Origin of the sequence: Fibrobacter sp. (genome assembly GCF_017545445.1) — a bacterium.
Lineage (GTDB): Bacteria > Fibrobacterota > Fibrobacteria > Fibrobacterales > Fibrobacteraceae > Fibrobacter.
On the sequence record NZ_JAFWOM010000120.1, the window covers coordinates 1 to 52163 of the forward strand.

At 46.5% G+C, this 52163-nt stretch carries 27 protein-coding genes and 1 rRNA gene; 14 read left to right on the forward strand and 14 right to left on the reverse strand.

Annotated elements, in window-relative coordinates; translation table 11 throughout:
• The 3 genes from IKG78_RS13265 to IKG78_RS13275 all read right to left on the reverse strand — a co-directional run.
• Nucleotides 1-181, reverse strand: a 181-nt coding sequence (locus IKG78_RS13265; protein WP_290944278.1) for a hypothetical protein, incomplete at its 3' end; no start/stop codon positions are given.
• Nucleotides 182-230: 49 nt separating this feature from the next.
• A complete protein-coding gene (locus tag IKG78_RS13270; RefSeq protein ID WP_290944280.1) occupies nt 231-3293 on the reverse strand; it encodes an Ig-like domain-containing protein in 3063 nt (1020 codons plus the stop codon).
• 91 nt (nt 3294-3384) lie between these two features.
• Nucleotides 3385-5238, reverse strand: coding sequence for an ATP-binding cassette domain-containing protein (locus tag IKG78_RS13275; RefSeq protein WP_366075453.1), 1854 nt, complete (start codon nt 5236-5238; stop codon nt 3385-3387).
• A gap of 147 nt (nt 5239-5385) precedes the next feature.
• On the opposite strand from IKG78_RS13275, the gene IKG78_RS13280 reads away from it, so the two are divergent.
• Nucleotides 5386-6495, forward strand: coding sequence for a BamA/TamA family outer membrane protein (locus IKG78_RS13280; protein ID WP_290944285.1), 1110 nt, complete (start codon nt 5386-5388; stop codon nt 6493-6495).
• A gap of 186 nt (nt 6496-6681) precedes the next feature.
• On the opposite strand, the gene IKG78_RS13285 is transcribed toward IKG78_RS13280, so the two are convergent.
• Complete coding sequence (locus IKG78_RS13285; protein ID WP_290944287.1) at nt 6682-7074, reverse strand: NADH-quinone oxidoreductase subunit A; 393 nt, start codon at nt 7072-7074, stop codon at nt 6682-6684.
• Nucleotides 7075-7144: 70 nt separating this feature from the next.
• Between IKG78_RS13285 and IKG78_RS13290 the strand changes: the two genes are divergently transcribed.
• The 3 genes from IKG78_RS13290 to IKG78_RS13300 all read left to right on the forward strand — a co-directional run bounded on the left by IKG78_RS13290 (nt 7145) and on the right by IKG78_RS13300 (nt 10684).
• Complete coding sequence (locus tag IKG78_RS13290; RefSeq protein WP_290944290.1) at nt 7145-8050, forward strand: FISUMP domain-containing protein; 906 nt, start codon at nt 7145-7147, stop codon at nt 8048-8050.
• A gap of 112 nt (nt 8051-8162) precedes the next feature.
• Nucleotides 8163-9563, forward strand: a complete 1401-nt coding sequence (locus IKG78_RS13295) for a potassium transporter TrkG (RefSeq protein WP_290944292.1) — start codon at nt 8163-8165, stop codon at nt 9561-9563.
• A gap of 461 nt (nt 9564-10024) precedes the next feature.
• Nucleotides 10025-10684, forward strand: a complete 660-nt coding sequence (locus tag IKG78_RS13300) for a TrkA family potassium uptake protein (RefSeq protein WP_290944294.1) — start codon at nt 10025-10027, stop codon at nt 10682-10684.
• A 41-nt stretch (nt 10685-10725) separates the two neighbouring features.
• On the opposite strand, the gene IKG78_RS13305 is transcribed toward IKG78_RS13300, so the two are convergent.
• The 3 genes from IKG78_RS13305 to IKG78_RS13315 form a co-directional block, all read right to left on the reverse strand.
• Nucleotides 10726-11133: a Fur family transcriptional regulator gene (locus IKG78_RS13305; RefSeq protein WP_290944296.1), complete on the reverse strand. Its 408-nt coding sequence runs from the start codon at nt 11131-11133 to the stop codon at nt 10726-10728.
• Nucleotides 11134-11212: 79 nt separating this feature from the next.
• The gene (locus IKG78_RS13310; RefSeq protein ID WP_290944298.1) at nt 11213-11770 is read right to left on the reverse strand and encodes an NADH peroxidase; all 558 of its coding nucleotides are present in this window, start codon (nt 11768-11770) and stop codon (nt 11213-11215) included.
• A gap of 216 nt (nt 11771-11986) precedes the next feature.
• Entirely contained in the window at nt 11987-12565 is a 579-nt protein-coding gene (locus tag IKG78_RS13315; RefSeq protein ID WP_290944300.1) for a hypothetical protein, read from the reverse strand.
• Nucleotides 12566-12665: 100 nt separating this feature from the next.
• On the opposite strand from IKG78_RS13315, the gene aroC reads away from it, so the two are divergent.
• From aroC to IKG78_RS13365, 10 genes are all read left to right on the forward strand, one after another.
• A complete protein-coding gene (gene aroC, locus IKG78_RS13320; protein ID WP_290944302.1) occupies nt 12666-13751 on the forward strand; it encodes a chorismate synthase in 1086 nt (361 codons plus the stop codon).
• A gap of 141 nt (nt 13752-13892) precedes the next feature.
• Nucleotides 13893-14786 (forward strand): tetraacyldisaccharide 4'-kinase, encoded by an 894-nt coding sequence (locus IKG78_RS13325; RefSeq protein WP_290944336.1) that lies wholly within the window; start codon nt 13893-13895, stop codon nt 14784-14786.
• A 368-nt stretch (nt 14787-15154) separates the two neighbouring features.
• Entirely contained in the window at nt 15155-16678 is a 1524-nt protein-coding gene (locus tag IKG78_RS13330) for an FISUMP domain-containing protein (protein WP_290944304.1), read from the forward strand.
• A 4-nt stretch (nt 16679-16682) separates the two neighbouring features.
• Nucleotides 16683-19445 carry an FISUMP domain-containing protein gene (locus tag IKG78_RS13335; RefSeq protein WP_290944306.1) on the forward strand — a complete coding sequence of 921 codons (2763 nt, stop codon included), beginning with the start codon at nt 16683-16685 and terminating at the stop codon, nt 19443-19445.
• A gap of 94 nt (nt 19446-19539) precedes the next feature.
• On the forward strand, nt 19540-21222 hold the full coding sequence (locus IKG78_RS13340; protein ID WP_290944309.1) for a hypothetical protein: 1683 nt from the start codon (nt 19540-19542) through the stop codon (nt 21220-21222).
• Between the two features lie 317 nt (nt 21223-21539).
• Complete coding sequence (locus IKG78_RS13345) at nt 21540-23444, forward strand: PEGA domain-containing protein (RefSeq protein WP_290944311.1); 1905 nt, start codon at nt 21540-21542, stop codon at nt 23442-23444.
• A gap of 12 nt (nt 23445-23456) precedes the next feature.
• Nucleotides 23457-25856, forward strand: coding sequence for a fibro-slime domain-containing protein (locus tag IKG78_RS13350; protein WP_290944313.1), 2400 nt, complete (start codon nt 23457-23459; stop codon nt 25854-25856).
• Nucleotides 25857-25876: 20 nt separating this feature from the next.
• Nucleotides 25877-32521 carry a cadherin domain-containing protein gene (locus IKG78_RS13355; RefSeq protein WP_290944315.1) on the forward strand — a complete coding sequence of 2215 codons (6645 nt, stop codon included), beginning with the start codon at nt 25877-25879 and terminating at the stop codon, nt 32519-32521.
• Nucleotides 32522-32541: 20 nt separating this feature from the next.
• On the forward strand, nt 32542-37491 hold the full coding sequence (locus IKG78_RS13360) for a fibro-slime domain-containing protein (protein WP_290944317.1): 4950 nt from the start codon (nt 32542-32544) through the stop codon (nt 37489-37491).
• 9 nt (nt 37492-37500) lie between these two features.
• Nucleotides 37501-38451: a hypothetical protein gene (locus IKG78_RS13365; protein WP_290944319.1), complete on the forward strand. Its 951-nt coding sequence runs from the start codon at nt 37501-37503 to the stop codon at nt 38449-38451.
• 1 nt (nt 38452) lies between these two features.
• Here the strand turns inward: IKG78_RS13365 and IKG78_RS13370 are convergent, their stop codons facing one another.
• From IKG78_RS13370 to rrf, 7 genes are all read right to left on the reverse strand, one after another.
• Entirely contained in the window at nt 38453-39379 is a 927-nt protein-coding gene (locus IKG78_RS13370) for a hypothetical protein (RefSeq protein WP_290944321.1), read from the reverse strand.
• A 173-nt stretch (nt 39380-39552) separates the two neighbouring features.
• Complete coding sequence (locus tag IKG78_RS13375) at nt 39553-39729, reverse strand: hypothetical protein (protein WP_290944324.1); 177 nt, start codon at nt 39727-39729, stop codon at nt 39553-39555.
• A 169-nt stretch (nt 39730-39898) separates the two neighbouring features.
• Nucleotides 39899-41785: an ABC-F family ATP-binding cassette domain-containing protein gene (locus IKG78_RS13380; protein ID WP_290944326.1), complete on the reverse strand. Its 1887-nt coding sequence runs from the start codon at nt 41783-41785 to the stop codon at nt 39899-39901.
• A gap of 242 nt (nt 41786-42027) precedes the next feature.
• A complete protein-coding gene (locus tag IKG78_RS13385) occupies nt 42028-46305 on the reverse strand; it encodes a fibro-slime domain-containing protein (RefSeq protein WP_290944329.1) in 4278 nt (1425 codons plus the stop codon).
• Nucleotides 46306-46438: 133 nt separating this feature from the next.
• Nucleotides 46439-50794: a fibro-slime domain-containing protein gene (locus IKG78_RS13390; RefSeq protein ID WP_290944331.1), complete on the reverse strand. Its 4356-nt coding sequence runs from the start codon at nt 50792-50794 to the stop codon at nt 46439-46441.
• 256 nt (nt 50795-51050) lie between these two features.
• Nucleotides 51051-51683, reverse strand: a complete 633-nt coding sequence (locus IKG78_RS13395; RefSeq protein ID WP_290944333.1) for a hypothetical protein — start codon at nt 51681-51683, stop codon at nt 51051-51053.
• A gap of 348 nt (nt 51684-52031) precedes the next feature.
• Nucleotides 52032-52146, reverse strand: a 5S ribosomal RNA gene (gene rrf / locus IKG78_RS13400).
• Nucleotides 52147-52163 lie beyond the last annotated feature (17 nt).

Below are 52163 nucleotides of genomic sequence, written 5' to 3' on the forward strand. Positions count from 1 at the left end.
AACAAACGAAGAATTGCTCATCGCCCTCGACACTGAAGAACTGGTGAAGTGACGCTCGTAAAACGAGCGTCATCCTGACGCCAAAGGCGGAAGGATCCAGTAACTCTTGTAATAAAAGAGGCTCCGCATTGCGGAGCCCTTCTTTTGTTTTAAAGGGCGATGCCGGAACGAAGTCCGGCATGACATTCTCTCGTCTTTCGTCTATAGGGCCGTCAGGCCCGTTCTTTCGTCTATTTAATCGTCCACGTCTGGTTGTTCACGCGGAGAATCTTGCGGCCCTGCACCTGAGCGGAGGCGTTCACCACTTCAGCCGGGTTCACCGGAAGCTTGGCACTCCACACATTGCGACCCTGCATATCCATGATAGAAACGCTTCCGCGCTTTGCCATCACAGCGTTCTGCCAATTCATCTTCGGCTGAGCAAGCTGCGGCTTGATACCGACCGTTCCTATGGCTATGTACAAAGGAATCGTCACATTAGCCTTGCTAGGATCAGAAGCCTTGACACCAAGAGCATACTTCTTGCCTTCGGTGTACTTAAGTCCGTCAATGGCCTTTACCGTGAGCACGGAACCCTTCAAGGTAATCGTCATGTACTTCGCCAAAGCACTCGTTTCGTTCGGAGTGTATTCCAACTTGTCCCCATCGACATCCTTGACAAGCGTATCGAGATTCCATGACACCGTCCAGCCTGCTGTCGGCACATAAGCAGTATCGCCATGCAACAATATCGGTTTGTCGTTTACCGCAGTAATCGTCACACAGAACTCAAAGCTCTTGGAACCGGACTTTTTATCGGTCGCAGTCACGACAACATAAGCTTTACCCGTCGAATCCGGAGCAGACTTGATCTCCAGAACGCCTGCAGATGTAATTTCGACTTTAAGTTTTCCATCCTTACTCTTGGCTGCGAACGTCAGCGAATCGCCTTCGGGATCCTTGAACCAAGAAGCCACTACAGACTTCGTATATTTCAGAGATTTCGTATCTGGGAAGTCTTCGGTAACAGTCGTATCGAGCGTTGCCGTTTTTACGATTACAGCCGGGAGCTGGTTACGCTTTTCGACAGAGATGGTCACAATCGCCGCCTTGGACTTTGTTCCATTGATAACATCGAAATAGCCAAAGTAATCAACGCCTACGAAACCTTCATTCGCCTTGTACGTAAAGCTCCCATCCTTGTTGAGCGTAAGCGTACCATGAGCAGGTTTCTGGGCAATTTCAGCGGTCATTCCTGTAGTCATGCCTTCCGGATAAATGTCATTGGCAAGAACACCCTTCTTGGCATCCACCACAAGTACCGTATCGTTATATGCGGTGTATTCATCCTTTTCGGCATGAGCAAGATCCTTCGGAGAGACTAGCTTTACAGGAATATTCACACCAGCAGAATCCGCTCCGTCCCAAGCATAGAGGAAGATTGTCGCAGCACCGCTAGCATTAGTTACCGGCTTTACAGAAATAAAGTAATAGGTAGCATTCACGCTATCGACTACAGCTTCGATGTTCGTCCCCTGGGCTCTGTAAGTAAGCTTTTGCGTACCTTCGGTAACTTCGAGATCGCTAAAGACAAGAGACTTTGTCGGAATCTTAATTGCCGGAACAGTATCTTCGTCGAAGTCCATGTCCAGCGAAATCGTATCCTTGAGGAACGCACTATCAGCAACGACAAACGTCGGAGCGTCGTTGACCGGCAGCACATGGATAATCACCATGGCCTTAGCGCTCATCATCTTATGGTTTGCAGTTTCAACGACCACGTAAGTAAGCGTATCGTCACCATGGAAATTCAGTTCCGGCTTATAGGTAAACGAACCCATCTGAGAAAATCCGGTCACTACGCCATGCTTGGTCGAATCCACCATAACGACAAGGAAATCGTCACCATCCAAATCGCTCGCGCCCTTTACCGCAATACCGGTTGCAGTCGGAACGATAAGAGCCAAATCTTCGTTCGCATCGTATTCTACGGTCTTTGCAACTGGCGGAGTATTCGAATCCTTGATTCTAACAACAAACACAACCTTGACCAAATCAGACTTTCCATCCGTTGCAGAAACGGTAACCGTCAAGGACGTATCCGCCTTCACTCCCGACGGGACAATAACAAGCGAATCCTTCAAAGAAACCTTATCCAAAGCCGTCAAGTTTTTCATCAACGGAACTGACATTTCAACAGCAAAAGTCAGCTTATCATTATCTTCGTCTGCAAACAACGTACCAAGGGCTATCCTCAACGTATCCGTTTCCGGCATGGTATCGAGAACAACCGGTTTTCCATCATCGTATGGTGGCAAAAGCTTCGTGGGGTGGTTCTCTGGAGGAGGATTATCCGGGCAGCGAGGATCACCCGGGCAAATCGGGCCTTCCGCTTCGTCCGTAATAGTTACATCAATTTGCGCAATTGCAGACTTAGAACCATCCGAAGCGATAAAGATGAGAGACAACGTGGTATCCTTGTCGATGCCCGAAGGAACATAGAATACTTCGTCCTTGATTGTCGGTACACCTGCAGGCTTGACCTGGTTCAACACGGCTCTTGTCATGGTCGGCGTAACCGTGACACCTTCGGCATTACTTGCAGCAAAGACTTTCTTGAGATCAATCTTTAACGTATCCGTTTCCTTGATTGTCACCTGCTGAGCTTTGTTGTAAGGAGCAAGAACGACAAGAGAGTCTTCGACAACAGGTTCATCGCAATCGCCAAGAGAAACTGCAGATACCGTAATGACGTTCTTAAGCCTGTTTGCATCGCTTTCTTCAAGGCTTGTGGCAATGCCCTCTTTATAGTTAATTTGGACTCCCTGTTGCCGAGTCAAATCCAAAGCAACCTTTTCCCCCCAACCACCTTCCTGTTCCAAATTCGCGAAATCGATGAACTTGGCGACAAAAGTATCTTGTGCCGGGAGAACCACGCCATGGAAATTGTAGTCTGTGATACTAGACTGCTTAAAATCGACGCGGAACGGACGGTCAGCCTTGTACGTTAAGCAAAGACCGGAATAACTCGAAAGATCTGCGTATTCGGTGTTGCTTCTTTTCCAAACAATCGAAAAACCAGCACTGCTGTATTTACCCGAAACGAGAACCAGTTCTGTAGAGAACACGTAGCCTTCATCGGTAAGCTTGAGCTCTCCCTTCGCCTGTCCTTCAGGATTGGCATAGACATCACCCCATCTAGCGGGTTGCACGTCGTTGCCCGTTTTCTTATCGACACTCCAAACCGATGTACCGGCGATACTCGTTACCGCTCCGGCTAAAATCATCGCAATAGACAAAGATAGCGATTTCATATTCAATTCCTCCATCATATTCAAATATCAAAAACCCATCATTGTAAATCTACAATAAACATATGATAATGTCACACTCGTTATAAAAAAATTAGCTTAAATTGTCCAATATTTCGAACCGTTCGTACGCCTGTTCGAGCAAAGTCTCGTCATCCGATATCTTTTTCTGAAGTTCCACAATGAGTGCGGCGTTCGTATAGACTTCGGGTTTCGAAAGTTCCTGCTGGAAATCGGCGATTTCCTTTTCCAGTTTTTCGATTTTCCCCATCAAAGCGTTGTATTCGCGTTCCTCGTTAAAACTGCGCTTTTTCTTTTTCGTGGAAAGCGAGGGCGCCGCTGTCGCACCCGACGGATTTGAGCGAGCCAACTTTTCCGCCTCTTTTTCAGCAGCGATGCGGGTGGCATTGGCGGCTTCCTTATCGCGGATTTTCTTGTTCGCCTCGTAATCGGAGTAACCGCCGACCGCTTCAAAAATTTGGCCGTTCTCTTCGATGGCAAATATTCCCGTCGCCACAGAATCGAGGAAAGCGCGATCATGACTGACTGTCAAGACGGTGCCGTTATAGTCGGCCAAAAGCTCTGCCAAAAGGTCAAGCGTTTCCATGTCCAAATCGTTCGTCGGTTCGTCAAGCACCAAGACGTTGCTCGGGTGGCTAAAGAGACACGCGAGCAAAAGACGGTTGCGTTCACCGCCGCTTAACGCGCTAATGGGGCCGCGAGCTCTATCCGCCGAGAACAAGAAATCTTGCAAATAACTTAACACATGACGGCGAACGCCGTTCAAAGTAATGTAGGCTTGCCCGTCGCCGATGTTTTCAACGAGCGACTTGTCTTCGCGAAGGCGAGTACGCATTTGGTCGAAGTAAGCAATGTGGAGGTTGCTGCCCAAGCGGACTTCGCCCGATTCCGGCTGGAGTTCGCCAAGAATCAAGCGCAAGAGCGTCGTCTTCCCAGAACCGTTCGGCCCTACGATGCCGATACGGTCGCCACGGCTGATCTCAGTCGAAAAGTCGTTAATGAGCGGACTGCCGTCGTACGAATAGCTCACGTTCTTGAGGCGAGCGACAAGGCGCCCGGAGCGGTCGGCTTCCGTAATCTGCATATTCACGTTGCCTGTACGGTTGCGGCGTGCAGCACGTTCTTCACGCATCTTGATAAGAGCTCGGACACGGCCTTCGTTGCGGGTACGGCGGGCCTGGATGCCCTTGCGGATCCACACTTCTTCTTCGGCCAAGCGTTTATCGAAAAGCTGGTTCGCCTTTTCTTCTTCGGCCAAAGCCTGGTCGCGGAACTGCACGAACTTGTCGTATGGGAAATCCCAACTGCGAACGCGGCCACGGTCAAGTTCGAAAATGCGAGTCGCAATACGGCGGACAAACGCACGGTCATGACTCACGAACATCACCGCGCAATTCAAACGCGAAACAATCCCTTCCAGCCACTGTATTGCAGGGATGTCCAGATGGTTCGTCGGCTCGTCGAGCAAAAGCAAATCCGGGTCTTCGGCCACGGCACGCGCAAAAAGCACACGGCGTTTCTGGCCACCGCTCAAGCTGTCGTAAGGAGCATCCGTATCAATGCCCGTCTTGCCAAGAATCGCCTCGGCAGTCGCATTGTGGGCGCCATCATCCAAAATCTTTTTCGAAATAACGGAACCGCCGCTCACGACAGAGACGCGCCCCATCACGATATCGCGAACCGTCCCGTCGAGATGCGCCGGAATTTCCTGAATCATGCGGCTCACGCGGAGTCCCGACTTCTTCACGATCTCGCCGGAATTGGTGTCCATCTCGCCAGTCAGTACTTTCAACAGCGTACTCTTGCCCTCGCCATTACGCCCGACAAGGCAAATGCGGTCGCCCGCCTCGATATCGAACGAGACATTGTCCAAAAGTGGCGGACCGCCAAAACGCATCAATATATTCTGAACCGACAATATGGGCATAAACAAACCCCCTTCTTTTTCCATAAAAATAGAAATCTTGCCATGCCCCCTTTAGAAGCCCCCACTAATTATTTAAATTTGGGCGAAATGCGTTTCTCTTCAAAAAAGCTACTGGTACTAGCCACCCTTTTTACCCCCGTCCTATTCATGCCTGTAAAAGCCGGGGCAGAAACCACTACAGCGAGCGCTTCCGCAAGCCCCGCGCAGTCCGAGGTTTCTAGCGATTCCACAATCCCCCCCGCAAAAGACGACTTCCAGCACATTTCTGTAGTCCCAATCGTCGGCTATACCGAAGAAACGCAATACCAATTCGGCGCCATGGCCATCCTTTTCTTCAAGCCCTCCTTCGAAGGCGGAACCATCTCCGAACTAGACCTCTCGTGCTACGGAACTTCGCGAAAGCAGTTGACAGCCTCCATCTCTCCAAAGTTTTACTTTTTAAGAGACCAGATTTCAACAGATATCGACCTCCATTACGAAAACTGGGTCGGCAATTACTTCGGGGCAGGAAACAATCCCAATTACGACGACTTCCGCAAATTCGACAGACAAACGTTCTATCTCCAGTCACTCGTCGAAACGAACTTCGGCACCAAGCAGTGGCTTCCCGATTTTAAGTACGGCCCTTACGTCGAAATAAATTACACAAGCATTGATTTCAATCCTTACACCTACCACGGAAAAATCGAAAAGCCCGAAAACACGGACGGCTGGCGTAACGGCATCGGGTACCATTTAACGCTGGACACTCGCGACAACACCAACTGGGCTAGACACGGCTATCTAGTCCAATGGGGACATTACTTTTACAACAAAGTTTTAGGGGATTACAGTTACACCCAGCAAGAGCTTGACATCCGCGGCTATTCTGAATTTATCTGGAATACATCCATGGCCGTAGGTCTGCTCTGGCAACGCACCAACGGTCACCTCCCCTTCGACAAGCTCGCGGGTTCCGATGGACTCAAGCGGTTCCGTGGAGTCGAGAAGAACTACTTTTACGGGAACCAGGCTTTGTTCTTGCAAACGGAATTCCGCAAGAAACTGTTCTGGCGAATCGCAGGCGACATCTTCTTCGAAGGCGGAAAAGCAGGCGATGACTTCGGAAAGCTCATGAAGAACAAATGGCATAGGAGCCTTGGCTTCGGGGGGCGGTTCGCCCTCAACAAGAAGGAAAACTTGTACGCCCGCTGCGAATTTTCATGGGTCGATTTCAAGAACTTCGGCATGACGATGTACGTCCGCGACGCGTTCTAGTTATTAGTCATTGGTCATTAGTCATTGGTTGTAAGAATTTGGTTCTTGGAACGTCATCCAGAGGACCGAAGGGACGAAGGATCCAGTCACAATTCTAGTAAGCAATAACTGGGGACAAAAAAAGCGGATGCAAACCCGAAAGCCTGCATCCGCCATTTTGAGATAGAATAAACTGCTATATAAGGATTAATCCTTGACGCTATTCCAGTCCAGAACACCCTTCTTCAAGAGGTAGATGTAACCCGATTCGAGAATGAGAAGGAATCCGAGAAGGATGAACAAGAGTTCCCAACCGCCAGCGAGGAACTGGATTGTCCAAGGATAGATAAAGGCGACTTCGAGGTCAAACACCAAGAAAAGCATGGCGACCATGTAATATTTGACCGGATAACGTTCGTTGGCCGTACCGGAAACGTGAGCTAGGCCACATTCGTAGGCGGAGCCTTTAATAATAGTATGCTTGATCTTGCCCGGATGCAAGAACCAGTTGGCAACGAGCAAGGCCGCAGGAATGCAGAGAGCCATGATAACAAGGATAGTCATGGCGAACGTGGTGTCGAAGATTTCAACATTACTCATAGTGATTCCAAAGATAGTAAAAAAGTTTTTGCTACACCAATGCAATTTTGTAAACTATATTTGGTATATCATGAAGAAGAAAACACTTTCAATCGCATTTTTAGGATTTACCGCCCTTTTCTTTGGGTGTTCCGGAGACGATGCGCCTAGTCCAGTCGGACCGACTCCAATAGCCGAAGTATCGTCATCCTCCATTCAGGGAGCGTCTCCGACCTCCAGTTCTCCCCAGCAGAACCAGAACTCTGCGACCTCCGTTCAAATCGGAGTAAAAGACACAGTCGAAGGTCATAAAACAATCAATACCGAAGCCCCGAAAATCGAGTACCCTGACAAGTACACAGAACCCGACGAAACATTCTGCTGGGAAGCGGGATGCAAAGCAAATGTCAAGCCGCGTTCATCTTCTTCCAAGGCTGCTCCGAAGTCTTCTTCATCCGCGAATGCTATCACCATCGACGAACCGGTAAATAAGGCTCCGACCGTCAACGGCATGTCGATGACCGACATGCGCGACAACAAGACATACCAGCTCAAGCAGATTGGCGGCAAGCTCTGGATGGCCCAGGACATTAACTATTCTGTAGCCAACAGCGAATGCTACAACGAACAGGAAGCCAACTGCAACACGAACGGCAGACTCTACACGTATAACGCCGCTCAGAAGGCATGCCCGCTCGGTTGGCACATCCCCACCAGAGAAGAAGCACAGGCAGCACTCAACGACGAATCCGTTCCTTGGAGCTACAGCGGACGTTGCAAGGATGGCGACTGCAACTTCCTCGGCGACATGGGCTTCCACTGGACATCTAGCGAGCCAAAGAGCGACGACAAGAAGTATAATGACAATGGCGGCAGCAGCGGTGCTCTCATCATCGTGGAAAAGTCTCCCGATTATGTTAAGGAAGGCGACGAACGTTTGTTCTTCCAGGTCGATCAGAAGACCAAGCGCTTCAGTGTCCGTTGCGTCCAAGATTAAATCACAAGAATTTCCTCCTTACACTAAAGACCTTGCGGAAACGCAAGGTCTTTTCCTTTTTCTAGGGCAAGCCTGAGGGAGCGCCCTCTTCAACTTTTCTAAATTCGCTCTCATGCTACGTTCAAAGTACCAAACGCTCACGGATTCTTTTTCCGAGAACGTCTTTAAAGCAAGAACTCAATCGAACCCCATTATGCTAGTGGTGCTGGGCTATCTATTGCTCATCGCTATCGGCACTGCGCTCTTAAGCCTGCCGCAATCCACTACGCGCCCTATTGATTTTATCGAAGCTTTCTTTACCGCTATGTCCGCCGTCTGCGTCACAGGGCTTTCCGTTGTCGATATCGCCTCCACATTTACGCACACCGGACTGTGGATTCTCGTCACGCTCATGCAATTAGGCGGACTCGGCATCATGACCGCATCCACGACGATTATCTTGCTTGCCGGTATGCATCCGGGATTCAGCCATCAGTCTGTATTCTTCTCCGAATTCACGCAAGAAGGTAACATTGACGCAGGCCGCATCCTCAAGGCCGTAATTCCGTTTACGTTTGTCCTGGAACTGATTGGCGGCATCGTCTATTTTACGCAGTTTGAATCCATGGAAACCTACGACCGCGTCTTTTGTTCGATATTCCAAGCAGTGAGTTCGTTCTGCGGCGTTGGATTTACGTTGTTCCCCGACTCGCTTGAAAGTTTCCAGTACAATCCCGTCATGAACATCACCACCTGCATTCTCGTGCTGGCAGGCGGTTTCGGCTTTTTGGCCATCGCGGAGCTGCGCTACATCTTTGACTTTACGCATAAAGAAATCCGCCGCGTTTCGCTGCACACCCGCATCGCAACTTACGGCACCATCATCGTCATCGTCGCAAGCATCATCGTTTTCTCGTTCACCGAATGGAACAACCTCTTTAGCGGTCACTCCTTTAGCGAAAACACGCAGTCCGTATTGTTCATGGCGTTCACGAGCCGCACTGCAGGGCTCAATTCCGTCAACATTCCCGACCTCTCGCAAGCCTCGCTCTTTTTCTTTATCATCATCATGTTCATCGGCGCAAACCCCGGTAGCTGCGGCGGGGGCATCAAGATTACAACTGCAGCGGTCATCGGGTTGCTCGGCATCAACAGACTCCTCGGCAGGGAAAAGACCCAAGTCCTCGGACGCACCATCCCGAACAACACCATTGATAAAGCGATTCGAATTTTCGTCGTCGCCATTGTCGTCATCGCGACGGCAACGCTAATTTTACTTTGTACAGAAATTCCCTCCGGCGCGCATTACGCCGACAACGGGCCGTTCCTCAAGATCCTATTCGAAGTTGTCAGCGCCTATGCCACATGTGGACTTTCCATGGGACTCACAAGCGAGCTCTCCCTTGTCGGGAAATACGTCATCTGCGTGGTCATGTTCATCGGACGCATGGGCCCCTTGTTCCTCATTTCCGCAGTCGCCGCCAAATTGCAAGATACCGCCTGGTTCGCCGAAGAAGACATAATGGTCGGCTGATTAGACGAAAGAACGCTCGCGTTGCTCGCTATAGACGAAAGACGAAAGGCGTCATCCTGGAGGAAGTGCAACGTACCGATAGGATCCAATGCAGTGAGCAGTGGTTAGTGGTTAGTGATTAGAAAAAATGCAATAGATTCCGTATCTGCTCCTTGAACTGTATGGATCCCCTACGCTCCGCTTCGAGGATGACAGTGGCCGCGACCCCATACCTGCACTCACTGCCTACTTCCTACTGTTTACTAACCACTAAAAAGAAACGCGGCTTCGCCACCTCTCGTCTAAATCCAAATAAGGTTTTAGGTCTTAGGTTGTAGGGATTAGGAACGCAAAAGATTCCGTATCCGCTCTCAGAACTGTATGGATCCCCTCCCTTCGGTCGAGGATGACAGCTCCAAGATACCATCCTTCCTACTGCCTACTTCCTACTTCCTACTAACCACTAATACTATATTTACCGCATGGCTTCTAGACAATTCGTTATTATCGGTCTTGGGAATTCGGCAAACTATCTTGCCCGTCATTTGACGTCGTTGGGTCATGACATCATGGTCATCGACTCGCATCCCGAAAAAGTCCAGGACTTCGCCAGCATGGTCTCTCAAGCTGTTGTCGCTGACAGTACCCGCAAAAAGCAGCTCGCCTCCATCCCGTCTTTGACCAAGGCAGATAGCGTTATCGTCTGCATCGGCAGCAACCTAGAAGCATCCCTCCTCACCATCCTGAACCTGAAAGAACTCGGGGTCAAGCACATCATCGCAAAGTCGAGCAGTGCCGAACATACGAGCATTCTGGAAAAGCTCGGCGTCACGGACATTTTCCATCCAGAACGCGATGCCGCCATAAGCTTAGCCGAACGTTTGAACCGCCCGAACATGGTCGATTTCCTCCCGTTCATGGAAGGCTACTCCATCGTCGAGATCGTCTGCCCCAAGAGTTTTGTCGGAAAGACTTTGAAAGTGCTGTCGCTTACGCACAAGTACGGCGTACAAGTTATCGCCATCCGCGACCCGCAAGAGCCCACGCCCAAGATCGGTAACATCGCCGATGTCATCTTGCAAGAAGACGACGTGCTGTTCCTCATCGGCCCGAACGAGGCCCTTGATAAACTAAAAGACTAAACTCCGTTTGGAAAGCTGTCATCCCGGCCTTAGTGCCGGGATCAGTTATTTGTAGAACATTTGTCGCACAGCCCGAACATATAAAGGAACGTCCCCGTCAAGGTGAATCCTGCGGGAATCATTTGCGTGCAATCCGGCGGCGGGAGCATCACGTCAAAAACTTTGCCGCACCCCTTGCACTTGAAATGGCTATGCGGCGTGCAATCCGCATCGTAGCGCAAAAAGCCGTCGCCAAAATCTAGCGAAATCGCCAAGTCGTTCGCCAGCAGCAGCTCCAATGTATTATAAACGGTCGTGCGCGAAAGCGACGGATACTCCGGCAAAAGAGCCGAATAAATTTCATCGACCGTCGGGTGCGTCTTGACGTTACGCAAATAGCGATAAACGCAGACCCTCTGCAATGAAGGCCTAACGCCATGCTGCTTGAGTATGCTTGCCGTTTCTTGCATAGACACCCTCTTAAAAACTCCCTTAAACACCTTATAAAAAAAGCGGCTCTCTTTCGAGAACCGCCCTTACACCTCAAAATTACTTGAAGTAACGGCCCAGCAAGCCCTGGAATGCAGAGCCGTGGCGAGCTTCATCCTTGCACATTTCATGAACTGTGTCATGGATGGCATCGTAGCCGAGTTCCTTCGCACGCTTGGCCAAAGCGAGCTTGCCTTCAGTTGCACCCGCTTCGGCGGCCACGCGGAGTTCCAAGTTCTTCTTGGTGTCCGCATAGACGACTTCACCCAAGAGTTCTGCAAACTTGGCCGCGTGTTCCGCTTCTTCGAAAGCAATGCGCTTGTAAGCTTCGGCCACTTCCGGGAAACCTTCGCGGTCCGCTTGGCGGCTCATCGCAAGGTACATGCCCACTTCGGTACACTCGCCCGCAAAATTCTCGCGGAGGCCCTGTACCACCTCGGCATCCAAGCCCTGAGCGACACCGATCTTGTGTTCGTCCGCCCAGACAATCTTGCCACCGGCCGGCTGTTCGACCTTTTCGAAGAACTTGCTCTTCGGAGCATGGCACTGCGGGCATTCATCCGGTGCTTCCGGACCCATGTGAACGTAACCGCAAACTTTGCAAACCCAGACTTTCATATTTTCTCCTTCTCCGCATCGCGGAAATTGATAAAGAAATTTGTAATTAATTTTGTAATTATTACAAATATAAAATTATTTCAAACTTTGTCAAGCTCAAAACAACCTTATTCCATAAATATTCATTAAAATTTTGAAAAAAGATGCGATTCGATAAAAAAAACAGCCCTTACGAGCTGTTAAAACTTTTGCAAATTTCGTGGTTCGATTCGCGATTTAGAACGCAGCCGCTTCAGCAGGTTTTTCACGACCAGCACGCTTGTCCGCTTCTGTCGCAAGTTGACGATGCGTCACAGAACCGATAGCAAAGTAGCGGCTACCCTTCTGCACTACGGCCGTATAAGCGTTCAACGCCTTCACCGAGAACCATTCCTGATAGAAGTTATGAACGTTTTCCTTGAGGCTGGAAAGTTCGCTAATGGCAGGAGCCGCCGAAGCCTTGCCGTACTTGAGCGTAAACTGATCGGACATGTAGGCGACCGCTTCAAAAGTCTTGTTCAAGCGAGCGCGTTCTACCCGACCCGTACGGATTTCAAAAGCATAGAACTTGTCATTCTTGTTGAATATAAAATCGACCTGCACAGGCAGTTCACCGAACATATACACAGGAATGACCACGCGTTCACCGACACCACTCTGACCGTAAGGCTCGTAACCTTTCTTCATCATTTCTTCGATAACGGTTTCGCGGGAAGAACCAAAAGGGATGCCTGCAAAATTATTCTGAGACTGCGCTTGCGCTCCTAGCGAAAGCACGAGAATCAAGAAGGTAATAATAACTCCGAATTTAGACACGATTGGCACCTCTATTGTAAAAGATAGTAAACTTTTTTCCAGTAAGCAAAAATTTCAGTTAAAAAAAAGTTTTTTTAGACCAGTATCTATATTTGAGCACATGTCAAGCACATTTGGAAAGATTTTTGCAGTCACGACATGGGGCGAATCCCATGGTCCAGCGGTCGGAGCAGTCCTCGACGGTTGCCCAGCCGGTCTCCCCATCACCGAAGAGATGATCCAGGCGGAACTGAACCGCAGGCGGCCAGGCCAAGGCAAAGTAACAACAGCCCGCAATGAAAAAGACCAGGTCAAAATTCTTTCCGGCGTTTTCGAAGGCAAATCGACAGGCACGCCGATTTCTTTCGTCGTTTTTAACGAAGATCAGCACAGCAACGACTATTCCGAAATTGCCAAATGGTACAGACCGGGGCATGCAGACCTCTGCTACGACCTCAAGTACGGGTTCCGCGATTACCGTGGCGGCGGCAGAAGTTCCGCCCGCGAAACCATCGGTCGCGTTGCCGCAGGCGCTGTCGCAAAAGCGCTTTTGAAAACGGTCGCAAACACGGAATTCCTTTCGTGGGTTGCCTCCGTTGGCGACGTCGATTGCCCAGCCTTGGACATGAACGCCCTCACGCTTGAGCAGATCGAAGCATCCCCCGTCCGCTGCCCAGATGAAGACGCCAGCCAAAAGATGGAAGCCGCCATCCTCGATGCGAAGTCAAACGGCGATAGCATTGGCGGAACAGTTTCGCTCTTCGTCAAGAATCCGCCGATCGCTCTCGGCGAACCTGTATTCGACAGGCTTGACGCTTTGCTTGCGCAGGCGATGCTCTCCATCCCGGCATGCAAGGGCTTTGAAATCGGAAGTGGCTTTGCAGCGGCTCGTATGCACGGCAGCGAACACAACGACGAAATCTATTGCGAAGGCGACATCTACCGCACCCGCACGAACAACGCAGGCGGAAGCCTTGGCGGTATTTCGAACGGCGAACCCATTTACTGCCGCATGGCATTCAAGCCGACCGCCACGATTTCCCAATTGCAGAAAACCGCCGGACGCGGTCACGAAAACGGAGAGCTTGCCGCCAGAGGCAGGCACGATCCTTGCGTCGCCGTCCGCGCTCCTGTGATTGTAGAAAGCATGGCGGCCCTCGTTCTTGCCGACTTGTATCTACAACAAAAACGCAATTGCCTTGATTAAGTGAAAGCTTCTACAATCAATTTGTCACCCCGGATTCATTCCGGGGTCTGTAATGAAAAAGAAAACCGATCCCGGCACTGTGGCCGGGAAGACACCAAAGAATTAGATCAAAAAAATAATACAGCAAACGGCTTATCATTACTGCGACTTGTAGCCACCGCATTCTACCGAGTTGCGTACAAATTACACCATAAAATCTTTTTGCGACCACAGCCGCCGCTCCATGCATGCGTCATCATCGTCGGGAGCTATTTGGCAGGCGGTGCCGGCAAAACGCCTTTTACCATTTGGCTCGCAAAGCGACTTATCGAACAAGGTAAAAACGTAGCTGTACTTTGCCACCGTGCCGCATGGGACGAGTTCATCTTATTGCAAAAAGAACTCGAAAGCAACCCGGCACAAGTCTCGCAACTCCAGCAAAACGGATCAACATCAACACAGCCCGAAGTAAAAGTTTTCGCGACAAAAAACCGCTACAAAACCGCGAAAGAGATTCAAGACAAATTCAACATCATTCTCTGCGACGACGGATTCGAAGACACTCGCTTTACTGGAACCACAAGAATTTGCCTCGACTGGCAAGAGCCACCGCAAACAGTATCAAGCCTTTGGCCCGCAGGCATTTTCCGCAGTTTAAAGCAAGATCACGACGAAAACGAAATTATCCATCTCGATTGCTATGGAAAAAAATGCAAAGACGACGCGCCTCCATTATTCCCTGACATACAATTCTCCATCGAGTCCCTAACAAACTATAAACACGGACAGTCTCTCGCGGCAACAGTCATTTGCGGTCTCGGTTCTCCGCAGCGATTTATCAATGATATTCGAGCATTCGGAGTTGCAATCGAAAAAAGTATCATCCGCCCAGACCACGACAAGCATTTTGTGCAAATCGTCGAAGCGGAAATAGCGAAAGGCAAAGACATAGTCCTTTCACAAAAAGACGCATGCCGCTTGCCGCAATCGCTCCTCGCCCACCCGAAACTTCATATCGCCATTCAAAAAATCAACGTGTTGAGAAGCCCATTTTAATAAATCACAAAACTACGCGTAACATTCCTTTGTGCCACACCTATTTTATACCTATAAAACAGGAAATAATGAAGTTTTACAGGTACAGGAAACTTCGTTTTATAAATTCGAACCTATAAAATCTGAAAAATACAGTTTTTATAGGTACAATTTCTTAATTTCACACACAAATTAGTCCCAAAATTACCTATAAAACATGAATTTAACGTTATTTATAAGTACAAGCTCAATAGAATTCGCCCTACAGAATGGGAAACAGTCTGTTTTTGTACCTATGAAAATGCACAAAATAAAATTTTATAGGTACGCTTCTCGTTTTTTGGAGTTAAAAGTAATTTTTTCATTTCCTTTTTTGTATTTTATTCTTTATGAATAAGAATACTATCGGCAAATTTTGGTTAAATGGGATGTTTGCCGTTATTTCGGCAAGCATGTTTTCAGCATGCGATTCATCTAGTTCAAGCGTTTCCGATCCAGGAGACGGCATCACCGTCAGCCCCTTGGAAGTCGAAATGGACTCGATTACTGATAAACGCGACGGCAAAACATACGCAACCGTCACTATCGGCGAGCAGACATGGATGGCCGAAAATCTTAGGTTCAATTACAGCGGCTCCGACGCAAGCAGCTATTGCTATAAAAACAACGATAGTGACTGCGACAAGTACGGCAGATTGTACACTTGGTCCGAAGACATGGCTCGCAACATCTGCCCTTCGGGCTGGCACCTCCCCGACAACGAAGATTGGAAAACCTTAATCAACTCCACAGGCGGAGTTGATTACGCAGGTCGCAAACTCAAAGCGAAATCCACATGGAATAGCGACGGCAAAGGTTCCGACGTTTACAGCTTTACAGCACTCGCTGCAGGCATCCGCGATACTTCCAAAAATTACAATAAACAAGGTTCCTACGCCTCGTTCTGGTCCGCAACGCGGTACAATGACACCGACGTACTTTACTGGAGCCTTAACGCCGACAACAGCCTCGTCATCCGTGATGCCGGCAATCGCAACAACGCGTTTTCTGTTCGATGCATCAAAGGCAGCAAGACATTCTATTACAGTTCCATGCGCTCTAGCAGTTCCAGCGCGAAAAGTAGCTCTAGTGTCAGGAGTAGTTCGAGCGCAAAAAGCAGCTCCAGCGCAAGAAGCAGTTCCAGTGTCCGAAGCAGTTCGAGCGCAAAAAGCAGTAGTTCTAGCACACCAAGTAGTTCCAGTGCAATCAGTAGCTCTAGCGTTCAAAGCAGTAGTTCTAGCGAAATCAGCAGCTCTAGCATTCAAAGCAGTTCAAGTGTAATTTCAAACAACTCCGATTACAAATACGACCCCGCCAAAGTCATCCACGGGACCCTAACGGATTCGCGAGACGGTCAAGAATACAAGATCGTCACCATCGGCAATCAGACTTGGATGGCGGAAAATTTAAGATATGAGATCCCTAGGGATACCGCAGATACCGTTGATGTTTTTTGTCCTCAAGATCCTGACACTCTCGCACTCGTAGGCTGTTATTACACTTGGAGAGCCGCAATAAAAGCCTGTCCTGACGGTTGGGTATTACCAAGTCAAAGCAATTGGAAAACATTGATCAATCAAATTTCTTGGACTGCTCCATGGGGCATCCTCGAAACTATATGCAACACCGAATCCTTGATATACAATTCGATTCAAGGGAATGATGTGTACGGCCTCAACATCACACCGTCTGGATCATGCAATCCCAATACAAAAAAAATCAGTATTAACGGAACTGCCAAATACTGGACATCATCATTCCTAGATGAATTTTTCTGTGGGGACGCTGTACTTTCATTTATAAATGACAACTTAAAAACAGATATATTCACCAATCATTCGGCCTTCCAATCCGTTCGTTGCCTAAAGAGGTAAAAAGATGAAACAGATTTTATGGACTCTTTCCCTTGGCCTAGCCACCTCCTTTATCGCATGTTCAGAATCTGCAACATCTGTAGAGAACAACAACGAGCATGAATCACTAGAGTCGTTTACCGATTCCCGTGACAACCGAGAATACAAGAAAGTAACCATCGGCGAACAAACTTGGATGGCCGAAAACCTTTATTTTGAAAAATATTTCTACACCTGGGAAGAAGCAAAAAAAGCATGTCCCGAAGGTTGGCACCTCCCCAATGACGACGAATGGAAAATCCTATTTGTCGAAGTCGGCGGCGTAGAACAAGCCGGTCTCCAGTTGAAATCAACTTCGGGCTGGGAAACTGGCGAAAACGGGAAAGACAAGTATGGCTTTGAAGCATCCCCGATGGGGTACCGCGATGCTCTCGACGAGCGTCAAAAGAAAGGCTATAGGGCATTATTCTGGTCCGCTACAGAACTAGATAGTAAAAACGCCTACAACTGGAGATTCGACGGCGTAAGCGATTACGTATTCCATGAAGACTATCCAAAGAATTTCAAGCTTTCCGTCCGTTGCATAGAAAATAACATCAGCGAGGAATCTTCCAGTTCATCGGATGAAAAATTGAGTTCTTCAAACAAAGTTCAATCCAGCTCTTCTTCCAAAAATCAATCAAGTTCTTCGATAACAAAACAATCCAGTTCCAGCATTCATTCATCTAGCTCGGCAAAGTCTTCAAGCTCGGAATCTAGCAGTTCTGTGAACTCGCCTTCCTCCAGCAGCACCACATCGTCATCTTCGGCTCCGATCGAAAATCTATCAAGCAGCTCTTCAAGCATAGTTTCCAGTTCTAGCGAACCCCCTCGCCAAACCGTCTATGACCCCATCAAAAAGACGTTGACGGACGGTCGTGACGGACATGTTTATAGAACCACAACCATCAACAATCGCGTATGGATGGCAGAGAACTTGGATTACGCATACTACTTCAAATCGGCAAGAAGTTTCTGCTACCAAAATGATACTGCCTACTGCACAAAGTACGGACGACTTTACACTTGGAGCGCCGCCATGGACTCGGCAGGAGCGTTTTCAAACGACTCCAAGCTATGCGGCTTGAAATCAAATTGCAAGCCAGCTGAAGTTGTTCGTGGAATGTGCCCAGAAGGGTGGCATTTGCCAAATCGAGCGGAATGGAATGAATTATTCTATTATATAGGCGGTTACAACACCCAAAAGCTAAAGGCAAAACAAAATTGGGATGGATACGAAGGATCCGACGATTTTGGATTTTCTATCTTGTCCGCTGGAGTGCGAACAGCAAAAGCTGAATTTGCGAACGAAAAAAAGAATGCCTATTTCTGGACATCCGACAAAGAGGATGCCAACGTCGTTGTTTTTGACCAAACACAAACATACAACCTCGGGATGATTACGGATGATAACGCGTATTCTATCCGTTGCTTAATGAACTACGAGGATAAAAACATTCCCAAGCCCGACCATGAAATACTCTATGGAACACTTGAAGATTCCAGAGACGGCAACGTTTACAAGACCGTGGAAATTGGGGAACAGACATGGATGGCCGAAAATCTGAGATTTGAGTATCACGAAGGATCCGCCGAAAGTTCTTGTCCAAAGGACAATCCAGAATATTGCAAAACCTTTGGCAGATTATATACATGGTCGGCAGCTATAGATTCTGCAGGAATTTATTCTAACGATGGCATCGGATGTGGCTATTATAAGATATGTAATCCCACGACATTCGCCGATGGAATTTGTCCAGAAGGATACCGCCTCCCAAACGAAGACGATTTCCTAAAGCTCCGGGAAGCAGCAGGAGGCGAAACTCTCGCAGGGCAGAACCTGAAAGGACTTGAAGGCTGGCCAAGAAATGGAAATGGCTATAATTTATACGGATTCAACGCAACCCCGATTAGCGAAACAGATGCCGTATATTATTGGAGTTCATCGGAAAAAGACAACAAATATGATGCCATAATTTTCGGCATAAAACTTGCAACAATGAATTTCACCTCCTATTCTTCATTTAAAAGTGCCCCAAAACCGATTCGCTGCATCAAGAGATCCGAATCTGAAAAAACATCTGCTAGTTTGTATATAAAAGATGAAAGTTCGTACGACGCAAGCACAAATACACTGACAGATTATCGAGACAACAAAATCTATAAGACCGTCAAAATCGGAGATCAAATCTGGATGGCCGAGAATTTAGATTTCGATTACAACTGGGGAAAAGCGACCAGCCAATGTGCAGCATACAGTAACGACAGCAACTGCCAAGTGTATGGGCGTCTTTACAATCTGGGTGCAGCCATAGATTCATCAAAAATTTTCTCAGACGATGCCAAGGGGTGCGGAATAATTTATTGCGAAAAAGCAGATACCGTTCGAGGAGCATGCCCACGCGGGTGGCACCTGCCGAGTGTCCCAGAATGGGAAATCCTTATAAAAATGGCTGGCGATAGTACTACAGCCGGATACGCATTAAGATCGACATCAGAACTTTGGGGCGAACATTCTGGTTCAGACAGCCTCGGATTTGCCGCACTGCCTGCCGGATTCGCATCAGATAAAACGGGAACAGTAAGCAGACAAGGAGAAATAACCATTTTCCATACATCAACATGGGAGAATCAAGCAAGGAAGTTGATAAAGTTTGATTACCTAACAACTAAAATATCAACAACTAGCATAACAGCAAATACTTCCACCTCGCGATATTCAATCCGCTGCATCAAAGACGCTGATTAGAAAATACTGCAAAGCTACGGCTAATTGCCGCGACTTTTTTTACACATTTCCCATTTTTATTGTATTTTTATATACAGAAATAGGGAGAAAAAATATGAGCTTGCGCCAAAGATTTTCCGAAATTCTCAAAGTTATCACACAGAACATTCCCGAAAGAGAATACTATGTACAGTTAGGGTTCCTCACGGCACTCGTCCACGAACCGTTCTACCTTTACGGGCGTCCCGGCTGCGGAAGTTCGCTTATGATTCGCCGAATCGCAAGCGCGTTCAAGGATGCAAAAATTCTAAAAATCGACAAAAAGCAAAAACAGCTCCCAGAAAACATCAACGATTTCAACCTGATTATTTTCGACAACTTTACTCCGGGTGATGAACAGAGCAAGAACAGTCTCCAAATAGCCATCCACGATAAGGCGAACACGTCCATCATCATCACGGGCGACCAAAAACCGGAATCCGTGCTGAGCCGTTCCGAAGTGAGCGATCAAGTGACGCTCACCATCATGTTGCCCGAAAACATCTCGTCAGACGCACTCTGCAAGCTCATCCAGACTCACACTGGCAATAGCAGCGTGAACGTTCCGCCAGAGATTGCCATCAGCACAGAAGAACAAGCCAAATGGCTCAAAGACATCAGCAAAGTGACGCTCTCCCCCAATACGCTTGATGTTATCGGCAAAGTCGCAGAAATTTGTGCAAAGAACGGCGTATATGTTTCTATCCGCAGGTGGCTCGCTCTTTCAAACATGGTCAAGGCAATCGCGTACCTCAACGGCAGAGCGGAGACGAAACTCATCGACACCTTCTTCCTCGGCACATCCATCTGGGGCCGTAGCGCATCCAACACAGCCATTTCAGGGAGCTACCGCGACATCCTCATGATGCAGTTGTACAAAGACACTCCCAGCCTCCTCGACGCCCCGTATGACGCAGACGATTTGCTAATGCGCGTCGATCATCTAGTCCACAGCTCGAACAACTTGTACGAAACCAAGCCGTTCAACGGCGAGAAATGCCTTGCATACCGCATCACGGTTGCAGGCGAATCCGCGCCGCTTTACGCACCGCTCAAGTATATTGAAACCGACAAAGACTTCCACCCGTATAACGAACTCCGTCAAGTCGAAAAGCGCGTGCTCTGCAATTACCACGGTACCTCCAACTGTACCATCACCATCGACCCGCAAATTCGCACTAGCGGGTTGCGCTGCGCAGTCAATCAGGCGAACATCACTCCGACAAACAAGTTCGAAGATTACGCATCGCTCCCGACATACATCTTGATGGAAAACGCGCCAGAAGTTATCGACCAAAAGAAAATCGATCGCGATATCCTGAACGACGAAATCAAGAAATCCATGGACCGCGAAACAGCGAACTTGGTCGCACTCCGCAACATTTACAAACAATTTAACGAATCCAAGGATGACTTGTTCTGTTTCACGCAAATGTTCAATGATGTTCAAACGGCCATCAAGACACAATTTGACCGCACGGCAGAAACCATCAAGACCATCAAGCAGGCGAACGACATCATTTCCACGTTCACGAACATGTTGAAAACGCCGAATCTGCTCGGGAAAAAGCAACAACAAAATCAACAGCAAGCAAAACAGCAGCCCGCACAACCCCAAGGCGCAGCAGCACAGGCAGCGCAGCCGCCCAAGCAACCGCAAGCCGCACCAGCTCAGCAAGCGCCGAAGCCCGCTCAAGCCGCGCCAAGGCCAGCTGCACCGGCATCGAAACCCGCCGCAACCGAAGAAAAGAAATCCTAAATTTTGCTGTACCCCTGGAACCTCTCGTAGAGATGATACAGTCTATTGTCTTTTGAAGACTATCGCTCCCGTCACCCTGGAGTCGCTAGACGATAGGGGCCATGACAACAGCATTTTTCGTCAAGCCCGGCTCCGACCGGGCTTCTTCTTTACATTCGCCAAGCCAGAGCTCCGGCCGGGAATATTCTTTTTTTATTAAATTTGTCTTAATATTTTTTCGTTATAAAAACAATAACAGGTTGGTTGCTTTGAACAAAATTTGCTCCTTCGCAGTAACTCTTTTATTACTGCTCCCCTGCTTACTATCTGCAAAATACATGGCGGTTCTAGAAACGCTTGCTCCGAAAGACTTGCTGACAATGCAAGAACGGCTCTACCTGACAGACATCTTAAGGGCGCAAGCCGTCTATATACTCCCTGCTGAGCAAAACTGGACCATCATGACTCGCGAAAATATCAACGTCATGTTGCCGCCGGGAAAAGCCATCGAAGATTGCGAAGGCAGCTGCCTCGCCGAGACCGGCAAAAACATCGCAGCCGATTACGTCGCCCAAGCACGCATTTCGCAATTCGGTAAAGCGTTGGCAATCACCGCCGAAGTTTACGAAACCGCAAGCAGCAAGCTCGTCGCAAGTTTCGTCGGCAAAGGCGAAAACGTCGAAGACGTCGAAAAGATTATCAAGGAACAAGCGCCAACGTTCTTCAAGAAAGTCCGCAACAACGCACTGAACGGCATTGGATACGTCAGCACGAACAACTCATTCTCGTTCCAAGGAACTAAGAAGTTTATTGTAGAAATCCAGACAACACCTTCAGGAGCCATCCCGACATTTGACGGCAAGGCGTTCCCCCAATGCACGAACACACCCTGCAAAATCCAACTCGAAGCCGGTGAACACAGACTTGTTATTTCAAAAGAACGTTTTGAAGATTTAGACACGCTAATAAACGTCAACCAAAACGAGCAAAAAATAATGCTCAACCTCATTCCCAACATAGGCTACATAAATATCTCTCCCAAAATTCCAAATAATCTCAAAAATCAAGGTTCCGCAACAGCAACCATCAACGGACAGAAATCCCGTTGGGGCGCGAACGAAGTTTCTCCAGGATTGTATTCGGTACTCATCACCCACTCTTGCTTTAACCCTCTCGAACTCAACGTCATGATTCAAAAGGGCGAAAGAACAACCATATCGGATTCGTTAGTACGTGGCATTGGCGGCCTTGAACTAGATGTGGTAAAGAACGGCACACCGCAAGCCGTTCCAGTATTCATCGACGGCAACAATGTCGGCACAACACCGTTCGCAGGCGAAGTTCCGCTCTGCTCTAAAATCGAAATCGAGAACGCGGGCAAACGCGAACAAATCCCCGTCGAAATCAAGTACCATGAAGTCGTAAAGAAAACATACGAATTAACAGAGAAGCCGGCCGCCACAAAAGCAGACGAGACTCGTCAAAAAGCAGAAGTCGCTTACGCCGAACTCGACGGTAAAAAGGTTACAGCCAAGCCAACCGAAGATTCGAGCGCACAGAAAGCGGCAGAAGAAGCCACCGAAAACAAGGCCAAGAGTTTCTGGGGCGGCATCGTCGCAGGAGTCATATACAACGACTTCTACAGTTCCCACTTCGGCCTGAACAACATCAAGAACGAAACCGGTTACAAGCACACAGTCGATAGCGACGAAGACCTTTTAAGCAACTTCTGGGGCATCGGATTCAAAGCGGGCTTTGGCGGACTGTTTATCGCCTCGCCTTATTTCGGCTTGCATGGAGAACTCGGGCTCGCCTTTAGGCAGGGCACCGGAAAGACAAACCTCACCGTTACGTTAACCGGCAAAGACAAAACAGACAAGAAATCTGATTTGGAAGTCGAATATACAGCATCGCAATTGAACATCGACATTCCTTTGCTCGCACGCGCCACAATTCCAAACGCATTCTACATTGAAGCAGGGCCGATGATTTCGTTCAATGTCTATGCAAAAAGCAAATCCAAAATTACGAACATTCTCGGCACAGAAACATACGAAGTCAATGGCGGATTAAACGCGTTTGAATTCGACATCGCCACAGGCCTCGGCATTACACGCAACATCGGCAAGTCTATTCTCGACTTCAATTTGCGAATGGTGTTCGGCATGACCCGCATAAGTGACAGCAAAGATTCCCCCAAGACATGGCAAGGACAGTTGAACATTTCCTATTGGTTCTTGTAAGATGGGGAAAATATGCAGTGTAACAAATTAAGCATTAAAACTTTTGCCTTAGTTTTAATCGGTGCTGCAACGGCGATAGCTGGCGAGTACAGCTTTCTCATAAAAAACGAGACCTCACAGAATAGCAGAACAAGTCTTTACGTTCAGGTCCAGACAACAATTGCGGGACGTACGCAAACTAGCAGATGTTCCGCACTTAGCAGTTATGGAGACGGAACCTTTTACCTGAAAGCGGCGATGGAAGCGGACCAAAGCCCCAAATTGACTTTTTACACGGCCAGTACTTGTCGAGCCAATACTTCCGTAGGTTCAATTTCACCTTTTGAGGAAACTGATTCAATTTCCAGCAATATCATCATTACGATTGCCGATGACGAGGTGACTCTAGCCAACAGCCCAGATCCCATCACAGCTCCGACTACAACTTCAAATGGTGGAGATCGTCCGGGTGGTCCTGGAACAACACCTACACCGACAAACAGAAAAGTCATCCGTTTCTTTGCTCCGTGGACGAATACGTCTGCTATCGTCTATGTCGCTGCTGGCGATTCCGCGAAGATGACGACGGTCAAGAATTATTGCGGATGGTTCGAAGCCCGCATTACTCCGCCTGAAGGTTCATTCCAAGTCTATTTCAAGCAGACCTTCGGCAGCACTTACGTAGGCGACAACGTCTATAACAAGATCAATCCCTCGACACAATCGATTTGGCTCTCTTTGGATGATGTCGCAAAAGCTGACACAATTTGGGTCAAGGCGAACAAGGCCGGTGCACCGAATGTTACTGCGAACTATCCGGGAATTTTGGGCGATTGCCCGACCAAAACACTCCCCGTGATGATGTTTGACTGGCTGCACGGCACCAAGGGCGACGGTGACGTGAAAACGACAATCAATCGATCAGATTCCACCGAAACGATATCTTACGGCAATGGAGCAAAAGACCAAGACCCGGATTTTGGCCCCATTTACGCAACCAGCAACGACTTCGGCTCCAGCGGATGTGGAAACTCTAACGCCAGGGATTCCAAAAACAGAGGATATACGGCAGGAATGGTCGAACCGACTTTAGGAGCCAACGGGGTTCCCGTCCGTGCTACGAACTTCCCCGAAAACTGTAAAATTACAGAGCATTTGAATCAATGGTTTTTGCCTCAAGTAGTCGCCACAAAAAATGGAAAAGAATATTCTAACGTCACATGCCGTTCCATTGAACTCACTCTGGATAGCAACGGTCTTTGGCTTGGGCAGAAAGACAACAGAAGCACCGAAGGAGGCCTTTTCTTGCTCGATGACTTCCAATATCTTGATGACGAAAATACGATAGCAAATCCGTTTTACGACAATATTTCATCTGGCAACAAGAGGCACAACTATGGCTTTACGATGAAAATCCAAGCCTCGTTCGAATATATCCCCGGTCAGTATTTTGAATTCTTTGGCGACGATGACGTGTGGGTATTCATCAACAACAAACTTGCCGTGGACCTCGGCGGCCAACATGCTCAAGTTTTTGGATCCGTCGATTTGGATACGCTCGGCCTTACGGAAGGAGCCAACTACCCGTTCCACATTTTTTATGCCGAACGCCATACTTCCGAATCAAATTTCATGATGAGAACATCCATCGACTTGGAGATTCCATCCAACATAACAATCAAGAATCTCTCTACGGATTCAACGATCATCAAGAAAGAAGTTTGGCAGAAAATCCATGAAAACGCACTCTCTTGTGATTTCTCGGCAAACTCCGCAAACAAGCAGGAACGCGGCCCATCGACGTTTACCTTGTTCGGTGATAACCTTCCGACAACCGGCGTACAACTCGACAAACTCGATACCGCCTACTATAGCGGCATCACGATTTCTAACAATTTCACAACGCTCACGATTAACACAAAATCCATTTCGCAAGCGCTCCCCGCAGGGAGCTACTACATTCGTACGACACTCAAGAGCATCCCCAACGAGCATGAAGATGTTCATTTCTCTATTTCGGCATATCAGGCCACTTCAAACAGCTCTACAAATGCCAAATCAAGTTCCTCGAATGCGAAAATAAGCTCTAGTTCCAACAAACCTACGTCGAGCTATTCTGCAAGCGGAAAATCCAGTTCCAGCAAGAATAACGCGAAATCCAGTTCAAGCTCCGGCAAAGCAGTATCTAGCTGTTCCAAGACTAGCAACGAACGCCCTGATTTCTACGTAAAAATGACGGGCCCGTTCGAATTTGAAATTGTCATGGACGAGACCGCACCGAGCCTTGCAAAAAAATACGCCGTCATGGACATGAATGGGCAAGTGCTTTCCGTCGGCGAATTGAGCGAAAAGAACGCACTCGTAAAAGTTCCGAATCGCGGAGCATACATCGTCAAGCTAGGGCTTAGCTACCAACGAGTCAACATCAGATAAAATCAACACGAGTAAAAAGCATGAAATTCAACAAATTAATTTCCAAAACATTTGCCTTGGTTTTATTTAGCATCGCAACATCGATGTCGGCGACTAGCATAGCTCCGTTCACATTCGGCAACACAAATACGGATAAAGATAATTGGCATTATCTGATGAAATTCAAGCTTTGGGGAAGCGCTGGAATTAGCCTCGGGAATAGAGATGAATTTTATGACACTAGACTATATGATCGTACCATAAACGGAAATGACTATAGCTCCTATAATTATATAGATCCAGATACACTAGGTTGGGTCGGTACTGCTAAGGGTAATTTAGCTGTTGTTGGTAATGAAGGATGGATTGATGGACCTATCATTGTGGGCGGCTCTATTACAGGTAGTAGCAGTATGTCCCTTATTACGGGACCAATTCGTACTTCTACCGGAAATATCGCATGTACATACACAGGCACTGCATGTACGGGAACAGATCAGTCTGAATCTTGTAGTTATGATAGAGTTCCTGAAATTCGTTCGAATTTGAAAGTCCCGAATTTGACCGGGGTGAATTTGAGTAGCCAAAGTTCTCTCAATGTTAGTGGACGAAAAGTCATCAAAGTCGATTCGGCATGTACTGGAACTGGAATCTGTGATTTATTCTACAACACTATCGATTTTGGAAATGATTCCCGTTTGGTTGTTCAGATGCCCGAAGGGGGGCGTCCTACCCGTATTTTCACAAACAAGCTTAATTTTGGAACACACCCTGAGATTATTGTCAGTTACGGCAATGGCAATTTAAAACAAAATGAATACGAAGGCAATTTGCTGATATACGTCAATTCCGATATTACATTTATGAATATTGACAATGTGTCCATTATGGGAACATTTATAAGTACCGGAAAAATATCTTTGACATGTAATATAGTTTTCGCCGGTCAATTGATTGCAAATACGCTTGAAATTGGTAATGGAATCGCTGCTAAAAACTTTGTCTTTAAAAAGTTTGATCCACACATAGAACTTTCTATTTTGGATGAAAAATCGAAATATATACCAGAAAGCAGTACTTGGGAGACTATTCAGGTTGGCTTAAGTGAAGCTTCTAAAGCCGATGTAACATTTAGCTATTGCTTTGATTTCTATTCTGCATCCGGTGTTTCTGGTATTTATGCTGGATATGCAGATTTCGGTGTAGCCGACGCCAGCCACAAATTCCCTATATGCAATAAGGGAGAATCTGAAAAGGTAACGATAAAAGCCGGCGATACCAAAGCTGCGGGAATCTACATCAAGCCCATGATTGATGGCATCGTTGAAAGAGATGAATCTCTCTGGCTCCAAATTTCAAACCTTACAGGTGCTACTTTAACATCTGATTATGAAAGTGAAAAGGGTTATAAAATTTTCATTGTAAGTAACGATAAATTGCCAACTGTTTCAAGTGAACTTACGGTCAATGTAAACGAAGATGAAAAGCATACGTTTACCGCTGCCGAATTCAAATTCCAGCATGAAACTCAGAACTTTGCTGCTGTTATCATAACGAGTATTCCTGCAAGTGGAACTCTGGCTCTCAATGGTACTGCCGTTAAGTCGGGCGATGAAATTGCCGTCTCTAATTTTGCCAAGTTCACCTACACGCCTGCTGAAAATGAATATGCCTCTCCTTATACGACTTTCAGGTACAAGGTTGTTGGTGATGGGGCTGTTGATAACACGTCTCTTGAATACACGGCTACAGTAAATGTCATTCCTGTTAATGACAAACCGGCCGCATCTGATGTTGTGTTCACCGTGAATGAATTGGATCACGCGATTGCGGGTGGCCCAATTAAAGTGACGGATGTCTTTAACGAAAGAGGCGTAGATGGTTACTCCTACGAATTGGTGAATGTGACTGGCAGTGATTACACTGCGTTCAGTGATGCTTTCGAAATTGTCAAGTTGACCGATGGTAATGCAACGATTAAAGTGAAGACCGGTGCAGTATTGGATTATAGCCAAAAGAAGGAATATGTCGTCTATGCGACGGTCTCTGATAATGCTGCTACAGAAAAGACAGTGGTGGAAGGTCCGCTCACTTCTGAACAGTTCAAGATTACGGTCAAGGTCAAAAACGAAAATGATGCCCCGGTTATTGCTCCTCAGGAATTCTTTATTGCAGAAAAACAAGCTGATGGTAGTGATTGGCCGAGTGGTAAGACTGTAGGCAAAGTCGTTGCTACAGACCCGGATGATGATCCTCTCTCCTTTACGGTTGATGCTTCTGAAAATGTTCCGTTTAAGTTCTTGAACAGCACGAACGAACTTGTCATAACCGATGGAAGCAAGCTCGATTACGAATCAAAGACAAGCTGGACATTTAAAGTTGTCGTTTCTGACGGTCAGGCAGGATCTGCTACAGCAAACGTTACTGTCAACCTCACTGACGTGAACGAAAAGCCGGAACCCGAAAACGTGAAGTCGCAATACTCTGTTGCAGAAAATACCACGAAAGGAACCGTTGTTGGTTCATTTGATGTCTTTGACAACGACAAAAATTCCGGCTCGTATGAAACACTGACCTATTCATTAAGCGGATCTTTAACAGGTGCAGTCAATACAACTGCAAAGAAATTGAGTGAAATTTTCGAAGTCAAGGAAAAAAGCAATGTTGGCGGAGCAAGAACGGTTCAGATTCTCGTAAAAGACCAGTCCTTGCTCGATTACGAAGCACTTTACAATAGCAGCACTAAAAACGCAACTTATCCTGCGACCATTACTATCACAGATGCAGCTAGCAATTCCGTTACATTAACGACGAAGATTGCTGTTACCGATGTCAATGAAAAGCACTCGGCAACGGGAAATACATTCTATTTGCTGGAACATTCCGCAAGTGGTGAAAATGTATGCGCTACAATGCATGATGATGAGGGAAACTGTGCTGGTTACGGTCAGGTTACATTCGATGATCCTGACTTGAGCAATACATTGAAGTTCAAGATGTCCTCAGCCAATACAAGTTCAGATGCAGATGCCTTTATCGTAGATTATCAAGGTTATATAAAAACTTCCGGTAATGTTGAATTTGAATATGATGGTATTGGAGCAACGCATACGTACACGTTCTTGGTAACAGTCTACGATAGCGATTTCTCTGAAGATGTCGAAGTCGCTGTGAATATCGAAAACATTGAAGAACCCACAATTCAATTGACAACAGAAGGCAAAGGCTCCATCAAGGAAAACGCTCCGATCAACTTTGTTGCTGACAAATTCTCAAAGGATTCATTGATTAAAGATAATCCCTCCTTGGAGGCGGAATTTGACAAGATTGGTGATATCTATGAATACGAAGTTGGTACAGTAAACGGGACTCATGGTTCTGATATCTTTACTGTTGATCAGGATAAAGGAAATATTATCGTTAAAGACAATACATACCTGAATTTTGAGGAACTGTATCCGAATAATTCTTATGAGGTGCAAATTGTAGTTAAGGGTGAATTGAACGACATCGTCATCAATAGAACTGTTGTTGTCATGGATGTTAACGAAAAGCCTGTAAGTAGGGATACGACGTTCTCTGTCAAGGAAACGATTGCTAGCGGAGCCTCTATCGGGAAACTTTGGGCTACAGATCCGGATTCCTGCTCTACTGTTGCCGCAAAAGCTTGCAAAAATGGATTGCATACCTATGGTTTCAATAAGTTAGCCTATTCTATAGTTGACGAAGATGACGATTTACCGTTTGAAATCAACCAAAGCACGGGTGAAATAACACTCAAACAGGGGGAAAAACTGAGCTATACAAATAAGAGCCAGTATGAATTTAAAGTGAAGATTTCGGACCGCTCTTTGGATCCTGATAATCCGCCTCTCTCGACAACGGCTACGGTTACTATAAATGTGGTCGATGTCAATCGTCCGTCCGAATTCAAGGTGTTCTCAGAACTTTATGAAACCGAAGAGAACGTTAAGATTGGCACGGTCTTGACAGGCGACAAGATTGTCGTTTATGATGAAGATGCTGCTGATGTCAGCAAGTTGAAAATTACCATGACGGATAAAGATGCTACAACATCTCGTGATGCGGCAAAGCTTTTCGAAGTTGTTCAGGTGGGTTCAACAGATGCAGATCTTTTAAGCACGTTTGTCATCAAGACGAAGAGCGACATTAATTACGAAGAACTCTACAAGGCTGCTGATAAGAACGCCATCTTTAACGTTGTCTTGACGATAACGGATGAGGAAGGAAATAAGACTTCCAAGGATACAAAGATTCGCGTGATTGATGTGAACGAAGAACCAAGTGTCGTGACGCCGGATCCGTTTACAATTGCTGAAAATACCACGAAGGCTACTTCGCTCGGTGTTATAAAGGCTACTGATCCAGACATCTATAATGCTAATTTCGGAACGCTGTATTTCTCTCTGAAGGGCGACGAAGCCGCCCAATTCGATATTGACGCTAGCACGGGTGAACTTTCTACTATCAATAATGCTAAATTCGATTACGAAACCAAGTCTTCTTACAAGTTTAAGGCCGTCGTTACGGACAAGAAATACACAAAGGAAGTCTATGTCGTAGTCAATGTTTTGGACACGCCTGAAGTTCCGAAATTCTCGGATAACCCGCCGGCACTTGCTGTCGATGAAAATACCTTGAAGGGGACGAAGGTTGGTGTCGTCGAAGCTACGGATGACGATTGTAAGAATACGCATATTGCAACTTGCAAGCAGCCGACTTACTCGCTTACCGCAACCGACATTGCAGCAAACGACTACAAGTCCTTTACAATTGATAAAAACGGAACCATCACGGTGGCTAAAGACAGCGTCTTGAACTTTGAAGTCAAGAAAGAATACTCTGTTCGTGTCGTGGCAACTGATGGAAGTGATCCGACGCTCTCTAGCTACATTGACGCAACCATCAATATTAACGATGTCAACGATGCTCCGACTTACGAATATAAAGAATACGCATTCGAAATACATGAAAATGCTCCGAAGGGTGAATTTGTCGGCTCTGTTGTTGCCGATGACGAAGATTCTTGGAGTAAGCTTACTTATACAATCTCGGATTATGTGGCAAATTCCAAAGATTCAGAAGTCTTTAAGATTGATGCTGCAACAGGAAAGATTTACTTGAACGCTTCCATAGATTACGAAACAAAGAACACATATAAAGTTTTTGCAAAAGTAGCTGACAATGGTGAGGATAAAGGCTTTAAGAACTACTCCGCAACAGCGCTTGTGACTATCAACGTTATTGATGCCCCTGATCCGCCAGAGATTGTCGATGATGGCAAGAAGAGTTATGATGTTGCAGAAAATACACCTACATGGACCGTCATTGCCTGCTATAAAGTCAAAGATGAAGATGAAAAATTCCTAGTAAACGCAAATATCGTAGTGAAAAATGCAAGTAATTTGAAAAGATCAAGTTTCTTCGGTACCGGCCTAACAAAAAAAGACTCTATTTATGAGCTATGCCTAATTAAAAGTGCAACAGCACTAGATTACGAAACCATGGAACATTCTCATGAAATAATTATCTCTGTAACCAATGAATCAAATCTAACTACCGAAATTTCTAAAACAATTAACATTTTGGACGTTAATGAAAAACCGGTCATTTCAGGAAACACCGAATTTTCATTCTACGAACATACCGGCAAAAACAAAATCATAGGCAAACTAAACTCTAACGATCTAGACACTGCAGCCATTTTTACAAATAATATTTTCAAGATTGTAAGTGGAGATACATCTTCATTCACAATTACAGAGGATGGCAAAATATTTACCAAACGTGATTTCAACTATGAAGAAGATCGTCATTCGTTCGAATTCAAAATTGCCTTATCCGACAAAGATCTCGCCACATATCCAGACCTTATTACAACAGAGAACATCACCATCACGCTTAAAGATATGCCGGAAGTTCCAGAAATCACGAGCAAAGAATTCAGCGTCAAAGAAAATTCAAAAGCAGGAGAACTTATCGGAATTATAGAAGCCACCGACCCGGATATCGACGATACGCTCAAAATTTTTCTTGATGACGAGAGTCCATACGTAACAGTTTCCTCAAATGGTGAAATACGAGTCCGCGAAGGAGCAAACATCGACTACGAAAAAATGCAGAAGTTCACGATTACTGTGATTGCCAAGGATAAAGACGGCCTGCAATCGCTTCCCGAAGAAATCGTCATCAAGGTTATTGATATCGATGAGCCATCTTCCAGCAGCACCATTGCAAAATCTAGTTCCTCCAGCAAGGAGATTGCCGCGAACTCTTCGAGTTCTCGCAATGACAAAACTTCTTCGTCGTCCTACAATAACGCAAAATCCAGCAGCAGTTCCATTGCGAAATCCAGTTCCTCCAGCAAGGGGATTGCCACGAACTCTTCGAGTTCTCGAAATGACAAAAAATCTTCTTCAAGTTCCAAAATCTCCGATGACGAAATCCCGGACTTCTACGTCAGAATGACCGGAGCGTTCGAATTCGAAATCGTCCTAGACGAATCCGCGCCAAGCATCGCCAAAAAATACGCCGTCATGGACATAAAGGGCCAAGTACTTTCCGTCGGCGAGCTGAACGACAAGAATGCCTACGTAAAAGTACCAACACGCGGAGCCTATGTCGTCAAGCTAGGGCTTAGATACAGACGAATTAACATCCAGTAAAATCATCACGAGTAAAGAGCATGAACTTCAACAAATTAATTACAAAAACATTTGCCTTGATTTTATTCGGCATCGCAACGACGATGGCGGCGACTAGCATTGCTCCGTTCACGTTCGGCGACACCGATACGGATGAAGACAACTGGCATTATCTGATGAAATTCAAGCTCTGGGGAACCGAGGGAATTAGCTTCGGGAATAGAGACGGAATCTATGATCCCAGATATTACAATAAATCAACCGCAAATTATAATGGTGTAAATATTTTAGACTCCCTCGGTTGGGTAGGAACAGCAAAAGGCCATTTGATGTCCAATGGTGACGGAGGATATATTGATGGTCCGATTATTGTGGGCGGAAGCATAACCAATAGCGGTCAACAGATGAAAATCCTAACAGGTCCCATCCGCCATACAGGAACTTCCATCCAAGCCACCTACTCTGGAACAGTATGCTCAGGGACCAGCCAGTCAGGCAATTGCAGTTATGACAAAGTTCCAGAAATCCGCCCAAACTTAGAAATACCTCAATTATTGGAAGGAACAACTTTATCGGGTTCATTTAATGTCAATGGCCGAACTATCCTTAATGTGAATTCCAGATGTCCAGGAACCGGCGTTTGTGATATTTTCTTCAACTCTATCGATTTTGCTAATGATTCCCGATTGGTGGTTCAAATGCCCGAAGGAGGGCAACCAACCCGTATTTTCACAAACGCGCTTAATTTTGGAACCCATCCTGAAATCGTTGTCAGTTACGGTAGCGGTGATTTAAAACAAAATGAATACGAAGGCAATTTGTTAATATACGTTAATTCTGATATTACTTTTGCAAATAATGACAATATGAACATTATGGGTTCCATTGTGAGTACTGGCACAATAAGACTGGTGTGTAATATTGTTTTTGCAGGCCAACTCATTGCAAATGAGCTTGAAGTTGGTAATGAAATCCTAGCAGAAAACTTTATCTTCAAGTCCTTTATTTACCCTTCGCCCATTTCAGATGCCCCTTCCACGCTTTCCATCACAGGAAGTAACGCAAACAAATTCACCGAAAGCGATACTTGGAATCAAATTAATTTAGTCCTGAACAAGCCTACTGAAACAGATGTTTCATTCGAATATTGCATTGATTTCTATTCTGCTAGCGGAGTCCAAGGAGTTTATGCCGGTTATCAAGATGTCGGTGCAGCCGACACCAACCACAAGTTTCCGATATGCAATAAGAGTGAATCTAAAAAAGTTACAATTAAAGCCGGCGACACCAAAGCAGCGGGTGTCTATATCAAGCCCTTGGTGGACGGCTATGTCGAAGAGAACGAAGCTCTTTGGCTCCAAATTTCAAACCTTGAAGGAGCCCAACTCGCATCTAATTACGAAGATGATAAAGGGTACAAAATTTTTGTTGTCAGTAACGATGCATTGCCAACAGTTTCCAGCGCACTCGTCGTCAACGTCTATGAAGATGTCAAACATGCATTCACCGCAAGCGAATTCAATTTCAAACACTCAACACAGACGTTTGCTTCTGTTATCATCACAAGTCTCCCAAATAAAGGGTCATTGCTTTACGACGGCAAGGCCGTTACAAAAAATCAAACGATAGCCAAGGCAAATCTTAGCAAGCTGACGTATCAGGCGGCAGCAAATGATTTCGGCAACAAGTACACTACATTTAAGTACAAAGTTGTCGGTTCTGGAACGGGAGATAACACTTCTAATGAATATACGGCAACCGTTAACGTTTTTCCGGTAAACGATAAACCCACCGCCACTGATGTCGTTTTCATAGTAAACAGACAAGATAATACTGTAGGAGGAGGAGCAATTGAAGTAATCGATGTCGCAAACGAAAGGAATGTAGATACATACACCTATTCGATAGTGATGGTTGACGGCACTGATTACATGAAGTTCGCAAGTGTGTTCGAAATCGTCAAATTGAGCAACCAAAACGCAACAATCAAAGTAAAATCCGACGCGGTATTGGATAAAACAAAAAAGCAATATGTTGTTTACGGAGCCGTCAAGGACAACGCCGCTACAGAAAAGGATTCCATAGCAGGTCAAACAAAAGCCCTTACCGGCCCATTGATGTCCAACCAGTTCAAGATAACAGTAAAAATAAACGATTCAACTAGTGATTCTTCTAACACAACTTTCGTCAAGACGGATCCGTTGCATTTTTATGTTAACGATACCGCAATTACAGACGAAACCGAAAATCAACGTCTTTGGAACGAGCTTATGAAGTATAAGCTCTGGGGAACCGATTCTGTTGTTCTCAATAAAGAAGGTTTTAGAATTACAGATACAATTGGCTACACGGGAACAGCTAAGAATAGTATTATTATCAACAATGGAAGACATACTCTAGGAGGCCCGATTATTTCAGGTAAAGATTTGCAAATTGGTTATCCCGGTATGGGGGCTGATTACGACAGTTTAAAAGGCCCAGTTCGTGCAAATGAACTTTTTCTTGGTAGTTGGTATAATACGAACTACACGAGTTACGAAGGAACTTATTGCTTTGAAGGACCAGTTTACCTAGCCAATGGCAGAACCACAGAAATTGTAAGTCGCTTCATTGCAAACGTTCATAAAGCTGGTGGTAAAATTTATGCAGACTGGGATAAAGATTATACAGATTCAAATTTAGGAGAACTTCCTGGCTTGCCAAACTTAGATCTTGATGGTTCTTACAGTGACTGCCCCGATTACGTGCCTCAACCAGACAGGAATCTTTCTGTCCCTGTTTTAGATGAAACCGGAATTGCATGGGAACCTGCAGTGGAGCTAAATTCGAACTATTATGGAGAAACTAAATATATCCATGTTCCGCCGATTTCAAAAGAAGATGTTGATGACGACCATACTTGGTACGATAAATTTGTAGAGAATATTTATTTTTCCAGAAACTACGGCAAGAAGCTCTACATTTTAATGCCCTCTAGCAAAAAGAATGCCAACGGCAAGACGGGCCGTTTGACGCGTATTTTTTCAAAAGATGGTATCGATATTCAAAACTCGGCTAACGATTCCAAAATTCAAGTAGCCTACGTTAATGATGAGGCTACATGGAACGGAAGCTCTTGGGAAAACATAGATACTTTGACAATGATGATTGTTGCCGATTCTAATTATGCAGGCAACTTGATGTTCTATACGAATGCGGATATCAATTGGATGCCGATGAACGGAAACAAGGAAGCAAATTTCCAAGGAACTTATATTACAAGCGGTCGTTTCAATATTTACGACCATATTAATGTTACAGGCCAGTTGATTGCAGGCAAAACGCTTTGGTTCGAATCCGATTTTGACGGTGAATTCCACTATGTCCCATTCAACGCTCCAGAAACCCAAACCGACACAACATCTACAAATCCTAAATCCAGCTCTAGCAAAGCAGTGTCAAGCAGTTCAAACAAACTCAGTTCAAGTTCTGCGAACATAAAATCTAGTTCATCACCAGCGATTAATTTCCAAAGCATGAAAATTTCGGCCTTACTTTTAGACTGGGCTGGAGAATCTTATCACGATAGCATTGACATAGATTTTGGAAATGTTTATGGAGGAAACAAATATACGAAGGTTGGCAACGACAGCACATGCCAATACGGAATCATAAAGCAAATGGTACGCGATACACTCGTAAACGGGCAGCTCGTTCGTGTAGATTCTCTCGTCTATCCTTGGGACAAGTGTGCTGCTGGCCATGAAATCGATAAGTGGTTTGTTCCCCAAGTGGTTGCAAAGGATGCCGCAGGCAACAAATACACAAACTCTGCGCACAAGGATATAGAATTCTCGCTAGATAACGAAGGTTTCTGGAATGTGAATTACACAAATGAATCAGGAAACTGCAATGACCCTGTAAGCCCAGGATTCTTCCCACTAGATGATTTTGATTACCTTGATTCGGCAAAGACGATTAAGAACCCGAAATTTGACTGGAATGTTCCAGGCTGGGTCAATTCAGGTTCTGGTTTTCACTTGGATACGTGTATGCATAACTACAGCTTTGCGATGAAAATTTCAACTCAATTCAAGTATGCAAAGGGACAAACTTTTGAAATCATTGGCGATGATGATTTTTGGATATTTATCAATAATAAACTTGCTCTAGATTATGGGGGAATTCATGACAAAATAGAAGGTGCAATAAACCTAGACACACTCGGACTAAAAGAAGGCAATGTATATCCATTCCATATTTTCTATGCAGAACGCAATATAACTGGATCAAATTTAAAGATTCGCACTTCAATTACATTTATCAATTCAAGTTCGAGCTCCCAGAATGACAAGTCGTCATCCTCAACTAAGGCCACTTCGTCATCCTCGACCCCGATCAAAGATCTATCTAGCAGTTCCACGAGCGGAAAATCAAGTTCCGCAAACGCGAAATCAAGCTCTAGTTCTGCAAAAACCTTGAGCAGTTCAGGCAAAACAACATCCAGCAGTTCGTCTCGTCATTCCGGGCAAGACCCGGAATCTTCAAGCACCCAGAATAAAAAATCTAGCTCTAGCAAGCTCTCGTCTAGCAGTTCTGCGAGCGGAAAATCAAGTTCCTCAAATGCGAAATCAAGCTCAAGTTCGAGCAAGATTGACTCAAAATCTAGTTCAAGTACAGCCAAGTCAAGCTCCAGCAAGCCTTCATCTAGCAGTTCCACGAATGCAAAAACGAGCTCAAGTTCCAGCAAAGCAGTTTCGTCTAGCAGCGCCAAGACTTCTAACGGCGAAATTCCGGACTTCTACGTCAAAATGATTGGCCCGTTCGAATTCGAAATCGTCATGGACGAATCCTTGCCGAGCCTCGCCAAAAAATACGCCGTCATGGACATGAAGGGCCAAGTGCTCACCGTCGGCGAGCTGAACGACAAGAATGCATACGTAAAAGTTCCAACACGCGGAGCGTACATTGTCAAAGTCGGACTCGGCTACAGACGAATTAACGTCCGATAAGGAATCGCAATGAATTTAATTCTTCTCTGGACGGCACTTGCGATAGTATGGTTTATCGGCATCTGCATGACCCAAAAAGGTCGTGCAGTCATTCGCATCCTCTGGAGAAGCCTTAAAGTCAAGCTCATTCTCATCGCATGGGTTCTCGGAATCGCAGCCATCGCGATAGCATACGCGATACACCCCGCCGAAGAAAAACCCGCCCCCATCGACGAACAAAGTCAATACCAGCAATACACGACATCCGCGATTCAAAAACTTTGCGACCAAGGCGAGCTCATCATCGACATGAACTGCAATCTCGACAGTGCCGCTCCGGAACTAGCCTACATTCTCCCTACAATTCTAAGCAATTACAACCTCATCGTCACGCACCCCACAACGCCGATTCTCGAATCCATCAAGGGCACGTTACAGATAAAGATGGTAGGCTACAAACAATTCAAAAATCGCGGCATCCGTCTGATAAAAGCGCTACAGCGCGACCTCGGCCCCCGTTACGAATCCGTCATCGAATCCAACGATACGGACCACATTCTAAAAATCACCTACACCGGAAAGCCCTGGGATAACGAACACCTTTGCAACCTCCCGGTCATCGAAGCATGCCTCCGCGAACGCACAGACCCTGCCGTTCTCATGTCCATCATCCGCCACACCTCGGATTTCCAGATGAACTACCAAGGCAAAAACAACACGTCCGGTTTGCTCGCTCTCGATTCAGGCAAGGGATTAGAACAAATTGCTATCGGCGCCCACCGTCTAAAAACAGTTCTCACTACATCGCCCACGCTCGCCGACGCTGTCGCACAATTCTACCCCGACGCCGAACACCGCAACAAGTTCGAAAACTGGCGCAAAGACCCGCAAAAGCACTATTGGGTTGGCCAAGTGCTCACCGACATTCAATACTACCGCAGCAACGGCATGACGCTCGCGCCGCGTAAAAGAGCGGAATAGATTATTTTTTGAATACGGTCGTCATCGCTAGAGAATCCCTGCGACCATATTGATCAACGTAAATCAACGTCCAATTGACCGTTGTATCAGAAACGAACGGTTCTGTTCGAGTGTTCACAAGAGTATAGTACCCACTCATCAAAACATCTTTGGTCATTTTCAAGTAACCATCGACTGTTCCAACATCTTCTTCGATTCCTGTTTTTTTATCAATCTTTGTATAACATACCTTAGGTGTATTCTCTTTCACAGATGCAGTATATACAACCGGCATTTTACATGAACTTCTCGCTTCACATTTTGCAAACAACTTTATAGAATCAGGCGGAAACCGCTCCACCGAGCATCTATCCGCACGAATTAAAGCCACGCTATTCTCCGACGAAGCGTTTATCGAATCCATTGCATGTTTTGAAATCCAATCAAAGCCTTCAATTTTTTCACTCATCAAAGATATGTTTTCAGGCAAGCCTTTCGCCTCGAACGAGTAATTCGAAAAGACGGAATCCTTCAACACAGCACATGGAGGCAAACGAAGCTCTGCAAAAAATTTTCGCAATGCGACCATATCAATTTTAGGAACTTCAACTTCGAACGAAAAATTCGATACCCGATTTTCACCATAGTTCAAACGAACCGTATCCGCATCGACAGGAAATTTTTCATTGCGCTTTTCATGACAAAAATCAATATACTGACATTCAAAATTTGAGTCTTGAATATCGCAATTGAAATATCTCGACGCAATCGTAAACGTATCAACAGCATAAGGCCCGCTATTATAATTTTTCACCTTCACGTAGGAATACACTATATTGGATTTATCCGCATCGTTCACCACACTGCTTGACGGATTTGACTTTCCGCTGTCCGAACAAGCAACACAAAGAAAGCATCCTAACACAGCCATCATTTTTTCAAATTTCATTTTGCTCCTCCTTTTTAATCGTCTATTTACAAATAAAACAGGCGTTTTATCCATACTCCTTAATACAGCATTTGTACTCAATATATATAAATTTAAGGAAAATATAGATACATCAAATAAAAAGTTCTGTCATGTCCGCCGCAGTCGCCCTCTTACAATTGCAAACAACAAACTTAACTAGATTGCCGCGTCCCCTTACGGGTCCTCGCAATGATGAAGAAGCCAAGCGATGCAGAAACATGCAAGCATGTTTCTATATCCGAGGCAAACAAGTCATGCACTTGTGCAATGACATAAAAGGCTAACATCACGACAGTCATGACAGCGTCATACCCGACTCGATCCGCCATCTGTCCGCCATGACGCAGCCCCTCCTACGATTGCAAACAATAAACTTAACTAGATCCTTCGGCTTCGCTCAGGATGACACGCCTAAGACCACGCACCTGTCATGCCCGACTTGATCGGGCATCTCCCTTCATAACTAATGACTAACGACTACTGACTAATAACCACCAACTAATCTAACTTGTACTTGTCTTTCGCGGCTTCGAGTTCGGCACTTGCCTTTTCCCAAGCGGCGTAAAGTTCTTCAGTCAGCTTTTTGTTATCATCCATATCTTTCGCGATGGCGGTAATGGCGTTGCCATCGCCCGATTCCGAGGCGGTAACGAGTTTCGCTTCGAGTTCGCCGCCGATGGCTTCGGCCTTTGCAATTTCCGCTTCGAGGCGTGCAACTTCTTTTTCAAGCGGTTTGATGACCTTGCTGCGTTCAGCGATGTAGTCAGCACGCGCCCTGCGGTCTTCCTTTGTTCGCGGTGTAGAACTGACAGGCTTATCGTCCGTCACATCGATATTCGAGACCTTGATGTTCGCAGAGTTCGCACCACCCGGTTTCTTTTCCGAAGCCCAACCGACCTTTTCAAGGAAGTCAGCGTAGCTGCCTTCGAACACGCGGCACTTGCCGCCATCAAATACAATCAAGCGGTTCGCAAAAGCATGCAAAAGTTCTTCGTCATGCGTCACGACAAGAGCCGTACCTTCGTAATCTTCCAGAGCGTCAATCAAACTCTCGATGCTTTCCATGTCAAGGTGGTTCGTCGGTTCATCAAGCAAAAGCATGTTGCTTTCGTTCGCCAAAATCTTGCCGAGCAGCACGCGGCTGCGTTCGCCACCCGAAAGCACCTTGACCTTCTTCATCGCGTTATCGCCGCTGAACATCATGAGGCCTGCAAGGCTGCGGGCGCGACTCTTCTGCGAGACATCCGCAATCGCCGTTGCAATTTCTTCTTCGACCGTATTGTCGAGATTCAGGCGATTGATGTTTGTCTGTCCAAAATAATTTATCTTGAGGTTCGGGTTGTAATTGATTGTACCTTGAGTCGGCTCGAATTCTTTTGCAATCAAGTTCAAGAGCGTCGTTTTACCGCGACCGTTCGGACCGATAATCGCGATGCGGTCTCCCTTGAACACTTCCATTTCCAAATCGGTAATCAACTCCGGACCGTAACCGTCTTCGTTCTTGTATGCAAAATGCAGCCCATGAATCTGGAGCATGCGCTTGCCCGGGAATTCCGCTTCCTTAAAACTAAAATCCAAATTGCGCTCGTGCGTGAGGCGTTCACCCGTCGCAAGCTTTGCAGCCGCCTTGATTTTCGACTGCACCATGGCAGCCTTCGCGGCTTTGTAGCGGAAACGTTCAATGACTCGTTCGAGCTGTTCCTTTTTGCGCTGCTCGTTTTCCTGAGTGCGCATCGCCACTTCTTCTTCTTCGGCAATCGTTTCGCGGAGCTTTTCGACCGTCCCCTTGACCTTGCGCATCTTGTGGCGGTGAATACCTACCGTATGCGTGCAGACCTCGTCCATAAAGTGGTGGTCATGCGTAATCAAAAGCACTTCGCCCTTCCACGTGCGCAAAAAACGGCTGAGCCAACGCATGGAGACAATGTCCAAATAGTTCGTCGGTTCGTCCAGCAAAAGCATGTCCGGCTCGCTCGCCAAGACCTTTGCCAAATTCAAGCGGATCTGGAAACCGCCCGACAAAAGCATCGGGCTCTTGTGCATCGATTCTTCGTCAAAACCGAGACCGAACAAAATCGCCTCGACCTTGTGCTCTTCGAGCCAGCCGTCCTCATTCACCTTGAGCACGCTGCACGCTTCTTCATGCACCGTCGCATGCGTAAAGTTGATGTGCTGCTGCAAATAGCCAATCGTATAGCCCTTCGGGATGTCGATGTTACCGCCATCAATGCATTCCTGCCCGAGAATCATCTTGAAAAGGGTCGATTTACCGCAACCGTTGCGACCAACAAGGCCGACGCGCTCATGGTCAGCCACAAGCATGCTCGCACCATCCAAAAGGACCTGCATGCCAAAAGACTTGGAAACGTTCTGAATTTGAATCACGGCACAAAGATAGATTTTTAGTGGCCAGTGGTCAGTAGTTAGTGGTTAGTGGTTAGTAAACAGTGGTCAGTAAACAGTGGTCAGTAATCAGTGGATAGTGGTTAGTAGTCAGTAATTAGGGAATTTCTTTACACAAAAAATGTAAATAGATTCTGCATAAAAAAGCAGAATCTATTCATAACTATCCTTCACTCAACAACTTAGCTTTAAAAACTTGCAAAAATAAATTGTTGATAGAATGTTTACTGTTTTTCGTTGCGACGAACTCCCAAAGTAAACGTCTCTTCATCCTTACCGACAACGTCCTTGTCCGAAATAATCTTGAACTTGAGTTTCGCGATATACACGCCAGTTCCAACCCAACGGCCCTTATTCGTGTGAGCATCCCACATCAAGAACACGTTGCCCGGATTTTCCACGCAGTCCGTGCCGAACACATCCTTGTCATTACATGCAACGACGCCCTTCAGCGAATTGACAAATTGCCCAAGGCTAGAGAAGTAATCCACTTCCCACTTGATTTGCACCTTCGAAAGAGCAACTTCCCTGCTTTCCGTCGTATTCAAGAGCAACGACTTCCCAACTTCGCTCAAGTCAAACTTAATCAGTTCGCCGGGGAGTCCCTTTTCAGCAATGATGTCTTCAATCTTCTTCGAAACATCGACGCGGACAGGAGCAACATCGTCCTTATAAGGCCACATTTCCGGAGTCCACTTCGCAGGATCAACCGCTACAACACCCGGAGTTTCCAAATCCACACGTTGCTCGCCTTCAATACGGAGCCACGGGTTATTCTCATGCGGCACATTCCCGTTCAAATCCGGCAACACACCCGGCACAAGGCGCACATAAAAGCCCACATCCGGCAAAACCGTATTTTCATTCTTACGGAACAACACATCGTAATAATTACTGTTCTTCGTCGGCGTCACAGAAGCAACTGACAAAAGAGACGGATTCACAAGTTCGCCCGCCTTGTCCTTGAATTCAAGGAACTGCACGCCATTCAACAGACCCACCTGAGTCGCTTCGCTGATATACACCGTAAGCTTATTTACATTATCAGAAACCGGTTTCACAATAGGCTTATCGACAAGGATTGCACCTATGCGGTCTTCAATCGCAAGCCCATCCAAACTGAGTTCCGTCATTTGGGCGGTTTGCTTGTCCATATAGGTGTAATGATACCTGAACGACCCCTGATAAAGCTCCTTTGCACCGCCTGTAAATACTTTATCCAACAAGCTATCTGCGCTAATCGATAAATTCTGTCCATTATCCACCAACTGCGAAACAGTTTCAACAGAAGCAATCGTATGCCAGTCATCGCTGCCAAAACTCCATGCCACCGTATCCGGAATCGTTTCGTCAAACGGCTTGTTGAATACAACCGCAATACTGTCAAGCACGCCATCGCCATTGCGGTCAAAGGCTTCGCCCGAATTTGCAAACGGCACAGGCGGCTCCTTGAAGTGGATATTTCCCCACGAAATCGAGTTCGATACCGAGCCTCCAGAAATCACAAAGCTTGCGTTTACCGCCGACGAGTCTCCGACAACATAGAATTTAGCCGTTCCCGTAGAATCCGTAATTAACTTATTCACACGTTGCTTTTTTTCATCCAAGAACGAGAGCGGGAACGAAGTTTTCAAATCAAGGACCGCAAAACAGTCCTTGCATAGGCTCGCTATGTAGAACACGCCCACCTGCAAAGGCACCGTATCAGGGTACGCCACATGCGTAAGGAGCGTATCGTTTGCACTGCCGTCAAACGGGAGTCCGCGCAAGCTAATGCCCGTCGGATCTAGCACCTTAACAGAATCTGTTCTGTTAAACACGTCAATAAACGCAATGTCCGGGAGCGGGTAAGCCGGCACCGTGAAATAGACCTCGCTAGACTGCGTTATGTCGCTAGCCAGCACAAACTGCAACATGTAGGACCCCGGCGCCAAAGAGCGGTTACGCACAATCGCCACCGTATCAATTACAAAGCCCGCCATGTTTTCGTCAATGTGGATTCCAGCAATCGTCCCCGGCATAAGTTCCAAGCCTTCCGGCGGAATACGCTCGTCATCGCCAAACAGCACAAACAAAGACTGCGCGGGCATCGTGTCAATCTTCGACGTGCTGGAAACATCGCAACTGATGGATTCATCCATCAAGAGCTGCAAAATGGAGAACTTGATCGTTCCGTCAGTCGTCACCTCTTCCACCGGGTAATATGTCTTTTGCGTCTGCAAGTTGATGGACGTGCGCATCTTGAAATTCGAACCCGTCGCATTGCGTTCCGAGAAGAAAATGTGGAACGGATACTCGCGGCCTTCAATAAGCTTTAACGAAGGATCGTTCTGCCCAATGGTATCCAAGTTCACGGCACCTTCCTCAGGATTGTGGCATCCGCCGATATCCACGACAAGACGGTTGTTGATATACACCCACACGTCATCGTCTCCACGGAACTCGAAATACTGCCCCTTCACGTACTTGAACTGAGCCGAAACCTTCATGGCAAAGCTATAGTTGTGGCGGCAGCCGCTTATGTTCCAGTCAAACTTCGGGTTCGGAATCGTTCCCGCAGAATCCAGATACTTGAAATCGTCAATCGGATAGAATCCCGGATTGATAGAATCATTGCAATCGCTCAATTCATTCGTAAAGTCTGCCTGCCAGAAACCTTCATCGTCCAAGGACAAGCTGATATCACGGCAGACACCATTCTTGTACTCGCGGCCAGCAGCATCAGTCGCCACCACCTGCGGAATAAACCACTTCTCGATTTCATGAGCCGCAGTACACAAGTACCACGGATATTCCGAAGAATCCTTGCGGGCAGGGACTCCGTTCACAAGCGTATCCTGCACCATGCCTTCGACACGCCCCGAACACTGTTTCAGAGAATCCATTTTTCCGTTCTGGTTAAGTCCATACATCGACGTATAAGGGTTGCCATAGACAATGTTGCCAAAATCAACGTCAATGCTGTCGTGATAGCTTTCGCCCGCCCAGTCCACGACAAGTGCCGAAATCTTAAGCGAGGGGCAAATACCGAGAATGCCCGGATACTCCGTCGTGTCGTTCGGATAATAGCTGTTTTTCGGGTTCGGATAAACCCACACCGTATCGTGAGAAGATATCAAGGAATCCAACGAAATCAAGGAATCAAGCGTACCGTATTCATCGACCGTTCCCTTGCCACCGTAGCGTTCCATGCCAAAGCTTTGCTTAAAATAAACCTTCCAGTCATCCGTATGCTTATAGACCGTTCCGGTGTACCAGCCGCACGTATCCGTCAATGGGCCCATCTTGATGATATCGCCAGTCGATTCCACCACCATAGAAGGCGACATGTTTTCCCACGGGCTCTTCAAACGCACCACCTTCGGTTCCGGCGGATAGAACACGATATCGAACGTCCCCAGCGAAGTCGATGTATAGAGCCACGCTTCGTAAACGCCAGTCGGGAACAAGTCGCTCGCATGCGGGCGGGAGCGTTCAGAGAAATAGTTACGCGGAGGCCAGTCGTTCTTGCCGCGTGTAATCTGCACATACGTCATTGCAGAATTCCACTGGGCAGAACCCACGGTAGAATCCGCAAAATCGATGTGCCGCCAATACTGGTATTCGCCTTCGGCACTGAGTCCCGTCGGCTCGTTCAAAATGTTGTTATCAATCTTGATATAGAACGTGCTGTCACGGTAAGTCGAATTTGTACGCCACGGATGGTAAACATGCAGGCGGCGGGTCGCATCAAAGCATTCGCCCGGAGTCCCGATATCAGTGGAAACCGCAGGATTATCAACCGTTCCATCCACAAAAAGCGTATCCTGCGTATTGAAGATACTCGAGAAATCCACCAACGAATCCTTGTCCGCAGGCACGGCATACCACGGCGCTTGGTAACGCACAAAATAAGCAGTCAAAAGCGGATTGGACTGCACCATCGCAGGCGTAACCGCTCCATAGAACCAACCGCACTTGCTCTTGTCGCCCTGATTAAAACGCATCAGCACGGAATCCGCGCCAAAAATCATCTGCGGAAGCACCTTGTTGCCCCACGGGCTCTTGAACCACACAATCTTTGAACCCGGAGCCATGAACGACTTTTTGTACGACTTGTCCTTCGTGTCCGTATAAAGCCAAATTTCCGTTTCCGTACCGAAGAACGACGTAATCCGCGTCTTTCCGCCCTGCGTCCACGAAACGCAATTGTTGAAATTGTAGTTGTTGTCGTCAGTATTGGGGCAAGCCTTGAACTCAAAATCCTGCCAATCCTGAAAATCCGCAATGCTCCTGCCCGTCCAAGTATAAACGTACCAGTCATCGCCTTCGCTTGTCATCATCGTCTTGGACATAGCACCGAAACCCGGATTGTAATCCGTCACACCGCCCACAATATGCGGAGTATAGCCCGATGCAGTCGCATCGTCACGAAACGGCGACTGGAGGTGGATTGTCAAATCCGCCCAAGCAGAAACAGCAACCAACAACGGAAAAAGAAAACCCAAACAACAGAGTTTCATTCAGTACCCTCTTTTTGCCCCACACTTTTAACTTAAAGATATATTCAAGTGGTAAAAATTAAAATATCATAATGAAAAAAAAAGCAAAAAGACCTGCCCATCGGGCAGGCCAAAAGTCTATACACTAATATTTTTACTTTATCTTCTTCGTTACGGTTTCGTAAGTTTCGTCACGGCGAATACCGAACGTGAACGTTTCTTCGCCCTTCGCCATGACTTCCGATTCCGAGAATATCCTGAACTTGAATTTCGCGATATACACGCCCGTCCCTACTGTACGGCCTTCTTCGCTCAACGCATTCCATTCAAAGAACATGTTGCCAGCATCGCGAATGCAGTCCGTTTTGTAAATCGATGTATCGTTACAAGCAAACTCGCTACTTCTAATCCAGTTCACATAATGACCAAGGCTCGTGAAGAATTCAATATCCCACTTCACCTTGACCTTGCTCAAGATTTCATTGTATTCAGGAGTACCCGGTTTAGGATTACCGGCAGCGTAAAGCTGTGTCGTCGCGTAGTCATTAAGCTGGAACTTGACCAACACACCCGGCAAGCCCTTTTCTTCGATGATTTCCTTGAGAGTGAGGTCTTCATCGACGCGGATAGGAGCAACGTCATTATCGCCGCCAATCCATGGATTATCATCAAACATGCCTGGCCTAATCGTCACGACATTCGGACGTTCCGTCTCCAAGGGCTGTTCGCCTTCGATTCGACGCCACGGGTTGTTTTCATGCGGCGTATTGCCATTCAAATCCGGCAACACCCCCGGAAGCAAACGTATCTTGAAACCAACTTCAGGAGCAATGTATTCCGGACTCTTTCTAAAGAGCAATTCATAGTACTCACTCTCGCCCGACGGATTGATAGATTCCAACCTGTAAAGTGACGGATCAACAAGATTGTCGTTCTTGTCCTTCAATTCAATGAAACGAATAGACTGCAAGTTAGTCGCATTGCAGGTTTCCGAAAGCTCAATTGTCACCTTGACCAAATTCTCCGAAACAATCTTGAGCATCGGCTTGTCGAGCATGATAGCCCCGATCTTTTCCTGAATCTTCGTAAACAGCATATCAGATTCCTGAGTCGATCCGCTCGCTTCGTCCAAATAAATGTAGTGATAACGGAAATTCCCTTCGACAATAGCCTTCGTCGCACCCGTTAGCACGGAATCCAAAAGACTGTCAGCCGTAATGACAACCGTTGAATCGTTTTTCAGCATCGTCGCAATATCTTCCAACGAACTGAACACATGCCAATCTATACTGCCAAAGCTCCAAGCAATCGTATCCAAGTCGTGTTCGACAAAAGCATTGTATTCGAACGGAACATAGATACTATCAGGAACGCCGTCACCGTTGCGGTCATAAATGGTGCCAGTTTTAGCAAGCGGCACAGCCGGATCCTTGAAGCTAATCTTGTCCCACGTAAGCTGGTTTTTGACACCGCTAATGCCCACGACCGCAAACGACGCGCCCTTAATAGCACCTTCGCCAACCACGTAGAATCGGGCACGCCCCGTTTCGTCCGTCTGGACCGTATTGACTTGCTGGTCCATTTCGTTATAGAACGTCAAACGAGCATCGGACGGCCTCAAATCCAAGAAGACATTGCAGTCCGTGCAAATTTCGCCCGCATAAGTCACCACAATTTCCAAATAAACCATTTCAGGGTAACGCACATGCGTCATCAACGTATCGTTGACTCCCGGAATAATCGTTTCGCCGCGAATCGTCTTGTTCGTCGGATCAAACGTCTTTAAAGAACCGTCAGTAGCCGGATTGAATACATCGACAAACGCAATTTCCGGTTTCGGATATTCAGGAACCGTAAATTCGAAGGAATCATACAAGCCCATGCCGTTTTCGAGGAAATAATACAACGTGTAATGCCCAGGGCTCAAAGAGCGTTGCTTGACAATTTCGTCAATATTGATGACAAAACTAGAACGATCTTCATTGATAGTGATACCACCGAAATTGATACCCACCTTCAATTCAGGCGAATCGGAGAAATTGCCGCCATCCAAATAGAACATGGAAGGAGCATCCGTAATTTCCACTTCGCCCTTGACACGCGGATCGCAGCTGATAGCCTTGGAGTCCATCTGAAGCTTCAAGATACCCTTGATATCATTCTGCTTGGAATCATCAACCGTCGCAATATAAGTATTCTGCTTCTGCAAGTTGATGGACGTACGCATCTTGAAGTTCGAACCCGTCGCATTACGTTCCGCATAGAAAATATGGAACGGGTATTCACGGCCTTCAATCAAAGCAAGCTTCGGATTGTTCTGGCCAATCGTATCGAGGTTCACGGCACCTTCCACCTTTTCATGGACGCCACCGATATCCACGACGAGTCTGTTATTGATATAGACCCACACGTCATCATCGCCGCGGAATTCAAAGTACTGGCCTTTTACGTACTTGAAACTTGCAGAAACAGCCATCGCGTAGCTGTAGTTATGCCTGCAAGTGTCATTTCCTTTGGCAGCCGTCCACCCCGGAACATCCCAGTCGAACTTCGGATTGGGAATTGTACCCGTAGGTCCCTTAGTATCGAGATACTTGAAATCATCAAGCGGGAAGAATCCAGGACTGACCGGATCATTGCAATCATTGGACTCGTTCGTATAATCCGCATACCAGAAACCATCGTTATCCAGCTGAAGCTCGATATCCTTACAAAGCGAGTTCGTAAGAGTATCACCTGCAGTTGTAATCATTTGAATTTCAGGCTTAAACCACTTCTCGATTTCATGGGCTGCAGCGCACTTGTCCCACGGGAACTTCGTAGAATCCACACGAGCCGGAACCCCGTTCACAAGCGTATCTTGCACCATTCCCGTCACCGTTCCAGATTGGCAAGACCTATAAGTCCGCCCACCAAAATTAACAGTCGTATAATCGTTACCGCTATGGACACGCCCGAAGTCAACATCAATACTGTCATGATGGCTTTCGCCAGCCCAGTCCAAAAGCATCGCAGAGATTTTCATGCTCGGGCATACACCAAGACGCCCCACCGGATAAATTGCAGAAACATCCGGACGGCTATAGTTCTTGTTTTTGTCGGACGGATAGACATAAACCGTATCATGAGCATTCATCAAAGAATCAAGATCGATGAGCAAGTCCACCTCTTCGCCCTCGCGAACGACACCACTCTTATCGTACTTTTCAAGTCCAAAGCTCTGCTTGAAATAAACTTTCCAATCCGCAGCATGCTTGTAATAAGTACCTTCGAACCAGCCGCAAGTATCTTTCGAGAAGGTGGACATCCTCACGACATCGTTATTGGCATCAACAATAAACGACGTCGGCGTATTCTTCCACGGACTCAAGAAACGCACAACCTTGCGTTCAAGCGGAACGTAAGAAAGATCTATTTCTTCCATCGTAGAACTTGCAAAGAACCACGTTTCGTAAACGCCTGACGGGAACAAGTCGCTAGCTATCGGACGTTTGTCCTTACTAAAATAATGGACCGTGTCACCGCGTTCCTTGAAACTACGCGTAATTTGCACCCTGGCATCGGCAGATTTCCACGCCGCAGAAGAAACTACAGAATCCGGGAACGTCACGGAAAGCCAGAACTTGTAACCCGCGTCAAAAGAAAGTCCCTTCGTTGAATCCAGCCAAACACCGTCAATGTTCAAATAAACCGTACGGTCTTTATAGACGCTGTTGTTGCGCCATGGATTGTAAACATGCAAAGTGCGGCTCTTGTCAAAACACATGTTCGCATCAGGTTCCCCAGCCTTATTACCAATCGTAGGAGTCGCTACAGTACCATCGATATAGACAGTATCTTTCTTCGATATATAACTGCTCAAGTCGATAATCTGCATTCTGTCCGCAGGAACAGCCATCCAAGGAGCCATGTAACGAGTAAAATAGGCTGTTTGGAGCACTTTACCTTCTAGCATCGCCGGAGTCAGCGCACCATAGAACCACCCACACTTATCAGCGTCTTCAGTAAAATGCATCAAGATAGTATCTTGTTCAAAAATCATCTGCGGAAGAGCTTTATTGCCCCACGGACTCTTGAACCAGACAATCTTTGAACCCGGAGCAGCAAAAGACTTCGCGAACGTCTCAGCAGTTGCATCCGTATAAATCCATGCTTCGGAACTGCCGTCAAAGAAATCGCGGACATTATAAGTAATGCCATCGCCAAAATCAACGCAAGTCGTAGCATCTGTAGCAGTTGCCGGGCAGCCCTTGACCGTAAAAACATCCGAAGCCTTGAATTCCGCCAAGGAATTTTTCCATGTAATGGAATACCAATTTTCACCTTCTGCCTTCATAACAGTAGAAGATGTCGCCCCCACTTCAGGAGAAGCAGAATTTAAGACCACATGAGGAACAATTTCAGCAGCTGCAGTTGCACCAAAAGGAGACTGCACGTGAACAGTCAAATCAGCAAAAGCCGACGACGCAAAAGCGCCCAAAACACAAAAAGCTAAATACAGGTGTCTCATACTACACTCACCTTTAAGATTTTCCACACCCGTTCTAAAAAAATACATCTTTTTATTGTAAAAATAAATAAAAAAATTAAAAAATTTATTCTTTTTTAAAAAAAATTATGTATAAAAAATCCACAGCGAAAAAAACGCAAAAAACAGCCCGCAAAACAAGTATTTTAGATGCAAAAAAAGATATAAAGTAATAATGAGTTAGAGATAAAAGACCAAAATCTAGAGCGTAATGTAATAAGTTACGAGTGGAGAAAAACTAAAAGCCTAATTGCAAAAAGAGTCCGCCACCGGGTTCACTAAAGTTTATTGTCGGAGAAACACGGAACTTAAACCGCTCCGATTCATTCTTGTAGAATTTGCCAAGATCATGTTGTTTGGAAGAACGTGAAAAAACATGAATTGCTGCATCAATAAAAATTGGAACACTGATTAAGGACATAATGCTATAAGTACGCCCTAAAATAGCAGTCCCCAAATAGTCATAATCATGGAAAAAAGTCAAATAAGTACCTATAGCAGCAAAAGTGACGGTCACAGGAATATAAAAAAGTCCCTCAGATAAACCTCCTTTTACCGATTTTTCACACTCGTTTCCCCAAGCTTCGTAAAGAGCCGCACTATCCGGGCTAGGATTATTCCCATACACCCTCGCAAGCAAAGAGTCTCTTGGAAGATTCTTATCCACTATAGAATCTTGTTTGAACGAACTATAACGGCAACCTCGCTCTACAACAATAGAGTTTCCTTTTTCGCCAGCGTTATTCCACCAATCATTAACATAAACAGTATCGCTAGATGACGTACCATACGATACCGGATAAGAAATACCAAAAGCAAATCCACTGCAAAATGCAAGCAGTATGATTAAGTATTTGAACAAAACATTCATGCATAGTAATATACAAAAAGGCTGGTAAAATATAGGTTATAGGTTTTAGGGGTTAGGAACGCAAGGGAGATCGTATCTGCAATAGGAACTGTATCTGTAATGAGTAACGGTTCCGCGAGGGGAACCGTATCTGCAATGGGGTATCGTGTAAGCCGGTCCCGGCACGGGGGCCGGGATGACAATCGCGGGCGGGAACGTATCTGTAATGAGTGACACTTCTGCGAGGGGAACCGTATCTGCAATGGAGACCGTGCAAGGAGATCCCCGCCTGCGCGGTGATGACAACGCGGGCGGATGACGGCAAAAACGAAAAAGCCCCGCTCGCCGTTTACGGCAAGCGGGGCGTGAATCCAGCGGCGACCTACTCTCCCGGACCCGAGGGCCAGGTACCATCGGCGATCTGAGGCTTAACTTCCGTGTTCGGGATGGGAACGGGTGTGACCCTCACTCGATAACCGCTGAAACAAATTCTTGCATGGA

What these genes read in the sequence shown, in the direction of transcription:
- IKG78_RS13270 (WP_290944280.1), bottom strand. Translation starts at nt 3,293, where the DNA reads ATGAAATCGCTATCTTTGTCTATTGCGATGATTTTAGCCGGAGCGGTA.
- IKG78_RS13275 (WP_366075453.1), bottom strand. Translation starts at nt 5,238, where the DNA reads ATGCCCATATTGTCGGTTCAGAATATATTGATGCGTTTTGGCGGTCCG.
- IKG78_RS13280 (WP_290944285.1), top strand. Translation starts at nt 5,386, where the DNA reads ATGCCTGTAAAAGCCGGGGCAGAAACCACTACAGCGAGCGCTTCCGCA.
- IKG78_RS13285 (WP_290944287.1), bottom strand. Translation starts at nt 7,074, where the DNA reads ATGAGTAATGTTGAAATCTTCGACACCACGTTCGCCATGACTATCCTT.
- IKG78_RS13290 (WP_290944290.1), top strand. Translation starts at nt 7,145, where the DNA reads ATGAAGAAGAAAACACTTTCAATCGCATTTTTAGGATTTACCGCCCTT.
- IKG78_RS13295 (WP_290944292.1), top strand. Translation starts at nt 8,163, where the DNA reads ATGCTACGTTCAAAGTACCAAACGCTCACGGATTCTTTTTCCGAGAAC.
- IKG78_RS13300 (WP_290944294.1), top strand. Translation starts at nt 10,025, where the DNA reads ATGGCTTCTAGACAATTCGTTATTATCGGTCTTGGGAATTCGGCAAAC.
- IKG78_RS13305 (WP_290944296.1), bottom strand. Translation starts at nt 11,133, where the DNA reads ATGCAAGAAACGGCAAGCATACTCAAGCAGCATGGCGTTAGGCCTTCA.
- IKG78_RS13310 (WP_290944298.1), bottom strand. Translation starts at nt 11,770, where the DNA reads ATGAAAGTCTGGGTTTGCAAAGTTTGCGGTTACGTTCACATGGGTCCG.
- aroC (WP_290944302.1), top strand. Translation starts at nt 12,666, where the DNA reads ATGTCAAGCACATTTGGAAAGATTTTTGCAGTCACGACATGGGGCGAA.
- IKG78_RS13330 (WP_290944304.1), top strand. Translation starts at nt 15,155, where the DNA reads ATGAATAAGAATACTATCGGCAAATTTTGGTTAAATGGGATGTTTGCC.
- IKG78_RS13335 (WP_290944306.1), top strand. Translation starts at nt 16,683, where the DNA reads ATGAAACAGATTTTATGGACTCTTTCCCTTGGCCTAGCCACCTCCTTT.
- IKG78_RS13340 (WP_290944309.1), top strand. Translation starts at nt 19,540, where the DNA reads ATGAGCTTGCGCCAAAGATTTTCCGAAATTCTCAAAGTTATCACACAG.
- IKG78_RS13345 (WP_290944311.1), top strand. Translation starts at nt 21,540, where the DNA reads ATGGCGGTTCTAGAAACGCTTGCTCCGAAAGACTTGCTGACAATGCAA.
- IKG78_RS13350 (WP_290944313.1), top strand. Translation starts at nt 23,457, where the DNA reads ATGCAGTGTAACAAATTAAGCATTAAAACTTTTGCCTTAGTTTTAATC.
- IKG78_RS13355 (WP_290944315.1), top strand. Translation starts at nt 25,877, where the DNA reads ATGAAATTCAACAAATTAATTTCCAAAACATTTGCCTTGGTTTTATTT.
- IKG78_RS13360 (WP_290944317.1), top strand. Translation starts at nt 32,542, where the DNA reads ATGAACTTCAACAAATTAATTACAAAAACATTTGCCTTGATTTTATTC.
- IKG78_RS13365 (WP_290944319.1), top strand. Translation starts at nt 37,501, where the DNA reads ATGAATTTAATTCTTCTCTGGACGGCACTTGCGATAGTATGGTTTATC.
- IKG78_RS13370 (WP_290944321.1), bottom strand. Translation starts at nt 39,379, where the DNA reads ATGAAATTTGAAAAAATGATGGCTGTGTTAGGATGCTTTCTTTGTGTT.
- IKG78_RS13375 (WP_290944324.1), bottom strand. Translation starts at nt 39,729, where the DNA reads ATGGCGGATCGAGTCGGGTATGACGCTGTCATGACTGTCGTGATGTTA.
- IKG78_RS13385 (WP_290944329.1), bottom strand. Translation starts at nt 46,305, where the DNA reads ATGAAACTCTGTTGTTTGGGTTTTCTTTTTCCGTTGTTGGTTGCTGTT.
- IKG78_RS13390 (WP_290944331.1), bottom strand. Translation starts at nt 50,794, where the DNA reads ATGAGACACCTGTATTTAGCTTTTTGTGTTTTGGGCGCTTTTGCGTCG.
- IKG78_RS13395 (WP_290944333.1), bottom strand. Translation starts at nt 51,683, where the DNA reads ATGAATGTTTTGTTCAAATACTTAATCATACTGCTTGCATTTTGCAGT.